Annotated in this window: 52 protein-coding genes (1 of these 52 only partly in view); 21 read left to right on the forward strand and 31 right to left on the reverse strand. The window is 71.4% G+C overall.

Going from position 1 to position 55,659, the window contains the following annotated elements; genetic code table 11:
• Window positions 1-106 precede the first annotated feature (106 nt).
• Both ACZ4MH_RS03065 and ACZ4MH_RS03070 read right to left on the reverse strand, forming a co-directional pair.
• Window positions 107-1,990: an AAA family ATPase gene (locus ACZ4MH_RS03065; RefSeq protein WP_351596004.1), complete on the reverse strand. Its 1,884-nt coding sequence runs from the start codon at window positions 1,988-1,990 to the stop codon at window positions 107-109.
• A 467-nt stretch (window positions 1,991-2,457) separates the two neighbouring features.
• The gene (locus ACZ4MH_RS03070; RefSeq protein ID WP_351595952.1) at window positions 2,458-3,252 is read right to left on the reverse strand and encodes a uridine kinase family protein; all 795 of its coding nucleotides are present in this window, start codon (window positions 3,250-3,252) and stop codon (window positions 2,458-2,460) included.
• A gap of 145 nt (window positions 3,253-3,397) precedes the next feature.
• On the opposite strand from ACZ4MH_RS03070, the gene ACZ4MH_RS03075 reads away from it, so the two are divergent.
• On the forward strand, window positions 3,398-4,780 hold the full coding sequence (locus ACZ4MH_RS03075) for a peptidase C39 family protein (RefSeq protein WP_351595955.1): 1,383 nt from the start codon (window positions 3,398-3,400) through the stop codon (window positions 4,778-4,780).
• A gap of 1,110 nt (window positions 4,781-5,890) precedes the next feature.
• Here ACZ4MH_RS03075 and ACZ4MH_RS03080 read toward each other — a convergent pair.
• Entirely contained in the window at window positions 5,891-6,355 is a 465-nt protein-coding gene (locus ACZ4MH_RS03080) for a hypothetical protein (RefSeq protein ID WP_351595958.1), read from the reverse strand.
• A gap of 135 nt (window positions 6,356-6,490) precedes the next feature.
• The gene (locus ACZ4MH_RS03085) at window positions 6,491-6,985 is read right to left on the reverse strand and encodes a hypothetical protein (protein WP_351595961.1); all 495 of its coding nucleotides are present in this window, start codon (window positions 6,983-6,985) and stop codon (window positions 6,491-6,493) included.
• A gap of 532 nt (window positions 6,986-7,517) precedes the next feature.
• On the opposite strand from ACZ4MH_RS03085, the gene ACZ4MH_RS03090 reads away from it, so the two are divergent.
• Entirely contained in the window at window positions 7,518-7,946 is a 429-nt protein-coding gene (locus tag ACZ4MH_RS03090) for a VOC family protein (protein WP_351595963.1), read from the forward strand.
• An 83-nt stretch (window positions 7,947-8,029) separates the two neighbouring features.
• Here the strand turns inward: ACZ4MH_RS03090 and ACZ4MH_RS03095 are convergent, their stop codons facing one another.
• A complete protein-coding gene (locus ACZ4MH_RS03095; RefSeq protein WP_351595966.1) occupies window positions 8,030-10,390 on the reverse strand; it encodes an ATP-binding protein in 2,361 nt (786 codons plus the stop codon).
• A gap of 290 nt (window positions 10,391-10,680) precedes the next feature.
• Window positions 10,681-10,884 (reverse strand): hypothetical protein, encoded by a 204-nt coding sequence (locus ACZ4MH_RS03100; RefSeq protein ID WP_351595968.1) that lies wholly within the window; start codon window positions 10,882-10,884, stop codon window positions 10,681-10,683.
• Between the two features lie 243 nt (window positions 10,885-11,127).
• On the opposite strand from ACZ4MH_RS03100, the gene ACZ4MH_RS03105 reads away from it, so the two are divergent.
• On the forward strand, window positions 11,128-12,021 hold the full coding sequence (locus ACZ4MH_RS03105; protein WP_351595971.1) for a D-alanyl-D-alanine carboxypeptidase family protein: 894 nt from the start codon (window positions 11,128-11,130) through the stop codon (window positions 12,019-12,021).
• 91 nt (window positions 12,022-12,112) lie between these two features.
• Here ACZ4MH_RS03105 and ACZ4MH_RS03110 read toward each other — a convergent pair whose 3' ends face one another.
• Window positions 12,113-13,288, reverse strand: a complete 1,176-nt coding sequence (locus tag ACZ4MH_RS03110) for an adenosine deaminase (RefSeq protein WP_351595974.1) — start codon at window positions 13,286-13,288, stop codon at window positions 12,113-12,115.
• Window positions 13,289-13,406: 118 nt separating this feature from the next.
• A complete protein-coding gene (locus ACZ4MH_RS03115; RefSeq protein ID WP_351595977.1) occupies window positions 13,407-14,162 on the reverse strand; it encodes a GntR family transcriptional regulator in 756 nt (251 codons plus the stop codon).
• 328 nt (window positions 14,163-14,490) lie between these two features.
• On the opposite strand from ACZ4MH_RS03115, the gene ACZ4MH_RS03120 reads away from it, so the two are divergent.
• Both ACZ4MH_RS03120 and ACZ4MH_RS03125 read left to right on the forward strand, forming a co-directional pair.
• On the forward strand, window positions 14,491-16,002 hold the full coding sequence (locus tag ACZ4MH_RS03120) for an MFS transporter (RefSeq protein WP_351595980.1): 1,512 nt from the start codon (window positions 14,491-14,493) through the stop codon (window positions 16,000-16,002).
• 92 nt (window positions 16,003-16,094) lie between these two features.
• Window positions 16,095-17,588 carry an FGGY-family carbohydrate kinase gene (locus ACZ4MH_RS03125; protein ID WP_351595983.1) on the forward strand — a complete coding sequence of 498 codons (1,494 nt, stop codon included), beginning with the start codon at window positions 16,095-16,097 and terminating at the stop codon, window positions 17,586-17,588.
• A 28-nt stretch (window positions 17,589-17,616) separates the two neighbouring features.
• Here ACZ4MH_RS03125 and ACZ4MH_RS03130 read toward each other — a convergent pair whose 3' ends face one another.
• Window positions 17,617-19,266, reverse strand: coding sequence for a tannase/feruloyl esterase family alpha/beta hydrolase (locus ACZ4MH_RS03130; protein ID WP_351595986.1), 1,650 nt, complete (start codon window positions 19,264-19,266; stop codon window positions 17,617-17,619).
• Between the two features lie 157 nt (window positions 19,267-19,423).
• On the opposite strand from ACZ4MH_RS03130, the gene ACZ4MH_RS03135 reads away from it, so the two are divergent.
• The 3 genes from ACZ4MH_RS03135 (at window position 19,424) to ACZ4MH_RS03145 (ending at window position 21,124) form a co-directional block, all read left to right on the forward strand.
• On the forward strand, window positions 19,424-20,506 hold the full coding sequence (locus ACZ4MH_RS03135) for a DNA topoisomerase IB (RefSeq protein WP_351595989.1): 1,083 nt from the start codon (window positions 19,424-19,426) through the stop codon (window positions 20,504-20,506).
• 64 nt (window positions 20,507-20,570) lie between these two features.
• Window positions 20,571-20,798, forward strand: coding sequence for a DUF5133 domain-containing protein (locus ACZ4MH_RS03140; RefSeq protein ID WP_351595992.1), 228 nt, complete (start codon window positions 20,571-20,573; stop codon window positions 20,796-20,798).
• Window positions 20,799-20,896: 98 nt separating this feature from the next.
• Window positions 20,897-21,124 (forward strand): DUF6480 family protein, encoded by a 228-nt coding sequence (locus tag ACZ4MH_RS03145; protein ID WP_351595995.1) that lies wholly within the window; start codon window positions 20,897-20,899, stop codon window positions 21,122-21,124.
• Between the two features lie 30 nt (window positions 21,125-21,154).
• Here ACZ4MH_RS03145 and ACZ4MH_RS03150 read toward each other — a convergent pair whose 3' ends face one another.
• From ACZ4MH_RS03150 to ACZ4MH_RS03165, 4 genes are all read right to left on the reverse strand, one after another.
• Entirely contained in the window at window positions 21,155-22,924 is a 1,770-nt protein-coding gene (locus ACZ4MH_RS03150; RefSeq protein WP_467753922.1) for a coagulation factor 5/8 type domain-containing protein, read from the reverse strand.
• A 205-nt stretch (window positions 22,925-23,129) separates the two neighbouring features.
• Window positions 23,130-23,324 carry a DUF2795 domain-containing protein gene (locus ACZ4MH_RS03155; protein WP_351599090.1) on the reverse strand — a complete coding sequence of 65 codons (195 nt, stop codon included), beginning with the start codon at window positions 23,322-23,324 and terminating at the stop codon, window positions 23,130-23,132.
• 73 nt (window positions 23,325-23,397) lie between these two features.
• Entirely contained in the window at window positions 23,398-24,204 is an 807-nt protein-coding gene (locus ACZ4MH_RS03160) for a 2OG-Fe dioxygenase family protein (protein WP_351599091.1), read from the reverse strand.
• Window positions 24,205-24,292: 88 nt separating this feature from the next.
• Window positions 24,293-24,796, reverse strand: a complete 504-nt coding sequence (locus tag ACZ4MH_RS03165) for a metallophosphoesterase family protein (RefSeq protein ID WP_351599092.1) — start codon at window positions 24,794-24,796, stop codon at window positions 24,293-24,295.
• Window positions 24,797-24,909: 113 nt separating this feature from the next.
• Between ACZ4MH_RS03165 and ACZ4MH_RS03170 the strand changes: the two genes are divergently transcribed.
• Window positions 24,910-26,154, forward strand: a complete 1,245-nt coding sequence (locus ACZ4MH_RS03170; protein ID WP_351599093.1) for an ROK family transcriptional regulator — start codon at window positions 24,910-24,912, stop codon at window positions 26,152-26,154.
• A gap of 42 nt (window positions 26,155-26,196) precedes the next feature.
• On the opposite strand, the gene xylA is transcribed toward ACZ4MH_RS03170, so the two are convergent.
• The gene (gene xylA / locus ACZ4MH_RS03175; RefSeq protein ID WP_351599094.1) at window positions 26,197-27,360 is read right to left on the reverse strand and encodes a xylose isomerase; all 1,164 of its coding nucleotides are present in this window, start codon (window positions 27,358-27,360) and stop codon (window positions 26,197-26,199) included.
• A gap of 126 nt (window positions 27,361-27,486) precedes the next feature.
• Between xylA and xylB the strand changes: the two genes are divergently transcribed.
• Entirely contained in the window at window positions 27,487-28,965 is a 1,479-nt protein-coding gene (gene xylB, locus ACZ4MH_RS03180; protein WP_351599095.1) for a xylulokinase, read from the forward strand.
• Window positions 28,966-29,073: 108 nt separating this feature from the next.
• Here the strand turns inward: xylB and ACZ4MH_RS03185 are convergent, their stop codons facing one another.
• The 3 genes from ACZ4MH_RS03185 to ACZ4MH_RS03195 form a co-directional block, all read right to left on the reverse strand.
• Window positions 29,074-29,601: a hypothetical protein gene (locus tag ACZ4MH_RS03185; RefSeq protein WP_351599096.1), complete on the reverse strand. Its 528-nt coding sequence runs from the start codon at window positions 29,599-29,601 to the stop codon at window positions 29,074-29,076.
• 11 nt (window positions 29,602-29,612) lie between these two features.
• Window positions 29,613-30,086: a hypothetical protein gene (locus ACZ4MH_RS03190; RefSeq protein WP_351599097.1), complete on the reverse strand. Its 474-nt coding sequence runs from the start codon at window positions 30,084-30,086 to the stop codon at window positions 29,613-29,615.
• A gap of 512 nt (window positions 30,087-30,598) precedes the next feature.
• Complete coding sequence (locus ACZ4MH_RS03195) at window positions 30,599-31,741, reverse strand: FAD-dependent monooxygenase (protein ID WP_351599098.1); 1,143 nt, start codon at window positions 31,739-31,741, stop codon at window positions 30,599-30,601.
• A gap of 169 nt (window positions 31,742-31,910) precedes the next feature.
• On the opposite strand from ACZ4MH_RS03195, the gene ACZ4MH_RS03200 reads away from it, so the two are divergent.
• From ACZ4MH_RS03200 to ACZ4MH_RS03215, 4 genes are all read left to right on the forward strand, one after another.
• Complete coding sequence (locus tag ACZ4MH_RS03200; protein WP_030023269.1) at window positions 31,911-32,246, forward strand: ArsR/SmtB family transcription factor; 336 nt, start codon at window positions 31,911-31,913, stop codon at window positions 32,244-32,246.
• Window positions 32,247-32,563: 317 nt separating this feature from the next.
• The gene (locus ACZ4MH_RS03205) at window positions 32,564-33,328 is read left to right on the forward strand and encodes a transposase family protein (protein ID WP_351599099.1); all 765 of its coding nucleotides are present in this window, start codon (window positions 32,564-32,566) and stop codon (window positions 33,326-33,328) included.
• A 285-nt stretch (window positions 33,329-33,613) separates the two neighbouring features.
• Window positions 33,614-33,844: a hypothetical protein gene (locus tag ACZ4MH_RS03210; protein WP_351599100.1), complete on the forward strand. Its 231-nt coding sequence runs from the start codon at window positions 33,614-33,616 to the stop codon at window positions 33,842-33,844.
• Entirely contained in the window at window positions 33,841-34,041 is a 201-nt protein-coding gene (locus tag ACZ4MH_RS03215) for a hypothetical protein (protein ID WP_351599101.1), read from the forward strand. The genes ACZ4MH_RS03210 and ACZ4MH_RS03215 overlap by 4 nt, the downstream gene beginning before the upstream one ends.
• Window positions 34,042-34,767: 726 nt before the next feature.
• On the opposite strand, the gene ACZ4MH_RS03220 is transcribed toward ACZ4MH_RS03215, so the two are convergent.
• From ACZ4MH_RS03220 to ACZ4MH_RS03230, 3 genes are all read right to left on the reverse strand, one after another.
• Window positions 34,768-35,484 carry a TRADD-N-associated membrane domain-containing protein gene (locus ACZ4MH_RS03220; RefSeq protein WP_351599102.1) on the reverse strand — a complete coding sequence of 239 codons (717 nt, stop codon included), beginning with the start codon at window positions 35,482-35,484 and terminating at the stop codon, window positions 34,768-34,770.
• Between the two features lie 130 nt (window positions 35,485-35,614).
• A complete protein-coding gene (locus ACZ4MH_RS03225; protein ID WP_351599103.1) occupies window positions 35,615-36,349 on the reverse strand; it encodes a Mut7-C RNAse domain-containing protein in 735 nt (244 codons plus the stop codon).
• A gap of 15 nt (window positions 36,350-36,364) precedes the next feature.
• Window positions 36,365-37,027 (reverse strand): TetR/AcrR family transcriptional regulator, encoded by a 663-nt coding sequence (locus ACZ4MH_RS03230; RefSeq protein ID WP_351599104.1) that lies wholly within the window; start codon window positions 37,025-37,027, stop codon window positions 36,365-36,367.
• Between the two features lie 184 nt (window positions 37,028-37,211).
• On the opposite strand from ACZ4MH_RS03230, the gene ACZ4MH_RS03235 reads away from it, so the two are divergent.
• The 4 genes from ACZ4MH_RS03235 to ACZ4MH_RS03250 all read left to right on the forward strand — a co-directional run bounded on the left by ACZ4MH_RS03235 (window position 37,212) and on the right by ACZ4MH_RS03250 (window position 41,052).
• Window positions 37,212-38,762 carry a long-chain-fatty-acid--CoA ligase gene (locus tag ACZ4MH_RS03235; protein WP_351599105.1) on the forward strand — a complete coding sequence of 517 codons (1,551 nt, stop codon included), beginning with the start codon at window positions 37,212-37,214 and terminating at the stop codon, window positions 38,760-38,762.
• Window positions 38,763-38,832: 70 nt separating this feature from the next.
• Complete coding sequence (locus tag ACZ4MH_RS03240) at window positions 38,833-39,330, forward strand: winged helix-turn-helix transcriptional regulator (RefSeq protein WP_351599106.1); 498 nt, start codon at window positions 38,833-38,835, stop codon at window positions 39,328-39,330.
• 106 nt (window positions 39,331-39,436) lie between these two features.
• The gene (locus tag ACZ4MH_RS03245) at window positions 39,437-39,997 is read left to right on the forward strand and encodes an SRPBCC family protein (protein WP_351599107.1); all 561 of its coding nucleotides are present in this window, start codon (window positions 39,437-39,439) and stop codon (window positions 39,995-39,997) included.
• Entirely contained in the window at window positions 39,997-41,052 is a 1,056-nt protein-coding gene (locus ACZ4MH_RS03250; RefSeq protein ID WP_351599108.1) for an LLM class flavin-dependent oxidoreductase, read from the forward strand. Before ACZ4MH_RS03245 ends, ACZ4MH_RS03250 begins: the two co-directional genes overlap by 1 nt.
• A gap of 33 nt (window positions 41,053-41,085) precedes the next feature.
• Here the strand turns inward: ACZ4MH_RS03250 and ACZ4MH_RS03255 are convergent, their stop codons facing one another.
• From ACZ4MH_RS03255 to ACZ4MH_RS03265, 3 genes are all read right to left on the reverse strand, one after another.
• Window positions 41,086-41,574, reverse strand: coding sequence for a DinB family protein (locus ACZ4MH_RS03255; protein ID WP_351599109.1), 489 nt, complete (start codon window positions 41,572-41,574; stop codon window positions 41,086-41,088).
• Window positions 41,575-41,688: 114 nt separating this feature from the next.
• Window positions 41,689-43,149 (reverse strand): amino acid permease, encoded by a 1,461-nt coding sequence (locus ACZ4MH_RS03260; RefSeq protein ID WP_351599110.1) that lies wholly within the window; start codon window positions 43,147-43,149, stop codon window positions 41,689-41,691.
• A gap of 183 nt (window positions 43,150-43,332) precedes the next feature.
• The gene (locus ACZ4MH_RS03265) at window positions 43,333-44,880 is read right to left on the reverse strand and encodes a UxaA family hydrolase (RefSeq protein ID WP_351599111.1); all 1,548 of its coding nucleotides are present in this window, start codon (window positions 44,878-44,880) and stop codon (window positions 43,333-43,335) included.
• Window positions 44,881-45,061: 181 nt separating this feature from the next.
• Here ACZ4MH_RS03265 and ACZ4MH_RS03270 point away from each other — a divergent pair, with 181 nt between their 5' ends.
• The gene (locus ACZ4MH_RS03270; protein WP_351599112.1) at window positions 45,062-45,982 is read left to right on the forward strand and encodes a dihydrodipicolinate synthase family protein; all 921 of its coding nucleotides are present in this window, start codon (window positions 45,062-45,064) and stop codon (window positions 45,980-45,982) included.
• Window positions 45,983-46,006: 24 nt separating this feature from the next.
• On the opposite strand, the gene ACZ4MH_RS03275 is transcribed toward ACZ4MH_RS03270, so the two are convergent.
• The 3 genes from ACZ4MH_RS03275 to ACZ4MH_RS03285 all read right to left on the reverse strand — a co-directional run bounded on the left by ACZ4MH_RS03275 (window position 46,007) and on the right by ACZ4MH_RS03285 (window position 48,538).
• Window positions 46,007-46,855, reverse strand: a complete 849-nt coding sequence (locus tag ACZ4MH_RS03275; protein ID WP_467753932.1) for a hypothetical protein — start codon at window positions 46,853-46,855, stop codon at window positions 46,007-46,009.
• On the reverse strand, window positions 46,840-47,460 hold the full coding sequence (locus tag ACZ4MH_RS03280) for a sigma-70 family RNA polymerase sigma factor (RefSeq protein ID WP_351598913.1): 621 nt from the start codon (window positions 47,458-47,460) through the stop codon (window positions 46,840-46,842). Before ACZ4MH_RS03280 ends, ACZ4MH_RS03275 begins: the two co-directional genes overlap by 16 nt.
• Before the next feature lie 217 nt (window positions 47,461-47,677).
• The gene (locus tag ACZ4MH_RS03285) at window positions 47,678-48,538 is read right to left on the reverse strand and encodes an MEDS domain-containing protein (protein ID WP_351598911.1); all 861 of its coding nucleotides are present in this window, start codon (window positions 48,536-48,538) and stop codon (window positions 47,678-47,680) included.
• Between the two features lie 301 nt (window positions 48,539-48,839).
• Here ACZ4MH_RS03285 and ACZ4MH_RS03290 point away from each other — a divergent pair, with 301 nt between their 5' ends.
• The gene (locus ACZ4MH_RS03290) at window positions 48,840-49,364 is read left to right on the forward strand and encodes a hypothetical protein (RefSeq protein ID WP_351598909.1); all 525 of its coding nucleotides are present in this window, start codon (window positions 48,840-48,842) and stop codon (window positions 49,362-49,364) included.
• A 134-nt stretch (window positions 49,365-49,498) separates the two neighbouring features.
• Window positions 49,499-49,714 (forward strand): hypothetical protein, encoded by a 216-nt coding sequence (locus ACZ4MH_RS03295; protein ID WP_351598907.1) that lies wholly within the window; start codon window positions 49,499-49,501, stop codon window positions 49,712-49,714.
• A 123-nt stretch (window positions 49,715-49,837) separates the two neighbouring features.
• Here ACZ4MH_RS03295 and ACZ4MH_RS03300 read toward each other — a convergent pair whose 3' ends face one another.
• From ACZ4MH_RS03300 to ACZ4MH_RS03320, 5 genes are all read right to left on the reverse strand, one after another.
• Window positions 49,838-52,138 carry a bifunctional polysaccharide deacetylase/glycosyltransferase family 2 protein gene (locus ACZ4MH_RS03300; protein WP_467753936.1) on the reverse strand — a complete coding sequence of 767 codons (2,301 nt, stop codon included), beginning with the start codon at window positions 52,136-52,138 and terminating at the stop codon, window positions 49,838-49,840.
• Window positions 52,135-52,350: a hypothetical protein gene (locus ACZ4MH_RS03305; protein ID WP_351598905.1), complete on the reverse strand. Its 216-nt coding sequence runs from the start codon at window positions 52,348-52,350 to the stop codon at window positions 52,135-52,137. Before ACZ4MH_RS03305 ends, ACZ4MH_RS03300 begins: the two co-directional genes overlap by 4 nt.
• Before the next feature lie 161 nt (window positions 52,351-52,511).
• Window positions 52,512-53,543, reverse strand: a complete 1,032-nt coding sequence (locus ACZ4MH_RS03310) for a chitinase (RefSeq protein WP_467753938.1) — start codon at window positions 53,541-53,543, stop codon at window positions 52,512-52,514.
• Between the two features lie 683 nt (window positions 53,544-54,226).
• Window positions 54,227-54,922 carry an HAD family hydrolase gene (locus tag ACZ4MH_RS03315; protein WP_351598921.1) on the reverse strand — a complete coding sequence of 232 codons (696 nt, stop codon included), beginning with the start codon at window positions 54,920-54,922 and terminating at the stop codon, window positions 54,227-54,229.
• An 82-nt stretch (window positions 54,923-55,004) separates the two neighbouring features.
• A protein-coding gene (locus ACZ4MH_RS03320; RefSeq protein WP_467753940.1) for a phosphatase PAP2 family protein crosses the window boundary here: on the reverse strand, window positions 55,005-55,659 show its 3' portion. It continues 71 nt past the right edge of the window; only the last 655 of its 726 coding nucleotides appear in the window; its start codon lies beyond the right edge, outside the window; its stop codon occupies window positions 55,005-55,007.

Below are 55,659 nucleotides of genomic sequence, written 5' to 3' on the forward strand. Positions count from 1 at the left end.
GGGGGGGGGGGGGGGGGGGGGGGGGGGGGGGGGGGGGGGGGGGGGGGGGGGGGGCTGGGGGGGGGGGGGGGGGGGGGCCGGGAAGAACCGTCCGCCCCCGCCCCGGTCACGGTCCCAGGTCCGGCGCCGGCCCCCGTCCCGACAGCACCTCGCCGTACGCCTGCATCAGGTCCGGCAGCCGCAGCGTCGACAGGTCCTCACGCCCCGGCGTGCCCGACCACGTCGACAGCCGCAGGTCGCGGTAGGCGCAGCTCTTCTCGTACAGCGTGCGCAGGAAGCGGCCGTTGCCCAGCTCGTCGATCCAGCCCTGGTCCACGACGTGCCCGCTGATGCTGCGCAGCTCGTCGATCGACTCCTCGTCCCAGCGGTCGCCGTTGTCCGCGGCCAGCACCTCACCGATGGCCGTCAGCTCCAGCGGGCGGTAACTGGGGAAGTCCACGCGGGTGGTGAAGCGCGAGGAGAGGCCGGGATTGGCGGCCAGCAGCCGGTCCATGCCCTCCGGATACCCGGCGAGGATCACCACCAGCCGGTCGCGGTTGTCCTCCGCGCGCTTGAGCAGCACCTGCAGCGCCTCGTCGCCATACGCGTCGCCCTTGGTGTAGCCGGAGTTGGAGAGGGAGTACGCCTCGTCGACGAAGAGCACGCCGCCCAGCGCCGAGTCGATCAGTTCGTTCGCCTTCACCGCCGTCTGGCCGAGGAACTCGCCCACCAGATCGGCCCGTTGGGCCTCCACGAGATGGTCGCCGCCCAGCAGCCCCAGCGCGTAGAAGACCCGGCCGAGTATCCGCGCCACGGTGGTCTTGCCCGTCCCCGACGGGCCCGAGAAGACGAAGTGCCGTTTCGGCGGCTGGACCGGCAGCCCCTGCCCGGCCCGCAGCCGTGCCATCCGCAGCTGCGCCGACAGCGCCCGGACCTGCCGCTTCACCGGCTCCAGGCCCACCATCCGCTCCAGCTCCTGGAGCGCCTGCGCCAGCAGGACGGGGTCGGCGGGTCCGGCCGGCAGCTGATCGGCGCTGCGCTGCTCCGGCACGCGCTTGGCGCGCGCGGGTCCCGCCGCGCCGGTGGCCTGCGAGCCGAGCAGGTCACTCTCCGGGCCCTCCGGGTCGACCGTGGCCAGCAACTCCCGGCCGTCCACCGGGTCCAGCGGCGCCAGCGGGTCCAGATCGCCGCCGTTCTCCTGGCCGAGCCCGGCCGGCACCGTGGCCAGGTCGGCGCCCTCCTCCAGGCCGTCGCACTCGGCGATGGCCGCGAGCCGGGCCGCGGTGTCCATGAAGGCCGGATCCACCCGGTGCACGGCGCGATACAGGGGGAGGGCCGCGGCGCTGCGCCCCGTGCCCTCGTGCGCCCGCGCCAGCCAGTACCGCAGCTCCTTGCGCTGCGGCTGCTCGCTGCGGCACCGCATCAGCGCGGCCGACAGCAGCGGCTCGGCCTGGCCGTACATCTCCAGCCGCACCCGCGCCATGCCCCCGAACAGCCCCGACTCGATGCCCAGCAGCGGGTCGTCGATCAGCGGCTCGGTGTGCCGCACGAGCTGCTCCCAGTCCTTGACCAGATACGCGCGGCAGGCGTGCAGGAAACGCACCTGCGGGTCGGTGTCGACCGGCGGGCAGCCGGCCAGCGCCTGGTCGAGCTCGGCGACGTGCCGGCCGTCCAGCCAGTGCGAGGCGTGCGCGAGCAGCAGGTCGCGGCCGGACTCCAGCACCGGCTGCACCCACCAGCCCAGCCAGTACCAGGAGTTCAGGGTGCGGCGGTGGCGGGCGCGCTGCTCGCCGAAGCGGTCGCGGTGCCGGTACATCCGCAGCAGCGCCGTGGTGGTGTCGGCGCGCAGCGCGTGCAGTCCGAGCCAGGCGTCCGCCATCGAGGGGTCGGTCCGCACCGCGGCCCGGAACTCCTCCTCGGCCTGCGCGTACGCGCCCATGGTGTACGCGTCGACCGCGCGCAGCCAGGCGAGTTCGGCCGGGGCCGCCGTGCCCTGCGCGCCACAATCCATCCTGTCCCCCACAAAAGATCCCCCGCGCTGTGCCCGTCGGGTGACTACCCGGCAGCGGCGTGATCGAAGCAGCGTGCTGTGGACGGGATCTGCACGCCGTCGCGCGCCCGTCGGCTCGTGTCCTCGGGTGGCACGAACTGGCATCGTACCTGCGCTCCCGAGGCGGGCCGAAGAGGGGCGCAGGGGGGAAGCGGGGACTCGGCGGCGCGAAGGGGCCGGTGACCGAGGGTGAGGGGGATGCGGCGCGAAGCGCGGAAATCGGGAGCTGAGGGCAGAACGAAGCCCCCGATCACGGGGGAACAACCGGGGGCTTCGCGACTGCGGGCGGTCCGTCAGAACCGCACATTGAGAACGTAAGTCCTGTACGGCCCCCAGGTCAAGCGGAGTTGAGGCACTCGGCGGGAGCCCGTCGGCCGTCCTCGGCGCACCGGCCCCCGTGCGTCACCGAGCGTGAAGGAATGGGGGAGTCAACGCGCGTCCACCGGTCCCTTGCGCCACTCGTACCCCATCTGTCCCTGTGTCACCAGAAGGTCCGCGTACGGCCGGGACGGATCCGCCGCGAAGTGCGCGCGCTCCGCCGGAATCCAGCCATCCCAGAAGGTGGCGAGTCCCGGCCCGTCCCTCCGCCGCCCGCGCGCCCAGGCGGTTTCGCCCGGCAGCTCCATCCACAGCAGGCACGCCAGATACGGGCGGAGCGCGCTGCGGCCCGCGCCGACGCCTTCCAGAAGCACGACCGGAGCCGGCGCCAGCGTGCACTCCCGCGTGAAGCTCCGGCGCACCCAGTCGTACACGCCGTACCGCGCGCTCCTCCCTTCGGAGAGCGGCCCGATCACCTGTTCCCGCAGCCGCCCGGTCCACGCGAAGAGCTCGTCGTGCGTCGCGAGATCGTCCAGGTGGAGTACGGGGGCGGGGCCGGCCGTCACCGTTTCTTCGGCCGCAGCCGCCACCGTCGCCGGCTCACCGCCCGTCGCCGGCTCACCGCCCGCCGCTGCCGCCGGCTCGCCGCCCGTCGCCGGCTCGCCGCCCGCCGCTGCCGCTGGCTCGCCGCCCGCCGTGGTCGTCCCACCGTCCGCCGCGGTTGTCCCAGCGCCCGCCGCAGTCGTCCCGCCGCCCACCGCCGCCGCCAGCCGCCCCGCGAACGTGCTCTTGCCCGACCCCGCGTGCCCGTCCACCGCGACCAGCCGCACCGGCCCGCACGACGGCGGCAGCCCGCGCAGACGCGCGGCGAGCGCGGCCAGGTCCTGATCCATGGCGCCTTCCATCACGCCAGCGTACGACAGTGGTCCACACCAATATTCGGCGCGCGACGCGCGTCGAACCGCTGGCCGAATGGCATCCCGTGCGGTGATAGTTGAGCCACGACTGCCGTGACGCTCATCCCGCACCCGACTGGGGGACATGAAGCCCATGACCAGATACGCGCCACGCCGTACCGTGCTGGCCGCCGCCCTCGCCGTCGCCGCCGGCGCCGCGACCCCCCTGCCCGCGCACGCCGCGAGCCGCTCCGGGACGCCCGGCCCGGACGACTCCGACGCCCATCCCGACGCCGCCTCGCTCGTGGACTACCACGGCTGGACCCGCGTGGCCGACTGGCTCGCGGGATCGGGGCACGGCACCCGCATCGAGCCCGGTGCACGCCCCGGCGTGCAGATCGCGGTCCCGATCGGCACCATCGATTACCGCGACCCGCACCTGAACAAGACCTCCACCTGGGAGTACGCGACTTGGACGTCGCCTGCCCACAAGCTCGAGGTCCCCGCCACGGAGATCATCGCGTCCTGGAACGCGCACACCCCGGCCGGCACCTGGATCGCGATCGAGCTGCGCGGCATGTACTCGGACAAGTCCCGTACGCCGTGGTACGTCATGGGCCGCTGGGCGGCGGGCGACCAGGACATCCGCCGTACGTCCGTGGACGGCCAGACCGACAACAAGAGCACGGTCTACACCGACACGCTCTCCCTCGACACCCCGGCGTCCGGCCTCCGCCTCATCTCGTACGAGCTCCGCCTCACCCTGTACCGCAAGCCCGGTACGGAGCTCACCCCCACGGTGTGGCGCGTGGGCGCCATGGGCTCCGACATCCCCGACCGCTACACGGTCCCGGCCTCCAAGCCCGGCATTGCGGCAGGCCGTGAACTGGCCGTGCCGCGCTACTCCCAGGAGATCCACAAGGGCCAGTACCCCGAGTACGACAACGGGGGAGAGGCGTGGTGCAGCCCCACCTCCTCCCAGATGATCATCGAGTCCTGGGGCCGCCGCCCCACCCCCGAGGACCTGGCCTGGGTCGACCCCTCTTACGCCGACCCCCAGGTCTGCCACGCTGCCCGCTACACCTTCGACTACCAGTACGAAGGCTGCGGCAACTGGCCCTTCAACGCCGCCTACGCCGCGACGTACGACAACCTCCAGGGCGTCGTGACCCGCCTGAACTCCCTCACCGACGTCGAAAAGCTCATCCACGTCGGCATCCCCGTCATCACCTCCCAGTCCTTCATCGCCTCGGAACTGGACGGCGCGGGCTACGGCACGTCGGGCCATCTGATGACGGTCATCGGCTTCACCCAGACAGGCGACATCATCGCCAACGACCCGGCCTCCCCCAACGACATCGCCGTCCGCCACATCTACAAGCGCCGCCAGTGGGAGAACATCTGGCTCCGCACGAAGCGCAAGGACGCAAACGGCGCCGTGAAGTCGGGCACGGGCGGCGTGTGCTACCTGTACTTCCCGGCCAAGCCGACCCCCACCCAGCACCGCGCGCTGCGCGAGCTGGGGATCTGCCCGTAGCCGGTGCGCTCGGCTTCAGCGGCGGGTAGGCCCAAAGCCGTCTGCACCACCTGGCAGGTGACTAAGGCGGCCGACTGTGACCTTGACGCACCGGTGCCCCAGCCAACGGGGCACCTCGTAGCTGGGCACTCCCTTCGTCAGGGTCACGGTCGCCCACTTGTGCCGCAGATCGCGCGGCAGCTTGATTGGGCACAGGAAGTCGTGAAACAAGGCGCACAGGTCCTCCGGGACCGGAACGTCAGTCCTCCGGCCTCCGCGGCATCCCGCTGAGCCGCGTCGAGACACCACTCCGCCGGCCGCCCTCGCGGCAGCAACTGGAAGCGACCGGAGTTGTCGATGCCATACGGAACTACCGGTGCCCGCCTCGCCTTTGCGGGGGTACGAACCTGGCATGGCCCACGCGAACTGCGAGCGGTGCCCTGGATTCACTACTCTGATGAATGGCCGTCACATTCCCCCCGTCGGCGAAACGCTGAATCCGAGCAGTGCAATGCCTACCCCGGCGACGACGGCGAACAGAAGCACTGCCCAGAAGAGAACCTTGGCCACCATCCACAGGCAGGAGCCGAGGAGGAATTTCCCCGGCCGCAGGCGCTTCCTGGCCCCGCGGGACACGCGGACCCGGCTGGACGGCGAGCCGGACGCCGTGCTCATCGGTGAGCAGCAGCCAGTCGATCGAGGCGGAGGCGGGCTGGGCGGGAGTCATCAGGTGCCCGACCCTGGTCAGCCGGTCCAGGTCCACGGTGCGGCGGCCGAACATGGTGCGGGCGGTCAGCAGTCTGTCCCGCAATTCGGGCTGCCGCGGGGCGGTGGCCAACAGGTGGACCATGGCAGCGGTTATGTGCGCGAAGAGAGCCAGGACGCACCAGAAGTCACCGACGACTCCCGCCTGCACCAGGAGCGGCGGCAGGAGGACCATCGCCACAAGGGTCAGGAAGGACGCGCCCAAGGCGCACCACCTGGCAGGCCCGTTCCCGACCTGCGGCATGGGGCACAGTTGAGCATCTCGACGCCGAATGATGCCGGCGCTATGCCCGCAGCACCCTCACGCCCGCCGAGGTCAGATCGGCCGCCAAGCGCCTGTGCTGGGGTGTGCGGAGTTCGATGGCGTCACCCGACTGCAGATGCAGGTCCAGTGAGCGCTGTGGCGCCGGAGCGGGCGGGACCGCGGTCCCAGGTGGTCGGTTCCGTGTCCGTGTCGTGGGCTACGTCCTCGGTCAGGCCGAAGGTAACTGCGTAGGGGGCGGATCCGGCGGGGAGGGCGGCTGCTGCGGTGCGGGCCGCGGCACGCAGGGCGCGGCGTTCACGCAGGCGCGGCACCAGGAAGCAGGGCGACAGCAGGAGGAGGATGCCCAGCGCCAAGACGGCGTCGGCGCCGAGGCCGGCCGCGGTGCGCGGGCGGACGATGCAGACCATGCCGAGGACGACAACGACCGGGGCGATCATGACGGTGACGACGAGAGCGGACGGCACCGTCCCGGCAGGCTTGTTGGCCTCCGGCCCGGTGAGACGCTTGCGGTAGACGCCGCGGTTCCGTCGGCGGGCTGCCGCGACGTCGGTGCGGCTGTCCGACATGAGGTACTCCGTTGGGCTGTTGGCGGTCCGGGGCCTGAGACAACGAACGTTGCGCGCGGTACCGACGGGACGTCGTCCCGCAGTCTGCGGTCGGCCGGTGCGCGGTCGGCCGGTGTGCGGCCGACCGCAAGGGAGTCAGTAGAACCGCGGACCGTCCGTCGTTGCGCTCAAGTTCTGTCGGAGCCCGCCGGCCATCTCGCACTGATACTTCGTCTTGCCCAGCGGCACGACGGCGGCCTTGGGAATGTCCGTGCAGTGCACCTTGGGCTTCTTGCCGTAGACCTCGTTGCCCCAGAAGAACTGGATCGCCCCTTCGCGGGTGACGATCCCCTTCTTCGGCTCGGCCTCGTACGAGACGAGGTTGGGAGTGATCCCCTCACCCTTGATCTTCACCGACCAGGGCACCTTGACGCCCTCATACGTCACCGTGCAGTCGAGTTTGGTGCCGGCCTTCGGTTTGGCGTCCTTCTGATCACACTCGCCGCTGGTCTTCCCCATGGCGTAGGCCAACCCGACGGTCTTCTTCCGCAGCTCGAAGACGAGGTTGTCCACGAAGGAGGCGTTGGCGCCCGGAGAGGGCTTGACCTTCGGGTCGCTGGTGTCGATCGACTCGCCCGAGGGCGAAGGCACAGCGACAGGAAGCGGAGTCTCCGACGCCTTCGGCGATGCCGCTTTGTCAGAGTCCCCCTGTGACGCCCCGCATCCGCAGGTGAGCGCGCCCGCTACCACTACCGCTGTGATCCACCGTGTTCCTCGCATGAGGCGCAATCTTAAGCCCCGTGACCGCTGCCCGCGTCGCGGGCATGAGGTGAACGGAGACGCTGCCAGGGCGCTGAACACTGCGGTTCCTGAGCCGCAGCGGCGGCGCGGAACCACGAGCTCTGCGAGTTCCCGCACCGTTTGACTGATGTCGAGCGTGGTGCCGATGCCGCTGGCCCGGCTGAGCAGTGCCAGGCGAGTCTGTGCCTCGTAGCGTTCCGTGATGTCGACGGCCGCCTCGCAGACGCCCAGGGGGTGGCCCTGGTCGTCCTGCAGACGGAAGTACGAGCACGAGTAGACCTGGTAGTGCTCCGAGGTGGCGGGGGTGGGCCCGCGCCAATGGAGGTCGAACGATGACACTCTGCCCGTTCCGCTGAGCGGCGCGCGCCAATACGGTGGCCCGATGGCGTCGATCAAGAAGTTCCAGGTCACCTTCGACTGCGCAGAGCCTGAGCACCTCGCTCGTTTCTGGTGTGAGGTGTTGGGGTATGTCGTGCCGCCGCCACCGGAGGGGTTTGCCACGTGGGACGATTTCAAGCGCTCGCAGCCACCTGAGCAGCAGGACGCATGGTTTGCCTGCATCGACCCCTCAGGCGTGGGCCCGCGACTGTACTTTCAGCGCGTTCCCGAAGGGAAGGCCGCCAAGAACCGGCTGCATCTTGACGTACGGGTCGGCACCGGACTCGTGGGTGAAGAGCGCCTCGCCGCACTTGAGGCCGAGTGCGCACGACTGGTCCCGCTCGGGGCGGTACACGTGCAAACGCTGTATGACGGCAATGACGCGTGCATCCCGATGCAGGACATCGAGGGCAACGAGTTCTGTATCGACTGAGGGGCCGCGAACGTCATATCCGGCGGGACGCCGTCCACGTTCGTGCCGGCCCCAGCAGTGCGCGCTGCGGGAGGTGACACTCCCTAGGCGTTTCGACGGGCGTCCAGCTGGGCCAGCGGCATTTCGCCCAGCAGGGCGGCGATCCGGGAGCGGGACGAGAATCCCAGTTTGCTCAGGATGTGCTCCAGATGAGCGTCCACGGTCCGCTTGGAGATCACCAGCCGGGTCGCGATCTCACGGTTCGAGAGTCCGGAGGCGACCAGTTCGGCCACTTCGCGCTCCCGGCGGGTCAGCGACTCCAGCGGACCCGCTGGATCCTCGGATGCCGCCGCCTCTCCGCCCACGGCATCGGGCTGGATCCGGGCCATCACCTCGTCGAGTGCCATGACCGTGCCTTGGCGGAACGCCGTGTCGTAGGCGGCATCGCCGAGGTCCGCCCTGGCCTTCCGTACGGCCGCGTCGTGGTGGCTCTGAAGTATGGCGATGCCGAAGAGCGGGGCTCCGATCTTCTCGTAGAGCACTTTCGTCGCCCCCAGCATCCACGCGGTCTGCTCGGGGTGCCCCTGCTCGGCACTGAGCCAAGCGAGCACTTCGAGGGAGTGGGCGAAGCCCGTCATGTCGCGGACGTCGTACTTCATCGTCAGGGCAGCGCGCATGACGTCCTCGCATGTGCCGTGGTCACCGCCGAGCAACAGGGCGACCCCCTTCACCCACAGCGCCCATGCCTGGTTCCAGCGCTCCTCCGTGCCCGCCAGCAGGCGCAGGGTCACATCACAGAGCTCGATCGAGGTCTCGGTATCGCCCAGCATGGCGTGCATCAACGCCTCCTGGTAGTGGACGATCACCACGCCGACGCGGTCCTCCTGTTCGATGAGGCGGCGCCGGGCCTCCCCGTAGTACCGCAGCGCGAGCGCGCCCTCGCCCTTGAACATGTACGTCCCGCCCAGATACTGCAGCGCGTACGTGATCAGGGATTCGTCCGCCAGCTCCTCGGCGATGGCCTTGGACTCGTTGAGGAGCGGCAGAGCGGAGTCGTGTTCACCCTGCATGATCGCGAACCAGCCGGAGAACCGCAGGGCGATGGCCCGTTCGGGAACAGGGCCGGCGACCAGACTGAGACCCTTGTCCATCCAGTACCGCCCCTCGCTGTACCGGGAGGAGCAGACCCAGTAGCACCAGAGCGAGTTGGCGAACCCGAGTCCCATACGGGCAGCCTCGACCGTGTCCTGGACCTCCCCGCCATCCGCTCCGGCCCCACCGGCTGCCTCGGTGAAGCAGAATTCCAGCGCCGCCCGCAGATCGGCGGAGCACCGCCGCAGCCGCAGGTATCCGGGTACTTGCTGCGACGTGCAGAACTCCCGTTTGAACTCCTCGGCCATGGCCAGATAGTGGTCGCGGTGGCGGGCCCGCAACGCCCGTGCCTCGCCGAGCTCGGTGAGCCACTCCTCACCGAATTCCCGGATGGTGTCGAGCAGCCGGTAGCAGGTCCCGCTCTCGTCGTCGCGCCTGAGCACGATCGACTTGTCCACGAGCCCGATCAGCGCTTCGAGGATCTCGTCGGCGGGCAGCTCGGCGTCCGCGCACACCTCCTCCACCGCGGCCAGGTCGAAGTATCCGGCGAAGACCGACAGCCGCGCCCACAGCAGCCGCTCCTCGGGGGAGCACAGCTCATGACTCCAGCCGATGGCCGTACGCAGGGTCTGATGCCGGGGCATCGCCGTCCTGTTGCCACCGGTGAGCAGCCGGAACCTGCTGTCGAGCCGGCTGACGAGCTGATCGAGGGACAGTGCACGCAGCCGTACGGTCGCCAGCTCGATAGCCAGCGGGATGCCGTCGAGTCGCCGGCACAGCGCGCCGACCGCGGCACGATTGCGGTCGTCGACCGTGAATCCGCTGCGCACCGCCGCCGCCCGCTGGGCGAACAGCCGCACCGCGTCGGTCTCTTCCGCGGTGCCGTCCTCGTCAGGGACGCCGAGCGGGGGAACCTCCAGGACGTTCTCGCCCGGCACGCTCAGCGCCTGCCGGCTGGTGGCCATGATCCGCAGATCGGGGGCCGTACGGAGCAGGGCGTCGGAGAGCATGCCGCAGGTGTCCACGACGTGCTCGCAGGTGTCCAGAACGAGAAGGATTTCCTTGCCCTTCAGATACTCGATGAGGTAATCGAGCGGAGGGCGGCCGGACTGCTCGGGCAGGCTCAGGGCACCGATGACGGTGTTCGGCAGCAGTGCCGCGTCGCGCAGCGCGGAGAGCTCCACCAGGCACACTCCGTCGGCGAACCGTGCGGCGAGCTGGGTGGCGGTACGCAGCGCGATCCGGGTCTTGCCCACGCCGCCCGGCCCGACGAGCGAGACCAGCCGGGCCCGGCCGAGCAACCGCTGCGCCGCCGCGAGCTCCTCGGCCCGCCCCACAAAGCTCGTCACCTCCGCCGGGAGGTCGACCCCCACCCGCTCATGATGCGTCGCCATCGCAGCCCCAACTCGGCCAGGGAAGAAGTGCCCCCCACGCTAGCGAGCGAGCACACGGCGAGCCTCGGGCACCGCGCAACATGACCGTCTCTGGTATCCGTACAGATCGTTTGTTGCTACACGTTGACGCCTTCAGGACCGGCCTGGACCGAAGCTGCCCGACGCACCCTTGGACCTCGCCCTTGCGGCTTGCGCAGGCCGAGGCGTTTTTGGACCTCGTTGTTCTCGGACGCGGCCCAGAGGGACGGCGGAGGGCCGGTGGATGCGGCTCAGTGTTCGTCGATTTTTGCCAGGCGGAAGGGGCCGGCCGCGCCGGGGCCGTACATCACCGGCAGGTCGTGGCCCCGCGGTACGACGACGAGGGGTTCGTCGCGGTACTCCTTCAGGAATCGTTCCAGCGGCTCCCAGATGAGGCTCTGGTAGCCGGACTCGCTCCGCTGGTGTTCGAAGGACAGGGTCAGTGCAGAGTCCATGACGGTGACGCTCACGCAGTTCACCTCAAGCCATGCACCCCCGATCCAGGCTTCAAGCCGCACGTAGGACATGGGGCACAGCCTGCCCCGTACGGCACACGCTCGCAATCAGCCACGGCCGGTTCCCGATGCATGTGCGAAGGGTGATGGTCCTCCGGTGCGTGCATCCATTGGTGCGGCTCGTGCGTCTCATGAGTGAGCGGCACTCTCATGTGACCGCATGGCAGGTATGGAGTACTCGACTTGAAAAACGGCATCAACGGCATGCGTCGCGTGTCCGCGGTCCTCGTCACCGCGGGAGCCGTCCTGACCGCCGGAGCGTTCGCCGCTCCGGCGCAGGCCGCCACGCTCACGACGCCCACGATCACCGCCAAGGGCGGTTTCGTGATGAACAACGGCACGGGGACGAGCCTTTTCACCAAGGCCGCCGACACCCGGCTCTCCACCGGGTCCACTACCAAGATCATGACCGCCCGGGTGGTGCTCGCGCAGCCGAACCTCAACCTGGATTCCAAGGTCACGATCCAGAAGGCGTACAGCGACTACATCGTCGACAACAACTGGGCCTCGTCGGCCCGGCTGATCGTCGGCGACAAGGTCACGGTCCGTCAGCTGCTGTACGGGCTGATGCTGCCGTCCGGCTGCGACGCCGCGTACGCGCTGGCCGACAAGTTCGGCACCGGCTCCACGCGGGCCGCGCGCGTGAAGTCCTTCATCGGCAAGATGAACTCGACGGCGACGAGCCTCAAGCTGAAGAACACGCACTTCGATTCGTTCGACGGCATCGGCAAGGGCGCGAACTACTCCACGCCGCGCGATCTGACCAAGATCGCCAGTAGCGCGATGAAGTACTCCACGTTCCGCACGGTCGTGAAGACGAAGACCACCAAGCAGAAGGTCACGACCAAGAGTGGTGGCTACCGCTACATGGAGTGGACCAACACGAACAACCTGCTCGGCAGCTACTCGGGCACGATCGGCGTCAAGACCGGTTCGGGCCCGGAGGCCAAGTACTGCCTGGTCTTCGCCGCCACCCGCAGCGGCAAGACGGTCATCGGCACCGTCCTCGCGTCCTCCTCGGTGGCCAACCGCACCGCGGACGCGAAGAAGCTGATGGATTACGGGTTCAAGAAGTAGCCGCGCGGTACGCGGCAGGACCGGCCGGGCCGGCGTCGGGGAGTCCCCGGCGCCGGCCCGGTGCTGTGCGGTGCTGTACGGGGCCGGCGCGTCAGGCCGCCGCCGCGCCGTCGCGTACCGGGACGTGGCCGAGGGCGCGGGAGCGCAGCCGGGCGTAGCCGGGGCGGATGACCTCGTTGATGAGGGCGGTGCGCTCGTCGAAGGGCAGGAAGGCCGCCTTGGCCGCGTTGACCGTGAACTCCTCCAGCTCCGCCGGGCCGTAGCCGAACGCGGTGGCCAGGTGCTGGAACTCCTGGGTCATCGTGGTGCCGCTGACCAGCCGGTTGTCCGTGTTGAGGCAGACGCGGAAGCCGAGCCGGCGGAGCAGGTCGATGGGGTGCCCGGGGTAGCTCGTCGCGGCGCCGGTCTGCAGGTTGGAGGTCGGGCAGACCTCCAGGGCGATGCGCATGTCGCGTACGTAGGAGGCGAGGCGGCCGAGGCGTACGGAGCCGTCGGCGGCGATCTCGATGTCGTCGGTGATGCGGACGCCGTGGCCGATGCGGTGGGCGCCGCAGCGCAGTACGGATTCGTGGATGGACTCCATGCCGACCGCCTCGCCGGCGTGGATCGTCACGCGGGCGCCTTCGCTGCGGAGGTAGTCGAAGGCCGCGGCGTGGCGGCTCGCCGGGTTGCCGATCTCGCCGCCCGCGATGTCGAAGCCGGCCACGCCGCGGTCGCGGTGGGCGACGGCCAGCTCGGCGATCTCCAGCGCGCGGTCGGCGTGCCGCATGGCGCACAGCAGCGTGCCGACGCGGACGCGGCGGCCGTCGGCCGCGGCCCGGCGCTCGCCCTCGCGGAAGCCCGCGGTGACCGCGTCGACGACCTCGTCCAGGGTGAGCCCTGCGGCGAGGTGCTGCTCGGGGGCGAAGCGCACCTCGGCGTAGACCACGCCGTCGGCGGCCAGGTCCTCGGCGCACTCGGCGGCGATGCGGAAGAGCGCGGGGGCGGTCTGCATCACGGCGCAGGTGTGCGCGAACGTCTCCAGGTAGCGCTCCAGCGAACCGGAGTCCGCGGCGTCCCGGAACCACTCGCCCAGCGCGGCGGGGTCGGTGGTGGGCAGCGCGTCGTATCCGGCCTCCGCGGCCAGTTCCACGACGGTCTGCGGGCGCAGGCCGCCGTCGAGGTGGTCGTGCAGCAGGACCTTGGGGGCCAGGCGGACCAGAGTCTCGTCGAGGGGGGCCGTGGGTACGTGGGGAAGCGCGTGGGTGTACTTGTCAGACAGCGTCATGGGGTCGGAGTATGACATGGCTTCCGGAGTGGGGGCGACCGCGTCTCATGGGCGGCGGTTCATGGGCGGCGGTCGGCAGCCGTGTGCGCGGCCCGGGGCGCCGCGCCCCGGGCCGGCCTCAGCGGGCCTGCCACACCGGGAGGGCCGGTGCGCCCGGCGGCAGCATGTGCTTGGCCGCGAGCAGCGGGGTGCGGTCCAGGCGTACGACCTGGATCACCAGGACGGCGGGGGAGTCGGCGGGGCGGCCGAGCTGCTCGCCGCGCTGGCGGCCGAGCGTGGTGGCCACGATCGTGCTGCTGCCCGTCAGCGGCAGCGCGCGCCCGGCCTCCAGCAGCAGCCGCAGCATGGACGAGTGCTTCGCGGCGGGCCCGTCGAACGCCTCCGCCGCCTCCGGCAGCAGCTCGGCGAGCGTCTCGTCCCGGGCCGCCCACTCCTGGGTCAGGCAGGCCGGCAGGCCGCCGACCTCGATCAGGCTCTCCCAGAAGCGCACCCGGCTGGTGCCCGGCAGCAGCAGGTGCTGGGTGGAGAAGTCGGTCGGCTCCTCGTAGGCGCGGGCCAGGGCCGTGGTCACCGCCTGCCCGCCCTCGCTGAGCAGCTGTTCCACCGGCTTGAGGTACTCGAAGCCGCGCGGCGGGAGGTGCGGGCTGACCGTGCGGCCCACCCCGCGCCGTACGGTGATCGCGCCGTCCTCCTGCAGCAGGATCAGCGCCTCGCGCAGGGCGGGGCGGCTCACCCCCAGCTCGGCGGCGAGCCGCGGCTCGGTCGGCAGCGTGGAGCCCGGGGGGTAGGTGCCGTCCCGGATGGCCTCGACCATCCGCTCGTACAGCGCGACGACCGGCCGTCGTCGCGGCGGCGCGGGTTGTCTGGCGGCCATGTTCGTCTCCCTGGGGCCGTGGTCCGACGTCGTCGCCCCTCACGGGGCGGCGGTCCGCGCGCTCGCGTGGCCGCGCGGCCTCCAGTTTCGCACCGCGGGACGGCGCTGTACGCAGCGGAAAGGAATCGTCCGCGATCTCTTGACACCCCCGGAAAGCGCGGGATAGACCAGAGCGCACGACGCGTTCCTGTCTGACAAGTGACGCAGAACGACCGTCGACGACGCCGGTTCATCGCGTGACGGGCGCCCCCCGCAGCGTGCCGCGATCCGGCCGCGCCGGTGTCCGGGGCCCGCACGAACGCCCTCCCACTCAGTCCCAGGAGCCGTCATGTCCCTCAGGTACCGCGAGCGCACGCGTCCAGCGCCGCCCGCCACCCCGCGGCTGCTGCTGCCCGCGCTCGTGCTGGCCGTACTCGGCTACCAGATCAACGCCACCATGCTCAGCCCCGCGCTGCCCGACATCGCCCGCCGCCTGGACACCACCAGCAGCCTGGTCGGCCTGTCGCAGACGCTGTTCTTCCTGCTCGCCGCCGTCGGACAGGTCACCCTGGCGCGGCTCAGCGACTACCGCGGGCGCAAGCCGGTGATGCTGCTGTGCGGCGTGCTGCTGATCCTCGGCAACCTCGCCTGCGCCCTGGCGCCCGACATCGGCGTCTACCTCGGCGGGCGGATCCTCCAGGGCGTCTCGGCCGCGATGTTCTCGCTCTCCTTCCTGACCCTCAACGACCTGCTCCCGCCCGCCGCCTTCGGCCGCGCCGCCGGCATCATCAGCGCCGTCAACGGCGGTTTCGCGGGTGTGGACGCCATCGTCGGCGGCCGGCTCGCCGACACGGTCGGCTTCCGCGCCATCTTCCTCGGCGGCCTGCTGCTGTCGGTGGTGGGCACTCTGGGGGTGGCCCGGTACGTGCCGGCCGTGCCGCCGAAGGCCGCCGGCGCCATGGACTGGCTGGGCGCCGGACTCCTCGCGCTGGGCCTGTCCGGGGTCCTCATCGGCCTGGCGCAGGGCGCGGGCTGGGGCTGGACCTCGGCGGCCACGCTCGGCTGCGTACTGGGCGGGCTGGCCGCGCTGGCGGCGTTCGTCCTCGTACAGCGGTCCCGGTCGGCCTCCGGTACCGGCGCGGACCCCCACCCGGGCGCCGTCCGCCCCCGCACCACCGCCGTCATCGACATCCGGCTGCTCGCCTCGCGCCGGGCCTGGCCGCTGCTGCTGACCGTGACCCTCTCCCTCGCGGGCGCCTTCGGCGCGCTCGCCCTAACGATCCCGCTCTTCACGCAGGACGCGCACGCCGGTTACGGGCTGTCCGCCACCCGGTCCGCACTGCTGTACGCGACGCCTGCCTCGGCGATCGGTGTGATCGGCGCCCCGCTCGCCGGGTACTTCGGGCCGCGCGTCGGCTGGCGCCGTACCGCCCTGATCGGCTCGGCCGGCTCGCTGCTCGCCTTCGCCGTCGCCGTGCCGTTCAGGAACGACCCCTGGGTGCTCTTCGGCGCGCTCACCGTGCTGGGCCTGACGTACAACGGTATCAGCGTGACGGCGCTCAACGGGCTCGCCGTCGTCTCCGCGCCCAAGGACCAGCAGGGCGCCCTCACCGGCCTGACCGGCGCCTGCTTCGGCATCGGCGCCTCCCTCGGCACCGCCCTCGCCTCCGGGCTGATCACCGCGGCCGGCGCCGGCGGGGCGACCGGCTCCGAGCTGTACACGGGTGCGTTCGTGGCCGCGCTCGTCGCGCTGGTCCTCGCCATGGCGTCCGCCCTCGCCATCAAGCGCGTACCGGCGGAGGAGGGGAAGGACGGCAGCGGGCCGGGGCGTACGGACCTCCCGCACACCGCCCACGTCTGACCTCCCGCACACCGCCCACGTGCAAGCGGCCCGCGGGCGGTACGGCTTGGGGCGGGGCGGCCCCGCCGGACGGTTTCTGCGAACGTGGCCGCATGACCCTCAACGCAGTCATCGGTGTCGACATCGGCACCTCCAGCAGCAAGGGCGTGCTGGTCGGCCCGGACGGCACGCTGCTGCGTTCGGCCGTCCGCGAGCACGCCGTCGACCGCCCGGCGCCCGGACACGTCGAGATGGACGCCGCCGTGTGGTGGCAGGAGTTCGCCTCGCTCGCCCGCGAACTCACCGCGGACGGCGACGTGGAGGTGCGCGCCGTCGGCGTCAGCGGCATGGGGCCGTGCGTCCTGCTCACCGACGCCGACGACGTACCACTGCGCCCCGCGATCCTCTACGGCGTCGACACCCGCGCCACCGACCAGATCGCCCGGCTGGAACACCGGCTCGGCGACGGGGAGATCCGGGCCCGCTGCGGCTCGGGCCTCAGCAGCCAGGCCGCCGGCGCGAAGATCGCCTGGGTCGCGGACGAGGAGCCGGAGCTCTTCGCCCGCGCCCGCCGCCTCTACATGCCCAGCTCCTGGCTGGTCCGCAAGCTCACCGGCGCGTACGTCCTGGACCACCACTCCGCGAGCCAGACCACGCCGCTCTACGACACCGTCGCCCGCTCCTGGTACGCCCCGTGGGCCGAACTGATCTGTCCGGACCTCGAACTGCCGCCGCTGCGCTGGTCCGGCGAGGCCGCCGGCACGGTCACCGCCGAGGCCGCCCGGCTGACCGGACTGCCCGCAGGCGTCCCCGTCATCACCGGCACGGTCGACGCCTGGGCCGAGGCCCTGAGCGTCGGCGCGCACACCGTCGGCGACCTGATGCTCATGTACGGCACGACGATGTTCCTCGTCCACACCGTGCCCGGCCTGCTGACCGCGCCCGCGCTGTGGAGCACGGTGGGCGCCCTGCCCGGCACCCGCAACCTCGCCGGCGGCATGGCCACCTCCGGCGCCGTCACCGCCTGGCTGCGCGACCTCTGCGGCGCGCCCGAGTACGCCGACCTGCTGCACGAGGCCGAGAAGTCCGGGCCCGGCGCGGGCGGCCTGCTGATGCTGCCGTACTTCGCGGGCGAGCGCACCCCGGTCATGGACCCGCAGGCCCGCGGCGTCATCGCCGGCCTCACCCTCTCCCACACCCGCGGCGACCTCTACCGCGCCGCGCTGGAGGCCACCGCGTACGGCGTCCGGCACAACATCGAGGCCATCGAGGCCGTCGGCGGCGACATCCGGCGGGTCGTCGCGGTGGGCGGCGGCACCCAGGGTGGGCTGTGGACGCAGATCGTCTCCGATGTCACAGGCCGGGCGCAGGAGGTGCGGGCCACCTCCATCGGCGCCAGCTACGGCGGCGCGCTGCTCGCCGCCCAGCTCATCGGCGACGCCCGCATCGATGCCTGGAACCCGGTACGGGAAACCGTCGTGCCGCAGCCCGGGGCCGCCGCCCGGTACGAGGAGCTGTACGGCCTGTACCGCGACCTCTACCCGGCCACGGCGGACGTCGTGCACGCGCTCGCCGCCCACCAGAACCCGGCGCACCGCAGCGGGTGAGGGCACCCGGGGCCGCGGCCCGCGGCGGTCAGCGGACGCACCGGAAGCTGCCCGCCCGGCCGGGGTCGCCGCCCGTGTACCGCGGCCAGGCCGGGTAGGCACACAGCGGACGCGTACGCCCGCGCCCCGCCGGGCCGTTGTCGGTGACCACCGGGTGCGCGGGCGCGGCGCCCCGCTCCACCCAGGCGTCGAGGGCGCCGAGCGAGTCCCAGCCCGCGGTGAACGCCGCGTCCACGTTGGCGTGGTTCGCGCCCGGCACGAGGTAGAAGCGCGCGAACGCGTCGGCCGCGCGCTTCCCCATGACGTCCCGCACCCGCTCCGCGTACTCCACCGTCGAACGGTGGCTGACCAGCTCGTCCGCCGTGCCGTGCAGGAGCAGCAGCCGTCCCCCGGCGGCGGCGAACGGCCGCAGATCCGGGTCGTTGACGTCCTGCAGCGCCGACAGCTCGCTGATGCGGTCCCGCCAGGGGCCCGGCCGTCGTGGATCGACCGCCAGCGCGCCGTGCTCCGGGTCCCGCGTCACGAAGTGCTTCACCCACTGGTCCCAGAACCGCACGCCGTACCCGCTGCTCTCCGGCATCGGGTCGGCCGGCGCCGCCGTCCCCATGCCCAGCCGCGGGGTCGTCATGTCGGCCCCGGAGAGGAAGGGGAAACCCGGGTAGCTGGTCTCGCCGCTCGCCAGGCGGTACGGCCACGTGAAGCGCGAGGACAGTGCGCGCACGGCACGGATCTGCCGGTCGGAGAGGCAGGTGTCACCGTGGTCGGCACCGCCGCGGCAGCGCAGCGCGCGCGGATCGAACCGGCAGCCCGCCTCGTCCGCGATCACGCCGTCGCGCAGCCCGTCGTCCCCGTCGCAGGCCGCCAGCACCCGGTCGTACAGCAGGCGTTGCTCCCCTTGGTCCAGGAACGCGCCCGGGCGCGCGAGCACCTGTGCCTCGTACCCGAAGAACAGGTCCAGGCTCGCCGCGTTCCAGGCCGGGTAGGCGGAGAGCACGCCGTCGAAGTCGCGCGGCCAGCGCTGCGCGACGGCCAGCGCCTCCCGGCCGCCGGTCGACCCGCCCGCGAAGTAGCTGCGCGCGGGCGGCCCTTGGCCGTACCGCTCGCCGATGACGTACAGCGCCGCGTCGCGCGTCTTCTTCAGCGCGTCGCCCGCGAAGTTGCGCAGCGCCTCGTCGTTGCGGGCGAACGAGCCGTCGAGCGAGGGGTCGGGCGCCGACGAGCGGTGGCCCGAGTCGCTCGCGAAGGTCGCGTACCCGCGCGCCAGCGGCGTCGCCGCCGCGCCGGCCGGCCCGAACGGCACATTGCCCGCGACGTCGGGCACGGCACCGTCGTAGCCCCCGCCGCCGAACATCACCGCCTTGCGGTTCCAGCCGTCCGGCAGGCCGATCCGCACGGTGATGTCCGGCGCCGCAGGATCCACCGGGTGCACGGCGACCTCCACCCGGCAGTACGGGCCGACCGGCCCGCCGCCGGTCACCTGCCGGGCCCCGGTCACCTCGCCGCCGCCGGTCGGCAGCCCGATCGCGGCGGCGGGCACCGCCGTGCCCTGAAGCGCGGCGCAGTCCACCGGAGGCGCCGCACCGTGCGCCGCCGGCGCCGGGACGACCGCACCGAGCAGCAGAAGCGCCCCTGCCGCTGTCGCCGTCCGGAAAGCCGTCCGGGAAAGAAAGCGTTTCATCCGCACCTCCAGGGAACCCGCCGCCGACCACCGCGCCGCATCCTGCGCGCGGCCGCCCCGCACGGCAATGTGATCGGGCACCACGGCCATGTGCCCGATCCTGTGCCCAGCGACGGTTCCGCACGCGTTCCGGACCCGGGAAGAGGAGGATGATTCCGTGCGCCTGTGCCACACCCGGCCCACCGACCGGGGATACACCCGGCTCCGCCACGGTCGCGGCTTCCGCTACCTCGACGCGTCCGGGCAGCCGCTGCGCGACCCGGCGGAGCTGCGGCGGATCAAGGACCTGGTCATCCCGCCCGCCTGGCGGGACGTGTGGATCTGCGCCCGGCCCCACGGCCACCTGCAGGCCGTCGGCACGGACGCGGCGGGCCGCCGCCAGTACCTGTACCACCCGCAGTTCCGGGCCGAGCAGGAGGCGAGCAAGCACGAGCACGTCCTGGAGGTCGCGGCGGCACTGCCGCAGGTGCGCGAAACCGTCGAGGCGGACCTGAGCGGCCGCGGACTGACCCGCGACCGCGTGCTGGCCACCGCCGTGCGCCTGCTCGACGTCGGCTTCTTCCGCGTCGGCAGCGAGCGCTACGCCGACCTCCACCACACCTACGGACTGACCACCCTGCTGCGGGAGCACGCCCGCTGTCGCCGCGGCGAGATCGTCTTCAGCTACCCCGCCAAGCACGGCAAGGAACAGGTGCAGGCCGTCGTGGACCCCGCGACGTACCGCTGCGTGCGGGCCCTGCTGGCCCGGCGGGGCGGCGGCGACCGGCTGCTCGCGTACTGGCGGCGCCCCGCCTGGTACGACGTCAGCAGCGACGACGTCAACGGCTACTTGAAGGCGGCGGCCGGTCTGGAGATCACCGCGAAGGACTTCCGTACCTGGCACGCCACGGTCATGGCCGCCGTCGCGCTGGCCGTGTCGCAGGGCGCCGCGCACGGCGAGACCGCCCGCCGCCGCGCCATCGCCCGCGCCGTCCGCGAGGTCGCCGACTACCTCGGCAACACCCCCGCCGTCTGCCGCGCCTCCTACATCAACCCCCGGATCGTCGAACTGTACGAGGAGGGGATCACGGTGGCACCGGCCCTGCCGCACCTGGGGGAGGAGGGCACGCCCGGCGTCCCGGCGACCCAGGGCGCCGTCGAACAGGCCGTGCTGCGTCTGCTCCGTACGGAAGACACCGGAGATCCGGAAGACACCGGGCACCCGGAAAACACCGGGCATGAGGACGCGCGTGCCGGGTAGCCGGGGGGTGATCGCCGGTCTGCGGACCGGCACGTGAGTCTGCGGATGAGGGAAGGAGCCCACCATGCTGATGGCCCACTCCGCGATGCTGCGCAATCTCATCGACCAGTACGAGGCGCTGGCGGTGCTGAGCGCGGAACGCGGCAGCGACGAGGTGCGCCAGCGGATGGACGACCTCGCGTATCTGCTGTGCATCAGCACCGGCACGGCCGACGTGGACAGTGCGCTGATCGCCGCCCGGCACCGGCTGCCCGGCGCCCGTATGGAGGACGACTCCCTGCTCACCGCGTGACCCGGCGGCGCGGCGCGCTGACGGTGTGCCGGTGCCCCGCCGGTGCGGTACGGCCGTGGTAGATGTTGCGTGCCCCGCGCCGTGGACAGGAGAGGCGTATGACCGAGCAGAATCCGGACCCGGACCCGCGGCGTACCCCGGGTCTGGAGCCCGGCGGCGGCGTGCCGCCGGGCGAGACGCCGCCCGCCGAGGGCAGCACGCCCTGGGCCGGTCCGCAGGAGACGTACAACCCCCCGAAGGGCTGGGCCAAGGGACCGCTGATCGCCATCGGCATCGTCGTCCTGCTGTGCGTCGTCTTCTTCCTCGCCTTCGCGTTCCTGGTGTGACGTTCCCGGTGTGACCGGGCGCGCGACCGCTCAGGGGTAGGAGACCACCGTCGACGGCACCGTGGAGGTGCCCGACGTGCCGGCGCCCGTGTCATTGATGACGTGCTCGAACTGGCCGTGGCCGCTGAGCGAGACGACGAGCAGGTCGTGGAATTTCACCCCGGGCGTGCGCGGCGCCGCGAAGGCGTGGTCCTGCCGGATGGTGGGGTCCACGTTGTAGTAGCAGTAGCTGCCCAGGCCCCAGCCCTCGTGCGTGGTGACCGAGTCGGCGACCTTGTACGCGGCGTAGCCCTTGGTGCTGCCGTCCTGCACCGCCGCCTGATTGGGCGCGTCGTACGCCTTCTCGTTCTGGAAGAAGACGGTGCGGCCGCGCTCGCCGCGCCACTCCACGTCGTACTTGTTGAAATGTTCGACGAAGAGGCCGGTGGCGAGGACGTCGGCGCCGTTGACGCGGACGCCGTAGTCCGCGCGGTTGGTCTCCCAGCCGACGCCGTCGCCGTGGTCGGCGCGCCAGACCCAGGTGTGGTCCACGATCGTGTGGTTGCTGTTGATCACCATGCTGACGGTGGCCTTGCCGGCGCCCGCGCCGCCGATCCGGAGGAACACGTCCTGAACGGTCGTCGGGTTGGCGGCGTGGTCCGCCGAGGCGCCCTCGGGGCCGACCTCCAGCAGGGTGGGGGAGTTGACCGTACCGGCGTCGATGAGGAAGCCGGCCAGCCGCACGCCGTCCACGTCGGCGACCTTCACGGCCGTCACGCCGCCGTCCGGGACGAGCGTCGCGTAGCCCAGGCCCAGGACCACCGTGTTCGCGCGCTTGACCTCGATCGCCCGGTCGAGGTGGTAGACGCCGGGTGTGAGCAGCAGGTGGAGGCCCTGGTCCAGCGCCTGGTTCATGGTCGCCGCGCCGGTCCCGGGCTTGACGACGTAGAACTGGCTCAGCGGCAGGGACGTGCCGCGCGGTGTGCCGCTGCCCCAGGTGGTGCCGCGGGCGTTCGTGCGCTTCTCGGGGAGGAAGACCCGGTACGCGTCGCCGTCCAGGTAGAGGAAGGGCTTCTCGCGGGAGACCGGGGTGGTGTCCAGGGTGGTGTACGGGGGGTCGGGGAAGCCCGTTGCCGGCGCGCCCTCGACGCCGGAGAAGACCATGTTCCAGACCGCGTTGGTCCAGCCGCCCACCGAGCTGTCGCGGGTGTACCACTGCTGCTGCGAGTACGGTCCCACGGTGCCGTCGACCCGGCTGTCGGCGATGTAGCCGCCGCTGGCCCAGCCGTAGCCGTCGGGCGCGAGGTTCAGCCCGCCGCGTATGTGCATCCGGCGGAAGGGCGCGGCCTGCGCGACCGCCCACCGGTTGGTGCCGTTGACCGGGGTGAGGGCGAGGTTCTCCGCCGAGCGCCAGAAGTTCTGCGTCGCGTTGCCGTCGAACCAGCCCGCGTCCACGGTCACGTCGCCGTTGATGGACGTGTCGTCGGGGGAGAGGCCGAGGCCGGCGATGGAGGTGTAGAAGCCGAGCTGCGCGTTGAGGCCGTGGTAGGTGCCCGGCTTGAAGAGCAGCGCGTACCGGCCGGTGCCGAACTGCGCGCGCTCCTGCTGCCGGAAGATCTCGTCCAGCTTGCTCTGGATGCCGGCCGTGGACGGGTCGAAGACGAGGACGTTCGGGCCGAGGTCGCCGCCGCCGGGGAGCGGGTCGGCGGCCGGTGCCGCGGGCGCGGCCGGGGCGGCGGAGGCGGAGGCGGTGAGGGCCGGGAGGCCGGCCGCGGGGAGCGCGGCGGCCATGGCGGCCAGGACGGAGCGGCGTGCGGGCATGGCGACTCTCCTGCTTCAGGAACTGTTTCAGGAACTGAACGGTGGGGTTTCCTGGGAGCGCTCTCTTGCCCGTCGAATGTTCATTGTGTGAGGACACACCGTCAAGAGGTACGGACCAACTCGCCCGCGCCCCGGGCAGGTTGACGACGCGACGGAGCCGGCCGCTGTGGGGGCGGCCGGCTCCGTCTGCGCGAGCGGTGCGGTGTTACTCCTTGCCCACTTCCCTGTTCACGGCGGCGGGCGAGTCGTAGTCGTTCTCGGGCAGCTTCTTCAGCGCGCCCATGATGTCCTTGCTCGCGCCGTGCTGCTCCGCCTGCTTGACGATTTCTTCCTTGGAGGCCGGGTAGCTGACGCCGCCCAGACACTTCTGCATTTCGATGGGGTTCACGTTGTTCTCCATGCGCTGGGGGTACCCCGGCGGCCCGGTTGTCACGGCGTGGGGATGCCGTAATCGCCCCGATGGAGCAAGAAATTCAGGCCGCCGTATAAGTGATGACGAGGACATCGCGGCGGGCGGGCCGGCCGGCGTCCACCGGCCGAATGGGGGAGACCTCGTGCAGGGTGCTGCGGTCGTCGGAGAGCAGCAGGGCCGCCGGCTCCCGCAGCGTCGCCGACAGCACTTCGCGGCCGTCGGTCGCGTACACCGTGCTCTGCCCGCCGGTGGCGTTCTCCCGGCCGATGAGCAGCGAGGTCACCAGCGTCACGCCGTCCCGGTGGCGGCCCTCGGGAGTGGGCGCTCCCTCGCCGTCGGCGGCGGCCGTCACCCGGAAGGGATGCACTTTGACCCGCCACCGCTCCGGCCTCGCCAGCGCGTCCGCCGCCTTTCCCAGAAATTCCAGCAGGGAATGCAGGACGGGGTCGGCGAGGAATGCGTGGGTCAGCGGGTCGAAATGGCGGTCCTGTGTTTCGTAGAGGTGATTGGTGCCGGTCGGCTGCAGGAAAGGGGTGTGGGGTTGCAGCGTGCGTTCGCCGGTTTCCCGGTCGATGAGGAAGTGCCCGTACCGGCGCAGTCTGCGGGTGCCGCGGGACGCCGCGTACGGGTCGGGTGACAGGTCCTCCCAGTGCGCGGCGAACCGCGCCCAGCCGCCGGCCCCGCCCGGCAGCGCGGCCCGCACGGCGGCCGGGGGCATGAGATGGGCGCCGGTGGCGGCCAGTGCCGTACGGGTGGCTTCGATGCCGGGGCCCGCGCCCGCAGGCCCGGCGGCACCGTCGGCCGTTCCGGTGCTGTCGGTGATGTGGTCCATGCGGTCCATGCGGTCCATGCGGTCCATGCGGTCCATGCGGCCATGATGTGCGGCCCGTCCGGCGGCTGCACGTCGGCGGCCGGAGGGGCGGCCGGGGGGACCGTCGTGCGGACGGACCAGGCGCTCAGTGGCGCCGGTGCAGCCGGTGCAGCTGTACCTCGCTCAGCCGGCCGTCGGCCGCCGTCGCCGTGAGGTACGTGCAGTACGGCTGGCGGCGGCGGTCCGTCGGGGAGCCGGGGTTGAGCAGCCGCAGACCACCGGGAGCGGTGGTGTCCCAGGGGATGTGGCTGTGCCCGAAGACCAGCACGTCGAGGTCGGGGTAGCGCTCGGCGCACCGGCGCTCGCGGCCCTGCGCCGCGCCGGTCTCGTGCACGACGCCGAAGCGCAGCCCGCCCAGCTCGGCGCGCGCCACCTCCGGCAGCCGGGCCCGCAGCTCCGGCCCGTCGTTGTTGCCGTACACGCCGATGAGCCGGCGGGACCGGGCCTCCAGCAGGTCCAGCGTGGCCGCGTCCACCCAGTCGCCCGCGTGCAGCACGGCGTCGGCGCGCTCGATCTCCCCGAGGAGCGGGTCCGGCAGGACCTTGGCGCGCTTGGGCAGATGGGTGTCGGCGGTCAGCAGCAGACGCACCGGGCGGCCTCCTGGACGTACGGACTGCGTACGGCCCGCGCAGGGACGGCGTACGGGCTCGTCACGGTACAGGTGGACCCCCGACCGGGGCGGTCGCATAGGCTCACCGGGCGATGAAGAACACTCAGGTGCCGCCGGCGGCCAAGGCGGACAGGTCCACCGTGCGGCGGCACAACCTCAGCCTGGTGCTGCGGGTGGTGCACGACGAGGGCGAGGTCACCCGCGCCGCGGTGGCCGCGCGCGTCGGGCTGACCAGGGCGGCGGTGTCCTCGCTGGTCGAACAGCTGATGGCGGGCGGGTTCCTGGTCGAGTCGGGCAAGACGTTCAGCGGCCAGGCGGGCCGTCCCGGCACCGTGCTGAAGGTGGCGGGCATCGGGCCCGCGGGCCTCGGCGTCGAGATCAACATCGACTACGTCTCGGTGTGCGTCGTGGACCTCGCGGGCACCGACCGGGTACGGCTGACCACCCACGTCGACAACCGGGGCGCGTCCCCCGAGGACGTGCTGGAGCGGGCTGCCCGGATCGCGGCCCGCACGCTGGAGTCGGCCGGCGAGCAGGAGCTGCGCCCGGCGGGGGTGCGGCTCGCGGTGCCGGGCCTGCTCTCCGGCGGCACCGTCCGCCAGGCCCCGAACCTGGGCTGGAACGGCGTGGCGGTGGAGGAGATGTTCGGCCGGGCGCTGTCCCGGCTGCGGCCCGCCGGCCGCCCGCTGCCGGTCGGCTCGGACAACGAGGCGAACAGCGCCGCCCTCGCCGAGCTGTGGTTCGGCGGCCTGGACCGGGTGCGCAGCTTCCTGTACCTGACGGGGGAGACCGGCGTCGGCGGCGCGCTGGTGCTCGACGGTGAACTGCTGCGCGGGGCGCACGGCTTCGCGGGCGAGATCGGGCACGTGGTGGTCGACCCCGAAGGGCCCGAGTGCCGCTGCGGCGCGCGCGGCTGCCTGGAGCAGTACGCGGGCCAGGCCGCCCTGCTGCGCAACGCCGGGCTGGAGCCGGGGCAGGGCGGCGCTCCGGCCGTGACGGAGCTGGAGCGGCGGGCCCGGCAGGGCGAGCCGCGCGCGCTGGCGGCGATCGAGGAGGCCGGGCGGCGGCTCGGGCTGGTGCTCTCCGGCGCGGTGAACCTCTTCGACCCGGACGCCGTGGTGCTGGGCGGCAGTTACCGGCTGCTGATGCCGTGGCTGGCGCCCGCCACCCACGCGGAGCTGGCCCGGCGGGTGGTGTCGGGCCTGTGGAGCGCGGACGGCGGGCGACTGCGCGCCTCGTCCTCCTCGGGCGACGCCGCGCGGGGCGCCGCCGCCCAGGTCGTACGGGAGGTACTGGCCGATCCGGTGGCGTACGCGGAGGGGCAGCCGCAGGGCTGAGCGACTGCCCCGGCCGCTCGGCCCTGCGGCTGCCCCGGCCGGTCAGCGGACCGCGAGCAGGTGCTCCATCGCGAGCTGGTCGAGGCGCTCGAAGGCCATCGAGCGCTCCGCGGCGGCGTTCACATCGAACTCCTCGTACGCGGCGCGGTCGGCCCGCAGCGCGGCGAGGCCGTCGGCGGCGGTGGGCTGCGCGAGCTCGTCCAGCCGTGAGTCGCGCAGCGCCTGCTGCACCTCGGGGTCGGCGCGGAAGGCGGCGGCCCGCTCGCGCAGGATCAGGTAGTTGCGCATGCAGTTCTTCGCCGACTCCCAGACGCCGTCGTATCCGTCGGTGCGCACCGGCTTGAAGTCGAAGTGGCGGGGCCCCGCGTACCCGGCGGTCTCCAGCAGGTCCACGAGCCAGAACGCCTGGCGCAGGTCGCCCGCGCCGAAGCGCAGGTCCTGGTCGTACTTGATGCCGTTCTGGCCGTTGAGGTCGAGGTGGAAGAGCTTGCCCGCCCACAGGGCCTGCGCGATGCCGTGCGGGAAGTTCAGGCCGGCCATCTGCTCGTGGCCGACCTCCGGGTTCACGCCGAACAGCTCGGGGCGCTCCAGCCGCTCGATGAAGGCCAGCGCGTGGCCGACGGTGGGCAGCAGGATGTCGCCGCGCGGCTCGTTCGGCTTCGGCTCGATGGCGAAGCGCAGCCCGTAACCCTGCTCGGTGACGTACTCCGCGAGCAGGTCGAAGGCTTCCTTCATGCGGTCCAGCGCGTGCCGGACGTCCTTGGCGCCGCCGGACTCCGCGCCCTCCCGGCCGCCCCACGCCACGTACGTCTCGGCGCCCAGCTCGGCCGCGAGGTCGATGTTGCGCATGGTCTTGCGCAGCGCGAAGCGGCGCACGTCGCGGTCGTTGGCGGTGAAGCCGCCGTCCTTGAAGACGGGCTGCGTGAACAGGTTCGTGGTCGCCATCGGCACCTTCATGCCGGTGGCGTCCAGCGCGGCGCGGAACCGCTTGAGGATCGCCTCGCGCTCGCCGTCCGTGGCCCCGAAGGGGATCAGGTCGTCGTCGTGGAAGGTGACGCCGTACGCGCCGAGCTCCGCCAGCCGCTCGACGGACTCCACCGGGTCCAGCGCGGGCCGGGTGGCGACGCCGAACGGGTCGATGCCGGTCCAGCCGACGGTCCACAGGCCGAACGTGAACCGGTCCTCGGGGGTGGGGGTGTAGCTCATGAGGGGCACCTCTCTTGCGTCGCACCTATTAGTAAAGCCAGAAAACAAATTAGTATGCGGCGCAGTCGCGGGGAAGACCCCACGGCGGACCGACCGGAAAAAGCGTCAGGCTCTCTAGGAGGAAACGTGCGCGGACAGCAGTGCGTGGTCATCGGGGTGGACAGCTCGACCCAGGCCACCAAGGCCGTCGTCGTCGAGGTCGAGACCGGCCGCATACAGGGGCAGGGGCGCGCCCCGCACACCGTCACCGGCAGCGACGGGGCCCGGGAGAGCGACCCGGAGGCGTGGTGGAGCGCGCTCGGCGAGGCCGTCGCCGCCGGGCTGAAGGAGTCGGGCGCCGAGCCGTCCGCCGTGGCCGGTATCGCCGTCGCGGGCCAGCAGCACGGCCTCGTCGTCCTGGACGCGGCCGGGCGGCCGCTGCGGCCCGCGCTGCTGTGGAACGACACCCGCTCGGCGCCGCAGGCCGCGGCCCTGACCGCCGCGCTCGGCGGCCCGGACGCCTGGCTCGCGCGTACCGGGTCGGAGCCGGTCGCCTCCATGACCGCCACCAAGTGGCAGTGGCTGCGGGAGCACGAGCCGGCCACCGCCGACGCCGCTGCCGCCGTCCGGCTGCCGCACGACTTCCTCACCGAACGGCTCGCCGGTACGGCCATGACCGACCCCGGCGACGCCTCGGGCACGCTCTGGTACGCCACCACGACCGGCGCCTACGACACCGCGCTCCTCGACCTCGTCGGCATGGACGCCGAGCTGCTGCCCGAGGTCGCGCCGACCGGCGCGGCGCGCGTGGGCACGCTGACCCCGGCGGCCGCCGAGACACTCGGGCTGCCCGCGGGTACCGCCGTCGCCGCGGGCACCGGCGACAACATGGCCGCCGCCGTCGGGCTCGGCCTCGGCGGCGCGGGGCTGCTCGACCACCCCGTGGTCAGCCTCGGCACCTCCGGCACCGTCTTCGCCGCCAGCCGTACCCGGCCCGCTGCCCCCGGCATCGCCGGGTTCGCCGCCGCCGACGGCACGTACCTGCCGCTCGGCTGCACCCTGAACTGCACGCTCGCCGTCGACAAGATCGCAGCGCTGCTCGGCCTGGACCGCGAGGATGCCGAGCCGGGCGGCGCGGCGGTGCTGCTGCCGTACCTCGACGGCGAACGCACCCCCGACCTGCCGCACGCCTCCGGGCTGCTCACCGGCGTCCGCCACGACACCACCCCGCGGCAACTGCTCGGCGCGGCCTACGAGGGCGCCGCCTTCACCGTGCTGCGGGCCCTGGACGAACTGCTGCGCGCCTGCGGCCTGGACCCCGCGGCACCGGAGGTGCGCGACCGCCCGCTGCGGCTGACCGGCGGCGGCGCACAGGGTCGGGTCTGGCGGGACACCGTACGGCGGCTCTCCGGCCGCCCGGTCGTCGTGCCGCACCACACCGAACTGGTCGCACTGGGCGCCGCCGCGCTGGCCGCGGCGGCGGCCACCGGCGCCGACCCCGTGGCAATCGCGGCCACTTGGGGCACGGGGGAGGGCGAACAGCTGCCGCCGCTGCCGCGCGATCAGGAGGCCTGGGACCGCATCGCGGATGTACTGGACCGGGCGGAACCGACGCTGCTGAGCTGAGCCGAAAGGGTTCGCGCCACGGGGCCGGACGGGGCGGGGGTGTGGGGTTTCGGCGGGACGCTTCCCCGGGGCGTCCCGCCGTACCCATCGGAGTGAGGTAGGGGCGGGCTATGAGGAGGCCGGGTACTCGGCCAGCAGCTCGGTAACCTCCGGCACGTCCTCGAAGTCGCGAAGCCTCTTGAGCACGACCCCGGTGCGTCCGTCGGTGCGGTCACTTGCCACGTCCGCCGACATCCGGATCATCCGGTCGGCGCAGGCGGCGGCCTCCTCCGGCTCGTTGGCGTCGGCCAGCGCCACGGCCAGCCAGGACAAGTACAGGGCCAGTTCCCGGGCGTGGGTCGCGTCGTACCGGCCCAGCACGTCCCTGAGCAGCGGCACCGTGCGCAGCGGCCGGTGCAGCTCGGTGTAGACCCGGGCCTCCATGATCTGCAGTTCCTCGGCGCTGACCCAGTACAGGCACCCGGGCTCCTCGGTGCCGGGCGTGTGCTCGGCCAGTGCCTCTCCGGCCTCGCCCAGCGCCTTCATCGCGGGCTGCGCCTGCTCCGCCTTGGTATGCGCCCAGGCCACCCGATCGAGGTACAGGGCCCGCGCCCGGGGCGGGGCGCCGGCGGCCTGGTCGGCCGCCGCACGAGCCATCGCCACCGCCTTCACGGGGTCCCTGACATTGGAAGTCTGGTAGGCCAGCGAGCCCAACAGGTGCCCGCCAGGGTCGAGTCACCAGCCTGGTGCGCCGCCGACAGCCCCAGCCGGTAGATCCGTTCGGCGTCCTCGTGCCGACCGGCGTCCGAGGCGATCCAGCCCGCGATCTGGGCGAGCTCCCCGATCGCCGACAGCAGCTGACGTCCGATCTCCTCGGTGAACGTGGATTCCCTGTAGAGAGTGACCGCCGACCGCAGTTCCCGGACCGCCCGGCCGATCAGGTCGCGGCCGTAGACCACGTCATCGGCCAGCCGCAGTCCGTGCACCCGGCCGTTCAGGTCGGCGACCGTGCTGGCCCCTAGCCGGCGCCCCTGTCGAACGTTGAGTGGCGCCAGCGGATCGCCCTCGGGCAGGAAGTCGTCGACGGTCGGTGTGGGAGCGGGCAGCTCGGTATGGCCTACCGTCGTCGCCCGCTCCAGCACTTCGACGTCCAGTCGGAAGACGGCTGCCAGGAACGGCAGTCACTGAGCTTTTTCCAACCTCAGGTTGAGGCGTGACGAAGGGCGGGGATGGTCTTCACGGTGGCGCTGACTCGGTTGGTGCTACAGCGGAGTTTCCGCAGGAGGCGCCAGCCCTTCAGGGCGGCCATGGCTTGCTCGCCGAGGCAGCGGATCCTGGCGTGGGTGCTGTTATGCCGACGTTGCCGCAGCTTGAGATGCAGGCTGCGGAAGGGCCCCCGGGATGATGCCGTCGCCGCCTTGATACGCCTTGTCCGCCCAGCACTTCACCTCCGCGTCGCGGGGGCGTAGTCGCCGGCAGTCCCCATGTCGTGGCGAGCGCCGGGAACGGTGGGTGAGGCCCACAGCAGCCGACCTGCCGCATAGGTGATTACCTGCCACGCCGAGCTGGGCTCGTCGGACATGGCGGCGCCGACCCGGCTGAGAGCTACCGTGGAGCTGCGCACCGACCGGTGACCGGTCGGCGCGGGCCCGGTCTACCGGTTCGCGGCTTCGCGAGAGGCGATCCGGTTCGTGTGACTGACCGCGCGGCCCACCGCGTTGCGCACCGCGAGGCCCGGCCGGGTGCGGGGCACCATGAGCCTGGAGAGCGGACCGACGCGTCGCTGCCGCGGGCCTACCTCACGGCGGAGCCGCGACTCGTAGGCGGCGAAGGCGCGGGCGTGATCACCGGGATGGGCGGCGAGTTCTTCTGCGAGGGCGTACGCGCCCGCCATCGCCATGCTGGACCCGTCACCCAGCAGGGCTGTCGCCGCCGCCGCGTCCCCGAGCAGGACGACCCGTCCGCGGGACCACGAGGGCATCCGGAGGGTGGTCAGGGGGTCGAAGAACGGAGCCGGGTGGTCGAGGAAGGCTGCCACGAGTTCCGGTGCCCGCCACCGCACGTCGGCGTAGGCGTCGGCCACGGTCTGCTTGTGAAGGTCGATGTTCTTGCGGTCGTGGGGCGCCGGCTGTGCGGCCCGGAAGGTGAAGATCGCGAGCGGGGTGGTCCGCGAGGGGTGGAGGACCAGCATCCGGTTCGGCGCGGTCAGCATCGTCATCTCGGTCGGGTCCTCGATGGCGTCGGGTTCCAGCGGGACGGTCGCGCCGTACAGGCCCAGGTCGCTCGCGAACTGCCGCTCGGGCCCGAATACCAGGCGCCGTACGGTGGAGTGCATCCCGTCGGTACCGACTACCAAGTCGAAGCGCCGTGGCGCGGACCGCCGGAAGGTGACGTCCACCCCGCCTTCATCCTGGTCGAGAGCGGTGACCGTGTCGTCGAACAAGAACTCGGCCTCGGCCTGCGCCGACCGGTGGAGCACCTCGGACAGGTCGGCTCGGGTCACCTCGACCGTCGGCGCCTTGTCCGAGGTGAGCGGGAGTTGCAGGATTCGCCTGCCGCCGGGGTCGAGCAGGGTCAGCGACCGATTGCGGGTGGCGAGCTCGCGGAGCTGCGGGAGGATGCCCATGCGCTCGGCGACCGGGATCGCGGGCCCCTTCACGACGATCGCGCTACCACCGGAGCGCAGCTGCCGGGCGTGTTCGACGACCGTCGGCCGGTATCCATTCCGGGAGAGCCAGTACGCGAGTGCGGGCCCTGCGATTCCGGCACCGACTATCAGCACCTCGGGCTTCTTCATGACGATGACCTCTCGGAATGTCGATGACCAGGTCCCCGGCGAGTGCCCTGCCGGGTCTGCGGGAGCGGCGGCACGGGCGGTGCAACCGGACCCAGGTACGATCAATTTCGTACCTCAGGGAAGCACGCCCTTCAGGTACGATGCAAGTCGTACTTGAAGGAGGTGCCGCGTGGCCGGGAGGAACCTGGACGGCCCGGAGGCCGATGCACTCGATCTGGGTGCGGTGTTTCGTGCCCTCGCCGACGAGCACCGTCGTTCGGTGATGACGGAGTTGGCCACCGACCGCAGCGACAGCGAGCGGGGCTGCAACTCGTTCGATCTTCCGATCTCGAAGCAGACCCAGACCCACCACTTCCGGGTCCTGCGCGAGGCAGGTCTCATTGACGAGATCGACTACGGCAACCGCAAGGGCATCCGACTACGACGCGCGGACATCGAGAAGAGATTCCCCGGGCTCCTCGCGCTCCTGGGAGCAGGGCCCCCGGCCGATACCGCTCCTCGCTGAGCACAGCTGAGCACACCGGAGGGGAGTCCGATTCGGCCCTGAGCCGCGAGTTCGACCGAATCCAGCTCGCGCCCGGCTCGCAGGTAGCCGGGCACGACGCGGGCACGAAGGGGATCGGTGTCGCTTCGACCACCGTCCCGCGCTCGTGATCGGCGCCGAGCACTTCCGCGCGCGCTCCCTCACGCCACCACCCACTGAGGTTTCCTCAACCTGCGTGCGGAGCGGGGCCACTGGGGTGAGGGCGGGGTCCGGGCGTAGAGAAGCTCCTGGTAGACGGGTGCGTGTCGAGTCCAAGCCATCCTGCCAGGAGCTTCCGCATGCTCGTCTACCCTGCCGGGGTCGATCTGTCCACCTCCGCTCTGCGCTTCCTCGCCCGTGAGCTGACCGCACGTCGACTTGCGCAAGGGACACGATGGCGCCGGCTGGCCGCCGGACGACAGGCGCTGCTCGTGCTGGCTCATCTACGATGCGGCCATACCTACGCCCAGCTCGCCGCCGGCTTCGGCGTGGGCACCACCACTGCCTACCGGTACATCACCGAGGCCGTCGACATCCTGGCCGCTCTGGCTCCAACCCTCGCCGAGGCGGTGAGGACAGCCTCCGGCAAGGCGTTCGTGATCCTGGACGGTACGTTGCTGCCGATCGACCGGATCGCCGCCGACCGACCCTTCTACTCCGGGAAACATAAGAAGCACGGCGTGAACGTGCAGGTGATCGCCGACCCGGCGGGACGGTTGCTGTGGGCCTCGCCCGCGCTGCCCGGATCTGTCCACGACATCAAGGCCGCGCGAACTCACGGCATCATCGGTGCGCTGGCAGGGACCGGAGTGGAATGCTGGGCCGACAAGGACTACCGGGGCGCCGCCGGCACCGTGCGAGTTCCCTACTGGGGGCGCTGGGAGACTCTCTCCCCTGGTCAGCGGGCCGTCAACTGCTCACACGCGAAGATCCGTGCACTCGTCGAACAGGCCATGGCCACCCTCAAAACCTGGCGGCTCATGCGCAAACTGCGATGCTCTACCAGCCGTATCACCAGCCTCGTCCAGGCCGTCCTCACGCTGCACCTGACATGCTCAAACTGAGGTTGGAAAAGGCTCAGTCCCTGAGGGTCCGCCGTCCGGTCTCCCACCGGTAGACGTGCTGGCGGTCCAGCGTGGGCACCCCCCCTGCCCCCTGGTTCAGCTTCCGGGCAAGCTCCGCCTGCCGCGCTCCCGGCGCAGTCTTCGGATCATCGGCCCGATCGGTTCCCCGCCACTCATACCCTCAGTGTGGATTACGGGAAAGGGCTACAAGAAGGCACTCTGCGTCACGGCCTCGTCGGCAGTTGACTGATGGGAAAGGATCACGCCCCAGACGGGACTCAGGTCATGAACGAGATCAAGACGCTGCTCAGCCACGGGAAGCTGCCATACCCGATCGGCACGCTGGTCGAGGACACCGAGATCGAGGACACCGGCCGGCTGGTCGGCGTGCTGGAGGAGCATTCCCGGGAGACCCAGCAGCTGGTCGCCCGCCGGGCGTTTATGCGGCCGGTCGGGGGCGGCCGGGAATGGGAGGTCCCGGCTGAGCGCATCCGGCCGGTGGAGGACCAGTCGTGAACGCGCCGGTCCGGTTGGCGGCGCTGGCTCAGCGGGGCGACGTGATTGGTTGGGCAGGCCGCTGGCACACCGTTGAACACGTCCGCACGGTCCGCCTGGCGACCGGCGGTCTGGCTATCGTCCTGACCTGGAAGGACGGCGGCTCGGCCCGCATGACCGCCGGGGAAATGTTGCTGCTGGGCGACCGTCCCACCTGACCTGCTCTTACCTGCGCTCCGTCCAACGTTCCCTAGATGGGGCGCAATTGTGTCCGCTTCCGCCCGCCTTGCGTGATAGTCGAGTCAGCGAGCCATTCTGTTGGCTCGGTGCACCTGAGCATTCCGTGGCATTCGACCCGGATATTCAGGACTTGTGACGCAGGAGCCGAGTAGGGCAGCTGTTCAGTAAGACAGCCTCCTTTGACGCCGACGGTTGTGAATGCGTCGCACAGAGAACATAGACGAGGAACCTAGGAATTTTTCCGGGCGACATGAGCGTCCGGACAACTGAGAACCGTGTGTTGCGTCAGCGCAGGTGCTCGGTCCAAACCTTAAGGGGTTGGATCGAAGCTGCCTGCGCAACCGGTCCAGTCCATGACAGGAAGGCAAGGATCGGTGGACGGCAACGCCATCACCAATATTATTCTCGTCGTCGCTGGCGTGGCATCTGTGATGCTCTTCGCGACGAAGGGCATCATCGACCAAATTTGCGAGGTCCTGGACTCCGCCAGGCGGACGCGTGCAGCGTGGAACCGCTTCAGGAGGGGTGACGCACCGTCCCCGGCCCGGCAGGATCGGGAACCACCCGCCGCGTAGCCCGGCTCGGCTTGTGCCGCCCGGCGCCTGGTGGTTCTGTCGGCGGGTAATCGATGAATCGATCGGTCACAAGAGTCTCTACGGCTCGTACCAGGAGACCCCGGCTTCGGCCGCCGGGGTCTCGCTGCGTCAGCGGGCGGTGTCGGCGGGCCCGATCTCGCCGGGCCGCTCGTCCGGGTTCGGCAGCAGGCGGCCCATCGCGTCCGGGTCCGACTGCATGTCCAGGGCCTTGAGTGCGGCAGCCGAGTTGAGGCGATCGCGGGCGGCCGGATCGTTGACCCGGTCGATGAAGCCGGTCGCCTTCTCCAGTTTGTGATCCGCTTCGATCTTCACGTCCAGACGGTCGGCCTGCTCGGTGATATGAGCACGAGCGCGCCGCGCGTGGACCGCCAGCGCGCCGCCGCCCACCGTGATCAGTGCACCGGTCAGTGCGGTTACCAGCGGCAGGTAGCTGATGTCGGGGTTATCCGCGTGAATCAGGGCGAGCACCCCTCCGGCCAGGAGAATGGTCGCACCACCCGCCATGAAGCAGACGCTCAGCCGGAACGTCCACTCGGCCTGCTTGAGCGATTCCTTGAGGAAGTCAAAGAAGAACCGCTGCCGCTGCTTGGCGAGGGTCTCGCCGTTGAAGTTCTGGTTGCTGCCCTGGAAATTCGCTTGGCCGGTTCCGGTGTAGACGGCATCTCCGCCGACCTGGACGATGTTCCCGGCGGTCCCACCGGCAAGGTTGATGTGGACCTCGCCCTGACGTTGCACCCTCACTCGTGGTTCAGCGTCTTCCTTTGCCTTTTCGTAGTCCTCCGCTGATACCGCGTAGCCCGCGTCGTCCATGTCGTCCCTGGACATGCTGCCCCCGTTTCCCAACCGAATCGGCGTCAACCCGGTTCAGAGTAGCGCTGGTCGGACAACTCAGGCTGGGGCGTCGCAGCGGAACCGGGGCGAGGGTGGTGCGGGCGACCGGTGCGTGGCAGGAGGGTCAGGCCACCGCGTCCCCGAACTCCCGTACCGCCTCGTCCACGATGGTCTGCAGCTGTGCGTGGTGCGCCCCGCGCCAGTACACCCGGCCGCAGGCGGTGCACTGCGCGAAGACGTCGTACGTGCGCCGCGTGCCGTGCTCCAGCCGCTCCCGCACCGACTCCTTGTCCGCGTCCTTCAGCTCGCCGTTGCACGCCGTGCAGCGCGTCCACGGGGCCAGCCGGGGCGTGAACCGGCCCAGTACGTCCCGGAGTTGCTCGCCCGGCCGGTCGCTGTAGACGAACGCGCCGGCCCACAGCTCCCGGCGGCGCAGCAGTCCGCGGTCCCGGGAGAGCAGCACGCGGCGCTGCGCGGCGGAGCGGGAGGCCAGCTCGGGATCGCCGATGTCCTCGCTCTCGTACGCCGCGTCCACGCCCAGCAGCCGCAGCCGCCGTGCGAGCGTGCCGAGATGGACGTCGAGGAGGAAGCGCAGCGGGGCGCCGGGCACCCGCTGCGGCCGCTCGACCGGCCGCACCTCGACGCTCTCCCGCTCCCGGGGCACGTACGAGACCGGCCGTTCGCGGCCGTCGACGAGCAGCGTGCCCACCTCGGTGAGCGGCACGCCGAGCGATTCGACGATGTGGCCGAGCGTGGACGACCCGTCGGTACGGAAGGCGGTGGGGCCGCCGCGCCGGGCGGCAGTGGCGAGGAGCTGCAGCTCAGGGGCGAAATCGATGGAGATCTCGGGACCGTTCACCCCCACAGCATGCCATTACGGAGCGGCGTCGGACCGGGGTTTTTCCGCCGTGCCGACGACGCGCGCGTACTGCGCCGCCAGGCCCTCCAGCAGCGCCTGCAGGCCGGTCTCGAAGGCGCCCTCGTCGACCGACCGCTGATGCTGGGCCAGCAGGTGGGCCTGGTCGAGGTGGGGGTACGTGCCGGCGTAGAGGTCCGCGTCGGTGGGGAAGCCGGCGGCGAACGAGCCGAGGGCCGAGCCGGTGATGAAGTACCGCATCGAGGCGCCGATGTGGGTGGCGTGCGCGCGCGGCCAGCCCGCCGCGACCAGCCCGCCGAAGACGGCGTCGGCCAGCCGCAGGGAGTTGGGGCGGTGCGCTGAGGGGCGCATGAGGGCCGGGACGAGGTTGGGGTGGCCGGCGAGGGCCGCGCGGTAGGAGCGGGCCCAGTCGCGCAGCGCCGTACGCCAGTCCAGGCGGCCGAACATCGACAGATCGACCTGGCCGACGACCTGGTCCACGAGCGCGTCGACCAGCTCGTCCATGGTCCGGAAATGGTTGTAGAGCGAGGGGCCCGTGACGCCGAGGACGGCCGCGAGCCGCCGGGTGGACAGGGCCTGGAGCCCCTCGTCGTCGACGATCCGCAGGGCCGCTTCCATGATGCGGTCGCGGCTGAGCAGTGGCTGGCGCGGGCGGGCCACGGCGCACCTCCTCGGCAGGGTCGACGAGACGTGGACCTTACACGGTGCGTGCCCGGACGGTCGCGGAGCAGCTCTTTTCAGCGGCGTTACGGCGGAGTAGGGTGCGAAAAACTTGCACCGCTAGTTTACGGGTAGCGGGCGCGTCGTACACAGCGTCGTACACGGCGAACAGGAGCATCCGCACATGACCACCCTGTCCCTGGCCACCATCCTCACCGAGGCCGCCCGGCGCCGCCCCGACCACCTCGCGCTCGTCGAGGGCGAGCGGCGGATCACCTTCGCGGAGCTGTGGCGGCAGGCCAGGACCCAGGCGGCGGCGCTGGTCGCGCTCGGCGTGCGGCCCGGCGACAAGGTCGCTCTGATGGCGCCGAACACCGCCGAATTCCCGCGCGCCTACTACGCGATCCTCGCCGCGGGCGCCGTCGTCGTCCCCGTACACCTGCTGCTCTCCCCGGGCGAGGTGGCGCACGTGCTGCGCGACAGCGGCGCGAAGCTGCTGCTCTGCCACGCGGACCAGGCGGCGACCGGCGGCGAGGCCGCGGCCGCCACGGACGCGCGGATGGTCACCATCGGGCCCGAGGTCCGGGTGCCCGGCGCGGACGGCCGGCTGGAGGACCTGGCGGAGACCGTCGAGCCGCTGCCCACGTACCTCACCCGCGAGGCCGAGGACCCGGCCGTGATCTTCTACACCAGCGGCACGACGGGCGTCCCGAAGGGCGCCGTGCTCACCCACCTCAGCCTGGTCATGAACGCGACCACCAACGCCTTCGACTCCCATGAGGTGCGGCCCGAAGACATCACCCTGGGCGCGCTGCCGCTCTACCACACGTTCGGACAGACGGCGAGCATGAACTCCTCCTGGCGGCGCGGCGCGACGCTCGTCCTGCAGCCGCGCTTCGACGCCGCCGCGGCGCTCGACCTGATGGTGCGCGAGGGCGTCACCACCTTCCAGGGCGTGCCGACGATGTACGTACGGCTGCTGGAGGCCGCGGGCGAGGCGGCCGAACTGCCCCGGCTGCGGCGCTGCATCTCCGGCGGCGCCTCGCTCCCGGTCCCCGTCCTGGAGAAGTTCACCGAGGTCTTCGGCGCGGAGGTGTACGAGGGGTACGGGCTCTCCGAGACGTCCCCGACCGCGGCCGTCAACCAGCCGGCCTTCGGCGCCCGCGCGGGCACGGTCGGCCACGCCATCTGGGGCGTGGACGTGGAGATCGCCGCGCCCGAGCCCGCCGACCGCGTCGACCTGCTGCCCGCGGGCGAGCTGGGCGAGGTCGTCGTGCGCGGCCACAATGTCTTCGCCGGCTACCTCGGCCGCCCCGAGGAAACCGCGGCGGCCCTCGTCGACGGATGGTTCCGCACCGGCGACCTCGGCACGAAGGACGCCGAGGGGTTCCTCCGCATCGTCGACCGCAAGAAAGACCTGATCATCCGGGGCGGCTTCAACGTCTACCCGCGCGAGGTCGAGGAGGCGCTGCTGCGCCACCCCGGCATCGCCGAGGCCGCGGTCATCGGCCTGCCGCACCCCACGCACGGCGAGGAGGTCTGCGCCGTGGTCATCCGCGACAAGCACGCGGACGCGGCGCCCACCGCGCAGGAGATCATCGGCTGGTCCAAGGAGCGGCTGGCCAAGTACAAGTACCCGCGCCGCGTCGAGTTCGTCGACGCCTACCCGCTCGGCCCCAGCCACAAGGTCCTCAAGCGCGAACTGCGCAAGCGGTTCACGGACCGGCGGGCCTAGCCTCGGATAGGCGCGCGCGGAGGCCGGCACCTGCTGGGTCTTTTCACGAGACCATCCGTATCCTGGCGGCATGAAGCGGACATCCTTTGCCCACTGGCCGTGCTCGATCGCCCGCACGATGGACCTGCTGGGCGACGTGTGGACGCCGCTGGTGCTGCGGGAGGCGTTCTACGGGATCCGGCGGTTCGACGCGTTCCAGGAGTCGTTGGGGATCGCCCGCAACACGCTGACGGACCGGCTGCGCCGGCTGGTGGACGAGGGGCTGCTGGAGAAGCGGCCGTACCAGACCGAGCCCGTGCGGTACGACTACGTCCTCAGCGAGAAGGGGCGCGACTTCTACACCGTGCTCCTGACCATGAACCGGTGGGGCGACCGCTGGCTGGCCGGTGAGCAGGGGCCGCCGATCGTCTTCCGGCACGACCCGTGCGGGCACGACAGCCACGCCGAGGTGGTCTGCGCCGACTGCGGCGAGCCGATGACGGCGGAGAACACCCATGCCCGGATGGGCCCCGGCTATCCGCCGAAGCTGGCCGAACGGCCGGACGTACGGGAGCGGTTCGGGCACTGAGCCGACTGCGCGCAGGGTCGGTGCTTGCTCTTGACAGGTAAGTCTTATTAAGCAACTTTGGAGGTCAGGACCCCAGAACGGGGTGTACTGAGGAGGCTTGCCAGGCATGGAATGGACGGGTGCGCGGTACGCGGACGGGCCGACGGCCGAAGCGGACACCTGGATAGCGGCTCCGCCGGAACACGTGTGGACCCTGGTGTCCGACGTCGAGCGGATGCCGGAGCTGAGCGCCGAACTGCGGTCGGCGCAGTGGCTGGACGGCGCGTCGGGGCCGGCCCTCGGCGCCCGCTTCACCGGCCACAGCGCGCACGAGTCGCTGGGGAAGTGGCAGACCACCTCGCACGTCGTGGAGTGCGACCCGCCACGGGCCTTCGCCTGGGCCGTCGCGGACCCCGAAAACCCCTCCGCCACCTGGCGGTTCACCCTCGCCCCCGAGGACGGCGGCACCCGGCTGCGGCAGTGGGTCCGGCTGGGACCCGGCCGCTCGGGGCTCTCGTACGCCATCGAGCGGATGCCGGAGAAGGAGCAGAAGATCGTCTTCGTACGGCTGCGGGAGTTCGAGCGGAACATCACCGCCACGCTCGGCGCGCTCAAGGCGCTGGCCGAGGGCGCGGACCCGGGCGCTGGTACCGGCGCCGACGCCGGCGCCGGAACGGCGGGTGCCTGATGCGTACCGCGACGACGATCGAGGCGTCCGGCGGCCCCTGGCCGGAGCTGGTGGACTATGTCACCGAGGCCGAGAAGCTGGGCGTGGACATCTGCTGGGTGGCCGAGGCCTGGGGCTCCGAGGCGCCGTCCCCGCTCGGGTACCTCGCCGCGCGCACCGACCGCATGCTGCTCGGCTCGGGCATCATCCAGCTCGGCACCCGTACGCCGATGGCCATCGCCCGCGCGGCGATCACTCTCGCGCAGATCTCCGAAGGCCGCTTCCTGCTCGGGCTCGGCCCGTCCGGGCCGCAGGTGATCGAGGGGCTGCACGGCGTACCGTTCGCCCGGCCGCTCACCCGTATGCGGGAGACCGTCGAGATCGTGCGGCAGGCCGCGTCCGGCGAGAAGGTCGCGTACGAGGGGCGGGAGTTCACGATCCCGCTGCCGGGCGGCGACGCCCGGCCGATGCGTCTCTCCACGCGCGCCGAGCACGACATCCCGGTCTACCTGGCCACCCTCTCGCCGAAGATGCTCCGGCTGACCGGCGAGCTCGCCGACGGCTGGCTGGGCACGTCCTTCGTCCCCGAAGGCGCCAAGGAAGCGTACTTCGACCACCTGGACGCGGGGCTCGCCGCCGCCGGGCGCACCCGCGCGGGGCTCGACATCTGCCAGGGCGCCGAGGTGGCGTTCGCCGACGACGAGGACGCGCTGCGCGCGATGGTGGCCGGGCGGAAGAAGGAGCTGGCCTTCAGCCTCGGCGGCATGGGCTCGGCCAGCACGAACTTCTACAACCGCGCCTACAGCCGCCAGGGCTGGGCGGAGGTCGCCGCGGCCGTACGGGAACGCTGGCAGGCCGGCGACCGGGAGGGCGCCGCCGGGCTGGTCACCGACGAGATGGTGCTCGGCACGACGCTCATCGGGACGGTGGACATGGTCCGCGCGCGGCTGCGCGTGTGGCAGGCGGCGGGCGTCGACACCGTACGGCTGTACCCCGCGGGCGACACCCTCGACGCCCGCCTCAGCACCCTCGGCCGCGCCCTGGACCTCGTACGGGAGGTGACGGACGAGCGGTGACGCTCAGAGCCCGGGTCCGCACCCCACCGACGCTCAGAAGCCCACGGTCCCGTCGATGCCCTCGCGGAGGAAGTCGGCGTGGCCGTTGTGGCGGGCGTACTCGTGGATGAGGTGCACCATGACGAGGCGGAGCGAGACGTCCTCGCCCCAGCGCGCGAAGTGGCCGGTCACGTCGAGCGAGGGCGCCGCCGCTTCGATGCGCCGGGCGTGCGCGACCTCGGCCTCCCAGGCCGCGAACGCCTCGGACCGGGTGGCGCCGCTCGCGTCGTATGCGACCTGGCGGTCTCCCTCGGGTGACCAGACCAAGGGGATGTCCTCGGCGTTGATCACCTGGCGGAACCAGGTGCGCTCCACCTCCGCCATGTGCCGTACCAGGCCGAGCAGCGTGAGCGTGGACGGCGGCATGGAGTGGCGGCGCAGCTCCTCGTCGGTCAGCCCCTCGCACTTCATCGCGAGCGTGGCGCGGTGGAAGTCGAGGAAGCCGCGGAGCGTCTCCCGCTCCCCGCCCCGCAGCGGCGGCATGACGCGGTCGTCCTTCGCGGCCGACTCTCCGGCTGACTGTCCGGCTGACTGTCCGGTGGTCACTGGCGGTCCCTTCCCCATGCGCCGCCCGGGCGGCGGCGCCTCCGGGTGAGGCTAGCCCGCCGCCGGGTCCACCGCCGGGGATTCCTCGGCGCGCTTGCCCAGCGCGCTGTGCCGGCGCCCGTAACCGAAGTACAGCGCGAGGCCGACCGCGAGCCAGACCAGGAAGCCGATCCAGGTGATGACCTGGAGGTTGAGCATCAGGTAGAGGCAGCAGAGGAGCGAGATCAGCGGGATGACGGGCACCCAGGGCGTCCGGAACGCGCGGGGCAGGTCGGGGGCCGTGCGCCGGAGGACCAGCACGCTCGCGGAGACCGCGGCGAAGGCGAACAGCGTGCCGATGTTGACCATCTCGGCGAGCAGATCGAACTTCAGGAACGCGGCCAGGCACGCCATGATGACGCCCAGCACCCACAGGTTGATCTTGGGCGTGCCGTGCTTCGGGTCCACCTTGCACAGCGCCTTCGGCAGCAGCCCGTCGCGGGCCATCGCGAAGACGACCCGGCTCTGGGAGCGGAAGCAGATCAGGCTCACGGCGGTCAGGCCGACCACCGCGCCCACGCTGATGACCGTGGCGAAGCCCGGGTGCCCCTTGGCCGTGAAGGCGTCCGCGAGCGGCGCCTGCACCGACAGCTTCGAGTAGTGCTGCATGCCGGTGACCACCAGGCACACCGCGACGTACAGCACGGTGACGATGATCAGCGAGGCGATGATGCCGATCGGCAGGTCGCGCTGCGGCTTGCGGGTCTCCTCGGCGGTGGTGGCGACCATGTCGAAGCCGATGTACGCGAAGAAGACCATGGCGGCCGCGCTCAGGATGCCGGCCACGCCGAACGCGGTCGGGGTGATGCCGGTGAGCACCTGCAGCAGCGGGGCCTGCAGCCCGGAGACCTTGCCGGTCGGCTGGGCGTCGGGCACGAAGGGGTGGTAGTTCGCGGTGTCGATGAGGAACGCGCCCGCGACGATCACCAGCAGCACGATGGCGAGCTTGACCGCGACGAGCACGTTGGTGACGCCCTTGGAGAGCTTGCCGCCCGCGATGAGCACCCCGGTCAGTACGAGGATGAGCAGCGCGGCCGGCAGGTTCATCACCGAGCCGTCGCCCCCGCTCACCGCCGCGGGCAGGTGCACGCCGATGCCGTTGAGCATGGAGCTCAGATAGCCGGACCAGCCGACCGCGACCACCGAGGTGGCCAGCGTCAGTTCCAGGCTCAGCGCCCAGCCGATGATCCAGGCGGGCAGCTCGCCGAGCGAGGTGTACGAGTAGGAGTACGCGGACCCGGCGACCGGCACCGAGGACGCGAATTCCGCGTAACACAGGGCCGCGCAGCCGCAGACCGCGGCGGCGACGACGAAGGAGAGCGCCACGGCGGGGCCCGCCATGTTGCGGGCCACCGTGCCGGTCAGTACGAAGATTCCGGTGCCGAGAATGACACCCACCCCGAGGATCGTGAGATCCAGCGCGGAAAGATCACGGCGAAGGCGCTGCTCGCCTTCTCCGCGAGCCTCCTTCATCGCGCGTTCCAGGGGCTTTTTTCGTAGCAGACTCACGGTGTTTATCCGAACTCTCAGGGTTACCCGGGAACAATGGGTGGTGTTCCCGACCAGGGAGTGTCGGACAACCGCGCAGCTCACCGCAACGCGACGTCCCGGTGTCTCACATCGTGATACATCTTGTCCGTCCCGGTATTTCCCCGGTCACATCACCGTACCGATATGCCACGGCACGAATTCCTCCTCGCCGTATTCCATCGATTCGCTCTTCGTCGGCTCGCCCGAGGCGACCGCGAGGATGCGTTCGAAAATGACCTGCCCCGTTTCCTCGACGGTGGTGGTGCCGTCAATGATGGAGCCGGCGTTGATGTCCATGTCGTCGGCCATGTGGTCGTACAGCGGGGTGTTGGTGGCGAGCTTCAGGCTCGGCACGGGGGCGCAGCCGAAGGCCGAGCCGCGTCCGGTGGTGAAGCAGACCACGTTCGCGCCGCCCGCGACGATGCCGGTCACCGAGACCGGGTCGTAGCCGGGGGTGTCCATGAAGACGAAGCCCTTGCCGGTGACGGGCGCCGCGTAGTCGACCACATCGGCGAGGGCCGTCGTGCCGCCCTTGGCTACCGCGCCGAGCGATTTCTCCAGGATGGTGGTGAGGCCGCCCGCCTTGTTGCCGGGGGAGGGGTTGTTGTCCATCGACCCGCCGTTCTTCGCGGTGTACTCGCGCCACCACGCGATCCGCGCCAGCAGCTTCTCGCCGACCTCCTTGGTGGCGGCGCGGCGCACGAGCAGGTGCTCCGTGCCGTAGATCTCCGGGGTCTCGCCGACGACGCCGGTGCCGCCGTGCCGGACCAGCCGGTCGACCGCGTTGCCGAGCGCGGGGTTGGCGGTGATGCCGGAATACGAGTCGGAGCCGCCGCAGTTCGTGCCGAGGATCAGCTCGCTCGCCGGCACGGTCGTCCGGCGGGCCCGGTCGGCGGCCGGCAGCATGGCGGTCAGCCGCTCGACGCCGGCCGCCACGGTCTTCTTCGTACCGCCGAGCTCCTGGATCGTGCTCGCGAAGACCGGCAGGTCCGCGCGGAGCGGCAGCCCGTCGGTCAGCGCCGCGATCTGGTTGTCCTCGCAGCCCAGCCCGAGGAGCAGGAAGCCGGCGAAGTTCGGGTGCGTCAGGTAGCCGCGCATCACGCGCCTCAGTACCTCGATGCCCTCGCCGTCCGCCGCCAGCCCGCAGCCCTGGCCGTGGGTGAGCGCCACGACGCCGTCGATGTGGTCGAAGTCGTCCAGGACGCCGGAGTACCGCATCCGTGCGGCGATCTGTTTGGCGGCGGTGGCCGAGCAGTTGACGCTGGTGAGGATCCCCAGGTAGTTCCGGGTGCCGACCGAGCCGTCGGCGCGCACGTACCCCTGGAAGGTGGCGCGCTCGGACTCGGGGAGCAGGTCCGCAGGGCGGGCGTCCACGGAGAACTCGTAGGCGCGCTCGAACTCCCGGTACTCCAGGTTGTGCAGGTGGACATGGTCGCCGGGCGCGATGTCCGCCGCCGCGAAGCCGATGACCTGGCCGTACCGCAGGACGGGCGCGCCCCGGCGGACGGCCCGCAGCGCGATCTTGTGCCCGCGCGCGACATCGTCCCGCAGCAGTACGGTCTCGCCGCCCGCGTCGACGGTGGTGCCCGCAGGGGTGTCGGCCGCCGCGACCGCGACGTCGTCCTCGGGCTGGAGGCGGAGGGCACGGGCGGCTGCGGGCGGGACCAGGACCATGAGCACCTCGATACAGCCGGGGCGCAGGGGTGTCAATGACGCCTACAGCTCTGACGTGTCTTCAGGTACCCCCGCCCACCCGCTCATTGACGCCGCTCAGAAGGCCGCTCTACGCTCCCGCTCAACAGGTCGGACAACGTTCGATATCTCGAACATGGCGAACGTGATCAGAGAGGCTCCCATGCTGACGACGCCCCTGAGCGGTGTGATCCCCGTCGTCCCGACGGTCTTCGACGACGAGGAGGAGCTGGACCTCGCCGGGCTGGCCCGGGTCGTCGACTACCTCATCGACGGCGGCGCCGACGCGCTGTGCGTCCTCGCCAACTACTCCGAGCAGTTCTCGCTGACGGACGAGGAACGCGACCAGGTGTGCCGTACGGTCCTGGAACGCACCGCGGGGCGCGTCCCCACGGTCGTGACGACCAGCCACTACAGCGCCCGCGTCGCCGCCCGCCGCAGCCGCGAGGCGCAGGCGATGGGCGCCGACATGATCATGCTGATGCCGCCGTTCTTCGGCGCCACGATGGCGGTCCCCGAGGCGGCGCTGACGGACTACTTCACGACCGTGGCCGCCGCCACGGACCTCCCGCTCATGGTCCAGGACGCCCCCATGTCCACCACGCCGCTGGCCGTCGGCGTCCTCGTCCACCTGATCAAGGAGGTGCCGCAGCTGCGGTACGCCAAGATCGAGACGCCGGGCGCCGCCGACAAGCTCCGTACCCTCATCGCCGCGGTCGGCGACCGGCTGGAGGGCCCGTTCGACGGCGAGGAGGCCGTCACGCTCATACCGGACCTGGACGCCGGCGCGGTCGGCACGATGTCCAGCTCGACCGTGCCCGACCGGCTCGGCCGGATCGTGCGGCGGTACCGCGCGGGCGACCGGGCCGGCGCGGTCGCGGACTGGGAGGAGCTGCTGCCGCTGATCCACTACGAGAACCGCCAGTGCGGGCTGCGCGCGCAGAAGATCCTCATGGCCGAGGGCGGCATCATCGCCTCCGACCGCACCCGCGCCCCCTTCGGCCCGGTGCCGCCCGCGACCCGCGCAGGCCTCCTCGAACTGGCCCGCCGCCACGACCCGTTGGTACTGCGCTGGGCGCGCTGAGCGGCCGCGGACCGGGGCCTGTACTCAGCCGGAGGCGGTCCCGTCGGACGGGGTCCCGTCGGCCGGGGTCCTGTCGGCCGGGGTCCTGTCGGCCGGGGTCCTGTCGGCCGGGGTCCTGTTGGACGGGGTCCCGTCGGGGGCGGTCCCGCCGGTCGTGGCGCCGGGGGACCGCAGCGGCCGTACCGGGAGGTCGGCGACCAGCCGGCCGTCCTGGTCCTCCACCAGCAGGGACTTGATGGCGTCGCGGGCCATCGCGGTCATCATGCGGGTACGGGCGCCGGGACCGGGCGCGGTGAGGCTGCCGGCGGGCATCCGGTGCCCGTCGGCGTCGGCCGTCATCATCCGGTACGTCCGGCCGGGGGTGAGCCCGGACAGGGACACCGGTACCTCGGTACCCCACGGACGCGGGATCATCAGCCCCTCGCGGGCCACCGTGACGACGTCCACCGGGCCGCTGTCCCGCTCGTGCACGGCCACCGGCACGAGGACCGCGACGGCGGCCAGCACGGCGGCGGCCGCGAGGACGGCGATGCGGCGCGCGCGCCGGGGGCGGGTGCGGGAACGGGGCGCGGTCGACGGCGCGCAAGCGGTCGACGGAGCGGGCGCGGGCAGTGGCGTGGGCGCGGGTAGTGGCGCGGGCGTGGGCTGTGGCGCGGGCGTGGGCAGTGGCGTGGGTGCGGGCAGCCGCGACGGCGCACCCTCCGCGCGCTCGAACGTCCGCACCACCCTGCGCACGCCTTCGCACTCGGCCGCGCACTCCTCGCACCCCGCCAGATGCCGGGTCAGGGCCGCCGGCAGCGGGTCTCCCAGCAGCAGGAGTTCGGTCGCCTGCGAACGGACCGCCTGGCACTGGGCACTCATGGGGCCAGCCATCCGTTCTCCTCCAGGATGCTCCGTAGCGCGCGGACACCGTAGTACAGCCTGCTGCGCATGGTGGCCGCCGGGATGCCGAGCTCGGCGGCGAGGGCCGCGCAGGTCCGGCCGAGGAAGTAGACCTCCACGACGGCCTGCCGCTGCTCGTCGGAGAGCCGCAGCAGCGCCTCGTCCAGCTCGATGCGGGTCAGCAGGTGGTCGAAGACGTCGGTGCGGGCCGGCTCCGGCTCCCGCTGCTCCCGGCGGTCGGCGCGGTCGCGCACGGACCGGCGGCGCACGGCGTCCACCACCGCATTGCGGGCGATGGCGAAGAGCCAGGTGCGCAGCGTCGCGCGGGCCGCGTCGAAGCCGTCCGCCGCGCGCCAGGCTCGGATGAAGGTCTCCTGCACCACGTCCTCGGCGAGCTGGTGGTCGCCCAGCGCGTTGAGCGCGAAGCCGTACAGCTCGCCGCCGTACCGGTGGTAGGCGGTCCGTACGTCCGCCTCCCCGGCCAGCGTTTCCCCGGCCGGTGCGGGCCCGTCCGGTACAGGTTGCCCGGCCGGTGCGGCCCAGTCCCCGGCCGGCGGCTCCGCGCCGGTCGCGTCGGCCGTCCCGCGGCGGCGCACGCGCCGGAGCAGCCCGCCCACTACCGGCCCCGCCCCGGAAATCCCGCCCACCGCACACACATGCGCCCGTCCTCCTCCAACGCCGAGAGCCGATCGTCCGTGATCACCGTCGAAGGGGATACGCGGCACGGGCCGATGGCGTTGAACCCCGCCCAAAAAAACTCCAGGAAGCCTCGATCATGAGCCCCCGCTCACGAATCCCGATCACGACGCCACATCAAGAGTCCTCGACCAGAACGACATGCTTGAGGTAGCGGCTCCCGAGGCCGACGAGCAGGACGGCCTTGTCGCGGTCCAGGCGTACTTCGATACGGCCGTGGCGTTGCGCGTCGGTGGCGAGGTTCAGCAGGTCCGAGGCGCAGCCGACGCTGAGGAAGTGCAGCCGGGAGAGGTCCACGACCAGGTGGCCGTCGTGCGCCGAGCGCTTGAACGCCTCGCGCAGCGCGGAGATCCACTCGATCTGGGTGGCCATGTCGGCCTCGCCGATCAGCCGGACGAGGCCCGCCGCGTGCAGCGCACGCAGGGCACCCGGCCCGTCGAGCAGGTCGTGCGGGTGGGCCGCGTGCATGGCGTCGAGCACCGCGGGCTCGAAGACGCTCGTGTCGTACGCGCAGATCTCACTGTAGGAACGGGCGGCGAACAGGTGCTCCGCGTTCTTCTCGCGGGCCATCACCTCCTCCACATCCGCGCCGAGGTCGGCGATCCAGCACATGTCGATGTAGGTGCGCAGCCCGGCGTAGCGCTTCGCGAGCGCGTCGGCGGTCTCCTCCTGGATGCGCTGCTGCTGGCGGGCGGGGATGAAGCGGTCATCGGGGTGGAGCAGCATGCGCATGCTGGCGAACACCAACTGGCCGCGGGCACAGACATGGTCGAGCGAGGGACCGTGTTCCTCCAGCCGTTCCTGCACCGTGTCGCGGTCGGTCTGCGGCGCGGGGCAAATGATCACCTTCTCGCCGCGCGCCAGCCCCGCCCACGCGTACGCGGCCACGAGGTCCCACCTCGGCCGCTCCGTGTACCGGCAGAACGCGTGGTCCCCGGCCCGCAGCCGCTGGACGGGCAGTGTGCCACGCCGACTCACCTCCCCGGCCATAGTCCGCCGCCTCCCGACCGCACCACCGTCCGGACCGTGCCGTACGCCAACCTCAGCAGAACTTAAGCGACCGCGTCCGCTCCGCACCGAGTCGTTCGCCAACTGCACGACTGCGCAAGAAAATCGAATATCCGAGCCCTCGCCCGAACGATCCGGTGCCGAATCTGAACGAAAGCCGTCGTCTCGTGTCCATCGCCCCGCGGCATTGACCACCACCCTCCCGCGCCTTACGTTCGCCTCCGGCGCGCGGCACGGAACGCGCGCCGTCGGCTTTCCGAAGGAGGCCCAGGTGTCCGTCACCATCTGTTCCCTGCTGTGGGACGCGAAACGGCACGGCGCACGTACTCAGAAGATCTCCTACGACTCCGACGGTTACCACCTCGTCCGCTTCCCGTACGGCGCCTCGGACGAGAACTACGACCCGTGGCGCATGCACGACCCGGCCAACGGCGGCGGCACCCCCTCGGCCTTCCCCGACGCCCGCTCCGGACTGATCTGGCCCAGCCACGAAGGCTGGGGCGTGCTCTCCGCGATGGTCTTCTGGGCCGCCGACTCCCGCCCCAACGAATACCGCGCCCGCTTCGTCCGCGACCCGCTGAGCAGTGCCGGCGGCTACGACTCCACGGCCACGACGGACACCTGGAAGACCGGCGGCGGCCAGTACAAGACCTACATGTGGCAGATCTTCGTCCACCCCGGCACCCCGGTCGGCCTGAAAATCTCCGCCCGCGCCAGCGGCGACACCAAGGTGCCGGCCCCGATCACCCACGCCCAATTCAAACTGGCCATCCATACGGATGTGAAGCGGCCCTGAGGGGGGAGTGAGAGGCGCCCTCGCCCCGGGTGGAGTCAGTACGCAGCAGGAGTACGCTGAAATCACCTGGGCGTCGTAATGCGACGCCCCCGTGGTCTTGGTTGTTTCCGTCAGAGAGAGGCGGTGAGACCGCCATGGACACCGGCATCACCATCGCCGTCATTCTCGCGATGGTCGTTCTGGGGGCGCTCCTGATCCACCGCCTGAACGGCCAGCAGGCCGGGCGGATGGCGGCACACCCGCACGGCCATCGCCTGCACAGTCATCGCCTGCATGGCCGCCGGGGCCTGCTGGGGCACCGGGGCGCCCACGACTCCGCCCAGCCGCCGCCCCCCGGCTCGGATTCGTAGTTCCGCCACCAAACGCGGTGGCGGGGGCGATCCGCGGAATGCCAGTGCGCTTCCTCGCCGACTTCGGGGGTTGTCCCTCGGTACGCAGCGCCCTGGTCCGCAGTCCATCGTCTCCCTTGACCCTCACCGGCGAGACCCCGCGGGATCTGCCTTACTGTCCGACCGGACAGGTGGGGCCACCGGCGACTCAGAGCGTGGCACTGCTCCAGGGGGCGCAGCGCTCGCAGCTTGGCGTTCGCCGGTGGACGCGACGGTCGACGCATTCGGAGACGGCGCGACCACTTCGCCGGTGCGGCGGATCTTCTGCCAGCGCAGTCGCGCACCGGTGGCCGCCGTGATGCAGGAGTGGATGAGCACCATGTACATCAACTGCCGATAGACGACCTGCTGGAGGGGGAGCATCACCAGGCAGCGGTAGCGCTCCCGGTCGAGGCGGAACGCAAAGGCGGCGCACAGGAGCTGGAAGAGGAGCAACAGGCACCAGACCGCCAGCGACTTCCAGGGGGAGAGGAAGATCATCCCGTAGAGGGTGAAGACGTCGATGACCGGCGACAGCAGTGGGGCACCGACGTGGAAGATTCCCAGGAGCGGCATGCCGACCCTGCCGAAGCGGCCCGAGGCCCCGCGCTCGACGACCGAGCGGCGGTGCTTCCAGAGAGCCTGCATGGTGCCGTAACTCCAGCGGTAACGCTGCCGCCACAACAGGCGGAAACTGCTCGGCGCCTCGGTCCAGGCGACGGCGTGCTCCTGATAGACGACACGCCAGCCCGCGCGGTGCATGGCGATGGTGATGTCGGTGTCCTCGGCGAGGGTGTCCCCGCTCATGCCGCCCGCCTCCTCCAGCGCCCGGCGCCGGAAGGCTCCGACCGCGCCGGGGATGGTCGGTATGCAGTCCAGGACGTCGTACATCCGGCGGTCGAGGTTGAAGCTCATTACGTACTCGATGTGCTGCCAGGCGCCGATGAGTGATGTGCGGTTGCCGACCTTGGCGTTGCCTGAGACCGCGCCGATGCGCGGGTTGGTGAAGGGCTGGACAAGTTCGGAGACGGTGGACGGTTCGAAGACCGTGTCACCGTCCATCATCACGATGATGTCGTGGCGAGCGTGGGCGATTCCGTTGTTGAGAGCCGCGGACTTGCCGGCGTTCCGCTGTCGCAGGACGCGGACATTCGGGAGCCCGAGGGCCTCGACGATGTCCGCGGTGCCATCGGTGGACCCGTCGTCGATCACGATGACTTCGATGGGATGGGTACTGGCCATCAGCGAGCGCACGGTATGGGCGATGCACTCCTTCTCGTTGTACGCGGGCACCAGGACCGACACCGGTTCGGTGACGGGCGGCCCCCAGGAGAACTCCCCCCGGGAGCCCTTGGGGTTGCGCTGACGGTAGTGCCGGCCGGCCAGGACCAGCATCATGACGAAGCGGAGGACGACCATGCCTCCGACGACGTAGAAGAGGTAGGCCAGCCAGGGAGCAGTCCATGTCGCCACCGCTGTCACGGCCAGCATCGCCCGGCCCTTCCAGAGGGTCGTCCCCGTGGCGTTGTGCATGGCGCTCGGGGACCCCACGGCTGCGCTGATCGTGGTGAACCGGTAGCCCTTGGCCTTCATATGGGTGATGTAGGCGTCCACGCCCTTGACGGACTCGGAGCGGTCGCCGCCCGCGTCGTGAAACAGCGCCAGGGCGCCCTTGTTGCTGCCCTGCGGGGTGGCGTTACGGACGATGTTCTCGATGCCGGGCTTCTTCCAGTCATCGCTGTCGGTGTCGACGTAGGCGGTGGTGTAGCCCTTGGAAGAGAGGTATTTCAGGACCGGGAAGGATGTGTCGTCGATGGCTCTGGGAGTGGCGGAGTAAGGCGTGCGGATCAGCGAGGTGGTGACGCCCGCGGCCCCGGCCAGCGCTGACTGCGTCGTGGACAGCTCCTGGTCGATGCTCGCGTGGCTCTTGGATCCGAGGTTGACGTGGCTGAAGGTGTGCACGCCCACCTCATGGCCCTGGTCCACCATCGTGCGCACCACGGAGGGGTGGCGGGCGATGTTCTGGCCGATCAGGAAGAAATCGGCGCGCACGTGGTGTCGGCGCAGCACCTCGAGCACCTTGGGCGTCCAGGAGGGGTCCGGACCATCGTCGAAGGAGAGCACGATCGTCTTCTGCGGAATGGAGCGGCTGACCAGCTTTCCGTGCTCCTGGTCGATGACCGGGCCGCCCTGGAGGATCGACTCGGGCACCAGGTCCCAGGCTCCGGCCTTGTTCGCCTTCGGGTCGATCTTCAGGTGCGCGTCCATATGACCGTTGAGCATCAGCAGGCAGGCAAGAGCGAGCAGGCCGAGGACGGCGAGCACGACCCGGGGACGGGGCAGGATGCGCCGTACGACGCTGCCGACACGGCGCGGCGCTCTTGGAACACGGTGTCGTGCGATCACGGGACGCTCACACTCCGGTATGCGGCGGACGACGCGGGCACCGGATCCGGGGCGCGGCCGGAATCACCCATGAAGGAAATGCCGATCAGCGCGGCATAGGCCAGGCAAGCGAGGGCTATGACAATTCCGAGGACCCAGAGGAGGTGAGCCCGGCGGCCGGAGGAAGCGACGAATACCGGGTGTTCGTCGCCCTGCTTGAGCTGCAGATTCATCACGGAGATTCCATTCAATTCGTCCGAGCCCCCCGGGCGTGATACGGGAAACAAGGCCTTTGATCTTCTATCAGGGCGCACTGGCTCACCAGCCCGATTTCCCCAGCGCATCGCAGAAATCAGTGGCGGAATTCGGGTCAGTGGCGGAATTCGGGTTTGAATTATGAGTTTGCGTCGGGTTCGGGCGCGAACGTGCGCGTGAAGGCCAGCTCGTCCTGGAGGATTCCGGAACAGGTGGGCTGGGGTTTCTTCGTCGCCCCCTCGGCGCACTGCTGGTCACGGTCGGCCGCCCACATCGACAGCCAGGCGAGCCCCTTGCTGTCGGCGAATCTCTTCAACTGCTTGGCGTCCCCGACCGTGAACACCTCGGTCTTTGTGTCATTGACGCCGACCATCGGGGTGACGGCGAGGGTCCGCCACGCCGTGGCGTCATTCTTGATCGCCAGCGCCTTTTTGATCTGCCGCTGGGACGCGGTGGCGGCCTGGATGGCGTATTCCCCCATGTCACCGTCGTACGAGTCGCCGTAGTGCATCGCCAGGATGTTCACCGCGGAGATGTCAACGCCGCGCTTTCTCGCATCGGTCAGCAGCCTCACGTCCTTCTGGGCCATTCCCTGCGGTTCCACCGCGAGCGTGATGGATACGTCGAGATCCGGGTGGGTCTTCTGCAGCCGGGCGACGGCCTGGGCGCGCCGCGCATTGACCCCCGTGTCCGCCGCCGCGGCCCCCTCCAGGTCGAAGTCGACCTTGGTCAGCCCATAGGCGTCGACCACCTTCGCGTACGCCTTCTCCAGCGCGGCCACCGACGGGCAGGCGCGGGCCAGTTCCGTGCCCAGCTGGCCGCCGAAGGAGACCCGGGCGTCTCCGCCGCCGGCGCGCAGGTCATCGATCCGCTGGGCAACGGCGGCGGACCGCAGCTTTTTACCGCCGCCCCACTCCGGCCCGCAGCGGCCACCGTCGGCGACCACGAAGCCGAGATTGAACTGCTTGACCCCGATCTCCGTCGCGGCACGGAGCGCATCCGACGTGGAGTCGATGGCGATGAGGGCGTACGGCGCGAAGGAGGGCTGTGCGGAGGCGGCACGGCCGTCTCGCCCGTTGCCCAGGTAGGTCGGGATCAACCAGGCGGCCAGCGCCGCGACACTCAGCGCCAGCGCCAGTCCTGTGGCCACGCCTGCGAGCCCGCGGCGCATCAGGAGTCGCCTCGCCCGGATACACGGCATGCCCTGCCAGGGCCCGGGTGCTGGGGCCTGGCAGGGCATGCCGAAGAGGTGGCCCGAGAGGGCCGGGGGGTGTCGCCGCCTGGGCCGCCTTCGGAGTCCGCTTTTTGACGTCCGGCCGTGGCGCGCGATGACGCCGAGCGGGTCCGCCTGCTCCGTGGGGTGGCGATCCTGCGCACGGTGGCGCGAGGCACGGGTGCGGTAGTGGTCAGGCGGTCGGATGCCCGCCGCCCGGGGTGAGAGCCGGGGTCGCGCAGCATGCAGCCCGAACGGCGCCCGGGGCCCGCAGCCGGCCAGTCGGTTGCGCGCCGCAGCGGGTGCGGCGCGGGCTTTGGCGCCCGGCTGTTCTGGACAGAGGTCACGATCAGCCTCTCCCTACGACTGGCCCATGCGGACTCGACCGCTTTCTACCGTTATACACCCTTTATTGGGGCCTCAAGCGCGTGCCTCGCATCTTTCTCGTTCTGCTCCGTCGAGCCCCGTCCGCTGGCGCAAAGCAGCTGGTCAGCGCGGTGCCGCTGTCGTAGAGCGAGACCTGCCGGCGGGACGGCGTGCTACGGCTTGAAGCTCGCCGTCCTGGAGTGTCCGGACCGCGGCTTCGTCAGCGAGCTGCACGAGCCCGACGAGAACCCGTCACGGGAGCCGTGCGGCTTCCGTCAGTCGACCAGGGGGAGGACCGGGCTCAGGCCGTTCGGGCGGGCGTCGGCCGGGAGGTGGTCGACGGGGAGGTAGCCGCAGCCGAGTGCTTGCGCGCCGCCGTCCGCGCGCCGGTCGTCGCCGACCATCAGGACGTCCTGCGGGGGCAGCCCCAGCTCCCGGCAGGCCAGTTCGAAGATGCGCGGGTCCGGCTTCTGGATGCCGTGCTCGAAGGACAGGACGTACGTGCTGATCAGCGGGTCCAGGCCGTGCGCGCGCAGTACCGGGCGCAGGTCCCAGCCGATGTTGCTGACCACGCCGGTCGCCACGCCGCGGTCGCGCAGTGCGCCCAGTACCTCGGCGGCGTCCGGGTACGGCGCCCAGGCGGCCGGCGACTTGTGGCGGATGTACAGGGCGTCGTACAACTCCTCGGTGGGCAGGGGGACTTGGCGGGCGAGGGTGGTGTAGAGCTCGCGGTGGTGCTCGGCCGTGCGGTCCCGGGTCCGCCACAGCTCCTCCAGGCCGGCGGGCAGTCGCTCGGGCGAGGAGCCGCCGGGCAGCGCGCCGGCGCGGTCCAACTCCCGTACCGCGCGGTCGAATTCGTCCTCGGTCATGGTGGTCCCGGTCGCGTCGAGCGCCGCGCGCAGCCAGGTGGCGACCGGCTCGATCCGCAGCAGCGTCCCGGAGAAGTCGAAGAGCACGCCCTTGTACGCCATGGTCACCATCCTGTCCTGTACGGCGGTCCGGGCCAAGGGCATACGGGGGAGGGGCGAGCGTGGCGGGGTGGGGTCGGTGTGCTCATTCGGCGTCGGGAGGCGGGGTCGCCGCGGCCGAGGCGAGGCGGGTGTAGAGGCCGGCAGCGGCGGCCACCAGTGCCGCGCCCAGCAGCCAACCGGCCAGTACGTCGGAGAGCCAGTGCACGCCGAGGTACAGGCGGGTGCAGCCGACGCCGAGCACGGACACCACGGCCAGTGCGGCCGCAACCCGGCGCCACACCACGGGCGCGCCGCGCTCGGCCAGTACCCACAGCGCCAGCCCGCTCGCGACCATGGCGGTCATCGCGTGTCCCGAGGGGAACGAGGCGTAGTGCGCGGAGTCGACCGGGTCCGACCAGACCGGGCGCGGCCGGTCCACCAGGGCCTTGAGGCCCTGCTGGAGCAGCGTGCCGGCGACGGACGTGGCCGCCACCCAGGCGGCGAGGACGCGTACTCCGCGCCACACCAGCCACCCCACGAACACCACCAGCACCGCGCGCATCGTCCACGGGTCCCACACCCAGTCGGTGAGGACGCGGTTCGCCTCGGTCCAGTCCGGCGAGGCGCGCGCGACCTGGTGCAGGTCCCCGGCAATGGTCCGGTCCGTATGCATCAGCGGTGCCCAGCGGACGGCCACGAGGACGCCGAGCGCCACGGCAGCGGCGGCGAGCCACCCCGCCGTGCACAGCGCCCGCGCG

Source organism: Streptomyces sp. NPDC026301 (assembly GCF_055567935.1).

Bases quoted from the DNA above. Each gene is read 5' to 3' on its own strand.
- ACZ4MH_RS03110 (WP_351595974.1), bottom strand. From the start codon at position 13,288: ATGACGCTGTCTGACAAGTACACCCACGCGCTTCCCCACGTACCCACG.
- ACZ4MH_RS03275 (WP_467753932.1), bottom strand. From the start codon at position 46,855: ATGGCTGGCCCCATGAGTGCCCAGTGCCAGGCGGTCCGTTCGCAGGCG.
- ACZ4MH_RS03210 (WP_351599100.1), top strand. From the start codon at position 33,614: ATGAACGAGATCAAGACGCTGCTCAGCCACGGGAAGCTGCCATACCCG.
- ACZ4MH_RS03155 (WP_351599090.1), bottom strand. From the start codon at position 23,324: ATGGAGAACAACGTGAACCCCATCGAAATGCAGAAGTGTCTGGGCGGC.
- ACZ4MH_RS03205 (WP_351599099.1), top strand. From the start codon at position 32,564: ATGCTCGTCTACCCTGCCGGGGTCGATCTGTCCACCTCCGCTCTGCGC.
- ACZ4MH_RS03270 (WP_351599112.1), top strand. From the start codon at position 45,062: ATGCTGACGACGCCCCTGAGCGGTGTGATCCCCGTCGTCCCGACGGTC.
- ACZ4MH_RS03185 (WP_351599096.1), bottom strand. From the start codon at position 29,601: ATGGCTCGTGCGGCGGCCGACCAGGCCGCCGGCGCCCCGCCCCGGGCG.
- ACZ4MH_RS03240 (WP_351599106.1), top strand. From the start codon at position 38,833: ATGAAGCGGACATCCTTTGCCCACTGGCCGTGCTCGATCGCCCGCACG.
- ACZ4MH_RS03120 (WP_351595980.1), top strand. From the start codon at position 14,491: ATGTCCCTCAGGTACCGCGAGCGCACGCGTCCAGCGCCGCCCGCCACC.
- ACZ4MH_RS03145 (WP_351595995.1), top strand. From the start codon at position 20,897: ATGACCGAGCAGAATCCGGACCCGGACCCGCGGCGTACCCCGGGTCTG.
- ACZ4MH_RS03305 (WP_351598905.1), bottom strand. From the start codon at position 52,350: ATGAATCTGCAGCTCAAGCAGGGCGACGAACACCCGGTATTCGTCGCT.
- ACZ4MH_RS03310 (WP_467753938.1), bottom strand. From the start codon at position 53,543: ATGCGCCGCGGGCTCGCAGGCGTGGCCACAGGACTGGCGCTGGCGCTG.
- ACZ4MH_RS03140 (WP_351595992.1), top strand. From the start codon at position 20,571: ATGCTGATGGCCCACTCCGCGATGCTGCGCAATCTCATCGACCAGTAC.
- ACZ4MH_RS03220 (WP_351599102.1), bottom strand. From the start codon at position 35,484: ATGTCCAGGGACGACATGGACGACGCGGGCTACGCGGTATCAGCGGAG.
- ACZ4MH_RS03170 (WP_351599093.1), top strand. From the start codon at position 24,910: ATGAAGAACACTCAGGTGCCGCCGGCGGCCAAGGCGGACAGGTCCACC.
- ACZ4MH_RS03265 (WP_351599111.1), bottom strand. From the start codon at position 44,880: ATGGTCCTGGTCCCGCCCGCAGCCGCCCGTGCCCTCCGCCTCCAGCCC.
- ACZ4MH_RS03150 (WP_467753922.1), bottom strand. From the start codon at position 22,924: ATGCCCGCACGCCGCTCCGTCCTGGCCGCCATGGCCGCCGCGCTCCCC.
- ACZ4MH_RS03070 (WP_351595952.1), bottom strand. From the start codon at position 3,252: ATGGAAGGCGCCATGGATCAGGACCTGGCCGCGCTCGCCGCGCGTCTG.
- ACZ4MH_RS03195 (WP_351599098.1), bottom strand. From the start codon at position 31,741: ATGAAGAAGCCCGAGGTGCTGATAGTCGGTGCCGGAATCGCAGGGCCC.
- ACZ4MH_RS03255 (WP_351599109.1), bottom strand. From the start codon at position 41,574: ATGCCGCCGCTGCGGGGCGGGGAGCGGGAGACGCTCCGCGGCTTCCTC.
- ACZ4MH_RS03090 (WP_351595963.1), top strand. From the start codon at position 7,518: ATGGCGTCGATCAAGAAGTTCCAGGTCACCTTCGACTGCGCAGAGCCT.
- ACZ4MH_RS03065 (WP_351596004.1), bottom strand. From the start codon at position 1,990: ATGGATTGTGGCGCGCAGGGCACGGCGGCCCCGGCCGAACTCGCCTGG.
- ACZ4MH_RS03130 (WP_351595986.1), bottom strand. From the start codon at position 19,266: ATGAAACGCTTTCTTTCCCGGACGGCTTTCCGGACGGCGACAGCGGCA.
- ACZ4MH_RS03245 (WP_351599107.1), top strand. From the start codon at position 39,437: ATGGAATGGACGGGTGCGCGGTACGCGGACGGGCCGACGGCCGAAGCG.
- ACZ4MH_RS03100 (WP_351595968.1), bottom strand. From the start codon at position 10,884: ATGGACTCTGCACTGACCCTGTCCTTCGAACACCAGCGGAGCGAGTCC.
- ACZ4MH_RS03075 (WP_351595955.1), top strand. From the start codon at position 3,398: ATGACCAGATACGCGCCACGCCGTACCGTGCTGGCCGCCGCCCTCGCC.
- ACZ4MH_RS03315 (WP_351598921.1), bottom strand. From the start codon at position 54,922: ATGGCGTACAAGGGCGTGCTCTTCGACTTCTCCGGGACGCTGCTGCGG.
- xylA (WP_351599094.1), bottom strand. From the start codon at position 27,360: ATGAGCTACACCCCCACCCCCGAGGACCGGTTCACGTTCGGCCTGTGG.
- ACZ4MH_RS03235 (WP_351599105.1), top strand. From the start codon at position 37,212: ATGACCACCCTGTCCCTGGCCACCATCCTCACCGAGGCCGCCCGGCGC.
- ACZ4MH_RS03260 (WP_351599110.1), bottom strand. From the start codon at position 43,149: ATGAAGGAGGCTCGCGGAGAAGGCGAGCAGCGCCTTCGCCGTGATCTT.
- ACZ4MH_RS03295 (WP_351598907.1), top strand. From the start codon at position 49,499: ATGGACACCGGCATCACCATCGCCGTCATTCTCGCGATGGTCGTTCTG.
- ACZ4MH_RS03160 (WP_351599091.1), bottom strand. From the start codon at position 24,204: ATGGACCGCATGGACCGCATGGACCGCATGGACCGCATGGACCACATC.
- ACZ4MH_RS03250 (WP_351599108.1), top strand. From the start codon at position 39,997: ATGCGTACCGCGACGACGATCGAGGCGTCCGGCGGCCCCTGGCCGGAG.
- ACZ4MH_RS03080 (WP_351595958.1), bottom strand. From the start codon at position 6,355: ATGTCGGACAGCCGCACCGACGTCGCGGCAGCCCGCCGACGGAACCGC.
- ACZ4MH_RS03125 (WP_351595983.1), top strand. From the start codon at position 16,095: ATGACCCTCAACGCAGTCATCGGTGTCGACATCGGCACCTCCAGCAGC.
- ACZ4MH_RS03115 (WP_351595977.1), bottom strand. From the start codon at position 14,162: ATGGCCGCCAGACAACCCGCGCCGCCGCGACGACGGCCGGTCGTCGCG.